Below are 57,671 nucleotides of genomic sequence, written 5' to 3' on the forward strand. Positions count from 1 at the left end.
GCTGGATTATTTTTGAGAGTTATTAGCAAAAATAAGAGAAAGAAAGAAAGAAAGAAGCAAGGTAAGTTCTGCTTCTTCTATTTTTTCAGGAATCGCAACATATTCTAATTACACTTTATTCATCTCCTCATATACTGAACACCTCGGAAAAGGAGAAAGGCTGTTAGAATCAGGGAAACAAGCCAGATGGTCTTCAAGAGGTAAAATTGAATCAGATAGGTAGAGATGATGGCTCCGACTACAAAGCTGGCCAATAGGGCAACAAAGAAAAGGCCTTCTTTCAAATCTTTCCCTTTCTTGTTTCGAGCATAGTTGCCAAAAGCTACCATGGTTTTCTTGATATTCCCCGTCATAAAGGAGTTGTTGTAGACAATGCCATCCACCTCGCCAAAAGCCGTCGCAACCAGGCCCATGCAGAAAGCAAGTGGTGGCACGATATAAAGATGGGGTACATTTGCTGGCAAAAATCCTGCGACAGTTGTCGTCAATATCAAGGGAAAAACGCTGGACAGCCTGCGCCAAGAATGCTCAAAATGATGCTGAAAAACAGTCATCAAAAAAATCCCCAGCATAAAAGCCAACATAGTTGCCAATTTCACTTCGATTCCTCTTGTCTCTTGATTGATGAGCTCAACCGAAAGGAAAACGACGTTTCCCGTCTGACCTGCCACCAAGGTACCACCCCTCTCAATAAAGGTATAGGCGTCGATAAATCCTGCACAAAAGGTCAAGAGGCAGGCAAAAAATTTTGAACGAGAGTGAAACTCTCTTTTTACAAATTGTTTCATAAACCACCTACAAAATAAGGGAGTGACCAGACTCCGAAAATCATAGATTTCAGTCCGTCCACTTCCCCTTGCTAGATTATATTTCAAAATCTTGTAGCTACTGCGATTCACCAGATTCACAGACTTTATTTCCTCAAATGACAGAGCTAGAAAGCTGCCTGTCCTAGCCTTCTCTGGCTTCCTTAAGGATTTTTTCAATCTTGGTCGTAATCAGGTCAATAGCCACCTTATTAGAAGCTCCCTCTGGAATGATGACATCCGCATAGCGCTTGGTCGGCTCGATGAACTGATGGTACATAGGCTTAACGACACCCAAATACTGTTCGATAACGCTATCCAAACTGCGGCCGCGCTCTTCCATGTCCCGCTTAATACGACGAATAATCCGAACGTCATCATCTGTGTCCACAAAAATCTTAATATCCATCAAATCTCGTAGGCGCTGGTCCTCCAAGACCAAAATCCCCTCAACGATGAACACATCCTGAGGCTCCTGACGATAGGTCTTTTTACTGCGTGTATGCTCCGTATAGTCATAAGTGGGAATATCCACTGGCCGACCAGCCAAGAGCTCCTTGATCTGCTCAATCATCAGGTCCGTATCAAAGGCAAAAGGATGGTCATAGTTGGTCTTCACCCGCTCCTCAAAAGTCAGATGCGTCTGATCCTTATAGTAGGAGTCATGCTCAATCATGGCAATATTTTCGTTTGGAAAATTAGCCAAAATTGCTCGAGAAACACTGGTCTTTCCGCCTCCAGAACCACCAGTTACACCAATAATAATAGGTCTATTTTGCATTATAAGCTCCATCTCTTGTTATCTTATCTATTTTACCGCAATTCATGTTATAATGAAAGAGCTAAAATAAAAAAAAGTACATGCTTAAAAATAGAAAAAAGGAGGTTTTTATGCTCAAACTTGGAATCATCGGAACAGGTTCTATTTCTCATGAGTTCATCAAGGCCGCTCACTCAACAGGAGACTATCAGCTGGTAGCTGTCTACTCTCGGACTTTAACTTCTGCTGAGTGCTTTGTGCAAAACTATGAAAATACAGCCATCTTTACTGAAATGCTGGACTTTCTGTCGTCCGATATTGACGTCGTTTATATCGCCAGTCCCAACAGCCTGCATTTCAAGCATGCCAAGGTAGCTATTCTGGCTCGTAAACACGTCATTGTCGAAAAACCAGCGGTTTCTCGTCCCAAAGAATGGCGGGAATTGGTCAAGCTGGCTGACGAGCATCAAGTCTATCTCTTTGAAGCTGCCCGCAACTATCATGAGCAGGCCTTTGATACAATCAGTGATTTTCTCAAGGACAAGACCGTCTTGGGTGCCAACTTCACCTACGCCAAGTATTCTTCAAAAATGCAAGCTCTGCTTGCAGGAGAGCAACCCAACGTTTTCTCAGCTAAGTTTTCCGGCGGCGCTTTGATGGACTTGGGTGTCTATCCAGTCTATGCGGCTATCAGACTTTTCGGCCATCCGCGCTTCGCTCGCTACAGCGCCCAGCAGCTAGCTAATACGATTGATTTAAATGGAGCCGGCTGTCTCATCTATCCAGATTTTCAAGTTCAGATTCAGGCCGGTAAGAATATAAACAGCAATCAGTCTGCAGAGATTTACACAGATCAGGGAACTCTGACTTTAGATGGGATTGAATTTATCAGCTCAGCTATTTTCCAAAGTCTGGACGGTCAAGAGGAGGCGCTGCATATCCAGCGTGCTTCCCATACCATGCTGGAGGAAGCTCAAGCTTTCGCGCGAGTACTCAAGGGCGGACAGGATGCGGTTTATGAGAAATGGTTGAATGCGGCTACGGCTGTTCACGAAAGCTTATTTGCCATGCGCAAAGACGCTGGCATTAGATTTGAGGTTGATGATGATTAAGGAACAATTTCCCCCGAGCTGGCAAAATCAGCTGGCTCAGCTAGGGTTTGAAAATTTGACAGCTATTCAGGAGAAGATGTTTGAGCCTATTTCTGCAGGCGATACAGTGCTGGGAATCAGTCCGACTGGTACTGGTAAAACTCTGGCCTATCTCTTTCCCAGTCTGCTCAAACTGACACCTAAAAAAGCCCAACAACTCTTGATTTTAGCTCCTAATACTGAGTTGGCTGGACAAATCTTTGAGGTCTGCAAAACTTGGGCGGAGCCTTTAGGGCTGACAGCCCAGCTCCTGCTCTCCGGATCCAGCCAGAAGCGACAAATCGAGCGCCTTAAGAAAGGTCCGGAAATTATCATCGGAACGCCTGGGCGGATTTTCGAGTTGGTCAAGCTCAAGAAAATCAAGATGATGAATGTCGAAACCATCATTTTGGATGAATTTGACCAGCTACTCAGCGATTCTCAGTATAACTTTGTAGATAAAATCACCCACTATGCGCCTCGTGACCACCAGCTGGTATATATGAGCGCCACTGCTAAGTTCGACCACGATAAGATTGCTGAAAATACTCTAGAAATCAGCATTGACGACCAAGTTTTGGACAACATCCAGCACTTTTACATACAAGTCGAAAAACGTGATAAAGTGGACTTGCTTCGTAAGTTATCCAATGTTGAAGATTTCCGTGGACTGGTCTTTTTCAACGCTCTGTCAGACCTAGGAAGCGCCGAGGAAAAGCTCCAGTATCGTGAAGCCAACGCAGTTTCTCTAGCCAGCGATGTCAACGTTAAGTTCCGGAAGGTGATTCTGGACAAGTTCAAAGAACATCAGATTACTCTCCTGCTAGCCACTGACTTGGTTGCTCGTGGCATTGATATTGATTCTCTAGAATGTGTTGTCAATTATGAACTTCCGCGCGATTTAGAAACCTATACCCACCGCTCTGGACGAACCGGCCGCATGGGCAAGGAGGGCTATGTCATCACCCTCATCAGCCATCCTGAAGAACTGAAAACTTTGAAAAAATACGCTTCCGTTCGTGAAATTGTATTAAAAAATCAAGAACTTTATGTAACGAGTTAAACTAAAAAAGCTTTGGAAACATTAGATTTCCAAAGCTTTTTGCTTTTACTCATTGCCAACAACATTTTCAAAAAGCTAAGTCTTAGTCTCTGCCGTAATAAATACGATGGGGCTCTAGCTGACCTTCCAATAGCTCATCGACCGTTACCAAAGTATAGCCGTTACTCTTCAGATACTCGAGGACACTTGGCAGAGCGTCAATACTGGTCTGGTGAATATCATGCATGAGAATAATCGAGCCTGGCTGAGTTTTAGCAATCTCTTGCATAATAGCTTTAGTATTGCGTGTCTTCCAGTCTAGGCTGTCCACATTCCACATGATAAAGGACTGATCAACCGAATTTTGGATTGTAGCATTAATAGCTCCATAGGGAGGCCGCGTAATCGTTGGCTTGATGCCTATGACATTGTTAATAGCGGTCTGGGTATCAAGGATTTCTTTTTGGGCCGACTCCAGAGGAAGTTTGGTTAAGACTGGATGGTCCCATGTATGAATCCCAATCTGATGACCTTCATTGTGCACGCGCTTGACAATCGCTTCATTACCAGCTACATTTTGCCCAACCATAAAGAAGGTCGCCTTAGCGCCGTATTTCTTGAGGATATCCAGAGCCTGCGGTGTTGTCTTAGGATCTGGACCGTCATCAAAGGTCAGAGCAACCATTTTCACATGCTTCTTAGCCTCAAAACTCTGATAAGCTGCCAAGTCATCTCCAGTCAGATAGTCCGCATTGATCTGGTCATAAAAGCTAGATAAAGGAACATCAATGCTGGTTAAGCCTTGCACTTCCTTACTCAGCTTAATAGAAAAATGGCTGTATTCATAACGGAAAGACCACTGACTCAACTCCGTTCCATTGAGGTTATTAAGAATTTCCGTCTGCACCGCCTCATCGGCCTGTCTAAAGGTCAGCTGGCTGGAAATTTCATTGATGAAGATTTCCTTAGCTGCATCAGGATCCTGAAAGACCTTATCCAGAGTGAAAGGGCTGCCGTCTGGATCGAGATAGCTGTCAGCAACTTCCCGCTCTTCTCCTTTACTGATTTTCATCTCTTTGACATGATAGTCCTTGCGATGCACCAGTATTTCTTTGACGTCCTTCAGGCTCGTTTCTTTTTCCTCAGCATAGTAGAAGGTCAATTCTTCAATCTTATCGCCCTTCTTCTGATTATCCTTAATCGTCTGGCTATCTGCGTCCATCTGCTCCTTGACACTTGCCATAACCTGACCATCCAGCAGAGGATAAAAGGCCTCTACATAGTGGCTGCCAATCATCTTGCTCTGCTTTTCAGTATTTTCAGCGTGGAAGGTCTCTTCTTGGGCAATCAGCACACTAACCTTCTCTTGCAGTTCCTTTTCCTGGAAAATAGCGTAAATTTTTACAGCCCCCAGAAATAGAGCAGCAACAAAAGCTAAACCTAGCAAGCCGAGAACGATGAGTGTTTTCTTACCGTGTTTCTTGTTATTTTGTCTTTTCATACACCTATCCTAAATGAATAAAAATCATCATTTATCTTGCAAAATTAACTACAGTTAGATGTTAAAGACTCTTCTCACGAATGACTTCCACCTTGTAGCCATCAGGATCTTTTACAAAATAATAATTAGGCGGGTTGCCAGGAAGACCCTTTGGATCTGTCACTTCATATCCTTTGGCCTTGTGCTCAGCATGCAGACCTTCCAAGTCTGGCGTGCTAAGTGCCACATGAGCAAAGCCATCCCCAATCACATAAGGACCATGGTCATAGTTATAGGTCAGTTCCAGCTCATAATCATCGCCTTCCAAACCTAGATAAACGATAGTAAACTGATAATCTGGAAAATCCTTGCGACGAAGCTCCTTAAAACCAAAAGCCTCTGCATAAAAAGCGATAGACGCTTCCAAATTCTCCACACGCAAACAAGTATGTAACATTTTTGATGCCATAATTTCACCTCATTCTTTCTTGTTTATTATTATACCCTATTTTGGGCAAAACTTATATTAAATTTTTAAAAAAGTAAATGAAAGCATATAAAAAGCAAGCCATTAAGACCTGCTAAGAATTGTTTTTCAAAAAAATTGCCAATGAAAATCACTCTTCTGCTATTTAACAGAACGCCTTTTCGTTTCTTTCAATAGCAGTTTAACTTCAAAGACCGTACCTCTTGGTTTGTTGTCCTTGACATAAATAGTGCCCTTGAAAGCATCGACAATCTGCTTGGCCAGAGAAAGTCCCAGACCAAAACCACCTTTCTGACGGGTCCGAGCCTTATCCACCCGATAAAAGCGATCAAAAATCTTCTTCTTATCTTCATCGCTGATGCCAGGGCCATTGTCCGCCACTCGGAAAATAAGGTAACGATCTGTCGAAGTAGCCATGACACTGATTACGCCATCATCATCTGTGTACTTGATAGCATTGTCAAATAGGATAGTCATCAGCTGCTTGAGGAAAATTTGATCTGTCACAATAGGGTTCTTAATCATATTTTCTGAATGAAAAGCTTTTTTATTCTCTCTTGCGATAATGCAGTAATTAGCAAAGGTCGTATCAAAAAATTCTGGTTCGACTTCACCATATTGAGGTTTGATACCATCATCACGACGTGCCAGATTGAGCAGATTGGTCGTCAATAGGCGCATATTACGTACTTCATCCAAGCTAGAAGCGATATTTTCACTGCTCTGCATAATTGTTGCTTCAGGCTTACGAAAGAGCGTCTCTAAGCGACTCTGCAATACTGCCAGAGGAGTCCGTAGTTCGTGACTGGCATTTTCCACAAAAGCCTTCTGCTTCTGGATACTTTCCAGCAGAGGCTTGACACTCATCCGAGCAAGGTAAATACTGGCAATCAGGGAAATTCCCCAAAAACTGACCATAACCATGGCAATCAACTGCTCATGCTTACCGCTGGTCTGCTCTAACTGGCTGATGCTAGTCATGACCACAGCGTACTTGATATCAGGATACTCATTTTTAGGATCAATATCAAAGAGATAAGCCCGATAACTTTCCGTTTGACCAAAACTGTTGCCAATCACAATTTCCTTGATTTGATTCAGATAGGACTTGTTAAAGTCCAAGGAATTAAAGTCCAGAAAGCCATCGCTCTTGCTGGTGGAAATATTTTTATAATTATCATCCAAAAGCAGGGCGAAAGTATTAGAACTAAAATTTGGCGTCGTCAAATTGTCAGGCTTAGGCTCTTCGTTTGGATCGCCATCTGGCTCTTTACTGCTTTTAGGACTTTTAGTGTTGACCTTATTGCTCGGATCAGACTGCTGACCTGTCGTCCGATAGGCCAAATCTGCTACCGAACTAGGATCATTACTCAGGTTTTTCAGATTTTCATCAACAGACGTATAAAGGCTGGAGCGCATGACCTGAATGATAATCAAGGTCATGGCTGAGAAGATTAATGTAAACAGCCCAAAATAGCGAATGAAATAAGAGAAATCATCCGCATAAAAGGTCTTCTTGATTTTATTCAGCATCTTTTAAAATGTAGCCGACACTACGAAGAGTATGTAGGTTTTTCGCAAATGCCGTTCCTTTCAGTTTTTTACGAATCTTTGAAACGTACACTTCGACAACGGAAACAGTGGTATCACTGTCAAAGCCCCACAGACGGTCAAAAATTTGAGTCTTAGGCAAGATTACATTTTGATTTTGCAGGAAATAAACCAAGAGGTCGAACTCTTTACCAAGCAACTCTACATCTTTACCCGCCTTCGTGGTTGAATTTGTAGATAGATTGACAGTCACATCACCATAAGAAAGAGTATTCTCGTTGAATTTACCAGCACGTTTCAAGAGCGCCTGGATCCGCATTTTCAGTTCTTCCAAATAGAAAGGTTTTGTCAGATAGTCATCAGCTCCGAGCTCAAAGCCATGTCCTTTATCATCCAAGCTTTCCTTAGCTGTCATGATGAGAACAGGGGTTGTGACTCCTTTTGCTCGGAGATCTTTCAGCACTTGGAAACCATCCTTTTCAGGCAGCATGAGATCCAGCAAGATGAGGTCATAGACACCGCTTTCTGCTTCATATAGACCTTCTTCACCATCAAAAACCTGCATTACATCTGCAAAATCATCTAAAAAATCAAAAACTGAGTTTGACAGTCCAAGGTCATCTTCTACCAATAGAATTTTAATCATCTTTCTTTCCTCCAATAAAACTTACCAAGATTATGTCTTTTGGTTTTTGTTTTATTTGCTATTCTTATTATATCATGACTTGGGTCAAAATCAGTAAGTTTTTTCTACGACTGCGACGTTTTATTTTCTTTTGTCGACTTATTATTCTTGTCCGATTGTTCATTTGTGTTCGTCGAAGACTTTTTCTTGTTTTTCTTCCCGTTGTCATTTTGCTGAGCAGAAGAATTCTTGCTCTTATCTTTGCTAGACTCCTGACCGTCTTGAGGCTGCATACCTCGTTCTTGACCGTTCTGTCCTGGACCACCATCCTGCGGCGGCATTCCATTACCTGGTCCACCATTTTGACCATTCTGACCAGCTTGTGGAGGCATGCCATTTCCTGCATTCTGCCCCTGCTCCGGTGCTCCTGGCATAGTAGCTGTCTGTTGAATAGCTGATTGCTGATTGTTTGTTCCGTGAATAGCTGTAGCAACACCATAGCCACTCAGAAGTCCTACTGCTAGAGCACCACCCGTCGCAACCGTCAGCCACCATTTAGTGCTTTTTTCTACAACAATCATTTTTTCCATATCCATTTAATAAGTTCCTTCTTTCTTTTGTAAATTTTTCTATCTGTTTCTATCAAACAAGAAGCTAATGCAGCTTGCAAGTCATCCCATACACATCCTTTCACTTGAATAGCATTATCATATAGATTTTTACTTAAACAGGACTGAATTTTTTCTTAAAATTTTCTAAACAAAAAATTGACAGCTCAAGTCTTTTTTTGTAAAATAGTTACCATTAACAAACGAGGAGGGTTACTATTTTGAAAAAAATAGAATCTATAACTTTGATTGCTTTAGGAGCAGCTCTAATCTCTGCTCTGTCTCCTTTCCAAATTCCCTTTGGACCTATTCCAATAACCTTGCAGACTTTAGCTATTGGTTTAGTTGCTAGTCTCTTCCATCCTAAGGAAGCTACTTTATCTGTCGTCATTTATCTTTTGTTAGGAGCAATTGGGCTTCCTGTGTTTGCAGGAGGTAGTGGTGGATTTCATGCATTTTACGGACCTACAGCAGGATTTCTTCTTTTCTTCCCTCTTAGAGCCTTGGTTACTTCTTCTTTAGCAGGCCAAAAAGGGCAGCCTATTCTTATTTTTATTGCAAATTTATTAGGTGAGATTGTTCTTTTTATTGGTGGAGTGATTGGTTTCATACTAGTCACTCAAAAAAGCATAGAAATTGCTTGGACAAGTGTCGTCTTACCATTTATAATTCCGGATTTGATCAAAATTACTCTAACAACCATTTTAAGCGTCATCCTATATAAAAATCTTAAAAATCTTTCTTATTTCAATAAGCAAAAATAAAAAAATCATAGATGTCACTAGAAATTTGAGCTCTATAATTTCTGTTGTGGGTAAATCCACCTCAGGGATTATAGAGCTTATTTTGTTGTAGAAAAAAGCACCATAAGATCTATAATGAAAAGCGACAAAACAATCATCAGAAAGACTCTTATGGAACAACAAAATTTTATCACAAACCTACTCGGAGTGAAAGACAAAAATATGATCATTTTAGATTATAAGGACTTGGGGACACATAAAGAACTTATTGGTAAGCTAGATTATCCTGCACCTAAATGCCCTCACTACCAAGGGCAAATGGCTAAATATAATTTTCAAAAAGAATCTAAAATCCCCTACTTAGAGTGTGCTGGATACAAAACTAACATTCGATTAAAGAAACGCCATTTCCGCTGTAAAGTTTGCAGAAAATGGATTATGAAAAGTGCTTTTTCAATATACGGCTATATTTATCTAATAAAAGAAAATCGGCTAATCTTGAAGACAGAAGATTGAGTTTAGCAAACAAAGATGCCCCTCGCCCCATTAGGATGACTCTTTGATGAGACTTAATACCTTTTAGCAAAGCCAGGCAAACATCATTTGTAGTTGAAATCTTAATTCCCATCTCTTCCCAAACAGGATGGTAAGGTTTTTCTGAGGGTGTGTCCGCAGCATTGGGACAAAAATAGGTTAAATACATCTTTTTCTGCTCCTGTTTTAATTCGCGATTCATTGATTCAATAAAAGAAAAAATCCCTGCGCGACTAGCCACATCTACGCTATAGTAAGGGAAAGCGAGCCGCCCATCTGCAAAACCGCCAGAATGCACAATTGTAGCACCTTTTTCATTTGCTAATAAGGGCAGAAAAATCTTGCTAATCAGAATGGCGCCAGATAAATTGATCAATAGTGTCTGCTCTATGTCCTCAAGGGAATGCGCTGACAAAGACTTTCTTACATCAAAACCAGTTGCATTGATAACAATATCTATACATTCCGACCACTCTTGTATCTCTGATACTAGATTTTTTAGAGACTCTTCACTTGTAATATCCACTGAGCTTATTGGAATAAAAGACGAAAATTCTTGCGCAAACATCTTTAACTTCTCTATATCTCTTCCTAAGAGATATAACCTAGCACCTGCTTGATGAAAAGCTCGTGTATAGACCCTTCCCAAACTGCCACTTGCACCAATAATTACAACCTTTTTATTTTTAAAATAATTATCAAACATATCATTCTCCATTCTTTAGTGAGTCTTTTGTGATAAATTCAATAAAACAAGTCCGACAATAACTAGACTTATCCCTAAAAGACTTACAGCTGTTACTTTTTCGTGCCAAAGCAGAATAGATAATATTGTTGTCCCTACTAGACCTATTCCAGACCAAATAGCGTAAGCTAGATTTAACTGAATGCCCTTTAAAGATAGAGATAAAAAGAAAAAGCACAAGCCATAAAACATCAAAGCAAGGCAACCGAAAAATAGTTTCGAAAAACCTTGAGATAATTTTAAAAGGCTTGTGGCGGCAATTTCAAATAGAATTGCGAGAGATAAATAAAAATAGTAAAACATTGTTTTCCTCCTAATATTCTAAATAACTAAAAAGTTAGCAGGAAAATCAATAGAATTATCCGAGAGATGAAACAAAGCAAGTCCAAAGTGTACAGGCATTTGTCAAAATCATTGATTTTATGCTCGAATCTTTGGAGATAGATAAAGTTTTTCGACCGCATAACTCATCTAATGAAATCTGGTAAAAATCGGCTAGACGAATAAGACTTGCACTATCTAGAATCGTCTTATCATTTTCCCAATTCGAGATGGTCTGCCGAGTCGTTCCTAGTGATTCTGCAATCTGAGCTTGACTATAGCCTTTTTGCTCCCGTATAAATTTCAATTGTTTTCCTAACATTATCTTTTCCTCCTCATCATACTTATTTTTTATTTGTTTGGCTAGATGAAATTCTTTAACATTAGTGATTATTGTATGTAAAAATTTTTTGACATGGCTATTATAACACGATTTACGTTAATCTTAAAATACTTGCCTATCTAAAACACTTGATACATCTATCAACCATTTGCCCCAAAAAATCCTCAGTAAAAAAGACTGGGACGAAATTGTCTCAGTCTTGATTTATCATGTTCAAAAGCTCTTGATGCAGGAGCTGCTTATCTTTTTATGACTTTTTCTCAGAAGGGCGGAAGCCAGCTGAAGCTAGCAAGGCCGCAAAGCCAAGATAAGTGAGAAGAGCACTCGAACTACTTCCAGTTTTAGGCAATTGACCTTGTGTGGTTTGGTAGCTGACAGATAGCTGCAAGTTGCTTGCTTGCTTACTTGCTAATCTTTGATGTTGCCAAGTCTGGTTTGAAAGAGGCTCAAATTTTTGAGCTGGCTGAACAGTGAGTCCTGCTGGAGGTGTCGAAACACTAACCTGATTGGATTCAATCCGGTATTGATTATTAATCAGCAAGCTGAAATGATTGGTATAGGTTCTGCCCGGATACAAGAGTCGACCGACTGCTGCTGGAGCCAAGGTCTCGGTCGCAGTATTCAAGTCAGCATTGTAGCGCTCAAGCAGACCTGATGCAGCAACAAAAGTCAAGACTCTGGTGCTCGGGTCATAAGAAACCTCGTAACCAGGACTTTTCGCTCTAGTCGCTTCTAGATCCAATTCAAAACCTTCTGGCAGGCGATCCTCCAATACGAAAGAATGAATTGGCTGGCGATAAGCAGGCAAAGCATCCGTTACCAGATTAAGGATAGCAAAACTTCCCTGGCTAACCTCTTGTTGATGAATATTCTTCTTGGACTCATCCTCCAACTCTTCTCTGACTTTTAACTGGATAAAGAGCTGGTTATAATGATAAGTTTGAGTCGGTGCTTGCGGGCGGCTTGGTAAAACTTGATAGTTAGGTTCAGCAGGTTTTTGAGGAAGCTCTTTATAATTCGGCTTGTCAGGCTCCTCAATCAAAGGCAGGTCACTTTCTCTGACAGGTGACTGGGGCTCAGGCTGAAGAACAGGTTCTTGAGGGCGCTGAGGTTCCTGCAGATAACTTGGTTCTTGAGGCAGGTCCTCTAAAGCAATTTCTTCTTCATAAACAGGAGGTTTCGGAGCCTCACCCGTGCTTACTTCAGGAGCTTTTTGAGGTTTTTCTGGTTCTTTCAAATAAGATGGTCGTTGTGGTTCCTGCGGCAGCGCTTCTTCAACCGGAGCTTGCGGAAGACTCAGCAAGAGCTGTTCCTTCTCATAGGTTGGTTCTTCAACTACAGCCGGCTCTGTCAATAAAGAAGGGGAGTTAGGTTCTTCTGGCAACTCCTGATAAACTGGCTTTTGAGGTTGTAGAGGTTCAGACTGATAAGTTGGCTCTTGCGGCAGAATTTCCAAATCGCTTTCCGGTAGAACTTCTGGCTCCTCAGGCTGAGTTGGAAGAGGAAGAGGCTGAGTTTCTGTCGGCTGGCTAGGAAGTTCTTGATAGGCTGGCTGAGCTGGCTCTTGCGGCAAAGATTGATAGACTGGCTGACTCGGAAGAGGATTCAAGGCCTTGACTTCCTCATAAGCCGGTTCCTGAGGTTGGGCAACCTCAGTCGGAGCGACAGGCTTCATTGGAACACCTTTGGCTTTAATATCAGAGTTAAAGACAAACCAAGCAGAACCCCGATTTCGTGAACCAATGTCAAAGGAAATGACATCTCCCTGGGCTTTACCTACAATAGCGCCATACCAGTTATAGGGACTAGTAGGCGTATCCCACTTATTATACTCAAAGCGAGAGCCTTCCTTCTCATGGTTAATAGAAATATCGGCATGAACACTGGTATCTGGGTGAATGTTAATAGCAGATCCTGTGATAGGAACATATTCACCATTAAAATTCTTGATGTACTCAATCGCAGCTTTATTAGTATTTAAAGATGAGAAGCTGACAAGAGAACCTGTCATATCAAGCCTTTCTCCACCCTCATCAAAAAATTCCGCTTGGACATTGACTCGAGATTGGCCATGAAAATCCAAGGTCCACACAGTTAAGGTTGGATCCTTAACTAAGAAAACCGGCAGCTTATCCTGACTCTTCGTTGATTCTTTCAGAGTATAAGTGTAGACAACTTTAGCGATTTTCTTGCCTTGAATACTGGAATTTTTGATATTGGTATAAGTAGCTACCAGAGGCACATCTTTTTGCAAAACGACTTTAGTCTGATGTTCTTTCCCTTTTAAAACACTGGTCAAAGCTCTCATTCCTGATTCATCCATTCTCCAAGAACGAACCTCCTCAGTCAGCTCATCATTGGTATAGGTTCTAATAGAGGGATCAAGTGTCAAGACAGCCTGGGGCTCAGATTTGAAAACAAATGGCTGGCTTTCAACTTTGCTGAGATAGCCTTCTTCATTTTTCTTAGCCTCCGCTTCCTGCAACTCTCTCTCAAAAGTTACAAGAGCTGCATCATACTTAGTTTTGGCAGTATCATAGGCAGCTTTTGCCTTCTTATATTCTTCTAAGAGCTTATCATAGTCGGCTTTCAATCGAGCATTTTTTTCCTTAATGCTTGCATTTTCCTGCTCGATTACTGTGTTCTGAGCAGAAATAGCTGCAAGATTTGCCTTATAATCTTCTTTTAGTCTTTGATTTTCTGCTTCAATTCTTGCAAGATCTGCTTTATAGGTCGCTAAGTCTGCCTGATAAGCAGCTAGTTTATTCTTGTTTTCCGTCTCAATTCGAATAGTTTCCTCTTGGTAGGTAAGCAAGGCTTTCTCGTATGTTTCTCGACTTTTCTGGTTGCTTTCGGTGATTCGAGCCACATCCTGCTCATATTGAGCTAATTGATTTTTATAAAGCTCTTGTTTTTCCTGATTTTGATGACGAATCTGGGCGTTTGCAGCTTCAATGGCAGCATTACGGGCTGTTACTCCTGCTTTTTCTGTCTCATAGGCTGTTTGCAGCTTCTTATTTTCACCTTGAATACGCTCAAGTTCAGCTTGATAGGCAGTCAAAGCCACTTGATAATCTCTTTCTTTGGCATCATTAGTAGCTTGGATTTCAGAGCGATTCTTTTGATAATCTGCTAATTTGCTCTCATAGTCTTTCTCAGCCGCTTGATTTTTTTGTCGAATCTCAGCCAATCGCTCTTGATAAGCAGCTAAATCAGCCTGATACTGCTCCTTTAAGGCTGCATTTTTCTTCTGAACAGCTAGATTTTGTGCTTCAATCTCTTTGTTCTGCTCTTGGATTTTAGCCAAGGCTGTCTCATAAGATTGTTTTGCTGCTTGATTGCCTCTTTGAATGCGTCCTACTTCCTGTTGGTAAGCCGTCAATTCTGACTGATACTGCTGCTCTAGCTCAGCATTGTCTTTCTGAACTCGAGCCAATTCTTTCTCATAGTCAGCCAAGGCAGCTTGATAAACAGCTTCATTTTCTGCCTTAACCTGAGTTAGTCTGGATACTTCAGCTTCATACTGCTTGACTGCTTCCTGATAGGCCTTTTCAGCTGCCTGATTTCGTTCTGCTATGACTGCATTTTCAGCTTGGGCAGCTTTGTTGTGAGCTGAGACCTGAGCAAGCTTTTCATCATAGCGACGCTTTGCTTGAGCATTCTTCTCCTGAGTAGCTTTCAGCTCTGTAGCATAGCTCTCCAAAGCAGTTTGGTAGTCTGCTTTCGCTTGAGCATTTTCTTGTAAAATTTGTGAACGCTCCTCTTGATAGGCTGCTAAAGCTGCTTGATAGGAGGCTTCTTTCTCTTGATTGATTTTTACTATACGGTTTAATTCTGCTTGATAAGCCGTCCGTTTCTGCTCATAGTCTGCCTGAAGCTGAGCATTTTCAGCTTGAGTACGACTGGACTCTTCTGCATAGGAAGCTAAAGCCTTGTCATATTGGTCTTTCAAGGCTTGATTGGCAGACTCTTTCTGGCTGAGTTCTTTCTCATAAGTCTTCAGCTGCTCCTGATAAGCTGCTGTGGTTTCACGTATTTCCTTGACTTGGGTCGCATAATCTGCTAGTGCTGACTCTCGTTTACTAGTAGCTTCTTCTGGATTTCTAGCTGTTCCTAAATCAACAGGCGGCTCCTGCTTTAGCTGGATACCCGCTTTCTCGGCCTCAGCCAAAGCTTGGTCCATTTCCACATGGGAAACCCCCAAGGGAAGCTTGTCTTGACTTACTGGCTCCAACTGAGCAGGGGCAGCAGTTGGCTGGGACGCTTCGGTTGGTGAAAGTGCAGCTTCAGAAAGGGAAGACTGATCTACTGCTTCAGCTGCCTTTTCCTCAGCCTGAACCGACCCAGCAGCTAGCAACAAAGCCGCACCCAAAACAGCTCCGCACAAGCCCTTAGAAAGGCGGCTCTTGCGGAAGCCATAGACTATTTTCTTTTCCATTATAATCTCCATTTCTCCTTTAAACAGTTACCTGTTTATTTTACATACTATTCCATTTTATCAAAGCAAAGACATATAAGCAATGTTTAAATGCTCAAAATGATAAAGAAAAAGCCTGAGATAGATAATATCTCAGACTTTCTTGTCAATTTAATTAAATCCATCAGATTGCAGCTCGAATCGCTTTTTCCACTGCCTCTTTCTCACGCTTCACCAATTCAACACGCGCAGCGATTTCTTTGATTCCCATGCTGATGTTTCGGCTAATCGCCATATCATTTAACTGCGGCTCAAAGAAGGCTTTGTACTCTGCCAATCTCTCTTCTGTCTTGAAGATCACTGCCGGGCTAATGACAAAGCTATCAAAGCTCATGTCACCACCTAGCGCTGCCTTGATCCAATCCCAATTCTCACACGCCCAAGTCCACACTGCTTCTTGAGTAAAATCCCGGCTGAGGAAACGGGCATACCAAGCTGACAAATCCTGCGGTTTTACAGTAAATTTATCCTTCCAAGTCGCTAACAGTTCATCCAGGGTTTCCTTGTTCTTCGTATAAGAAAGGGCTGTAGAAAGCGCATTTTTGAAGCTTCCGTCATTTGAAGCGACATATAGGTCCAGATAAAGCTTAGTCAGCTCTTTGCTTTCATGATGCTTGATTTGGTTGACCAATACCTGCAAACGAATAGCGGCAGGGAGTTTTTCCAAATTATCACGATAACTATCAAAAATCTGGCTTGCTTGAGCTTTAGCTGTCTCGTCGTCAGCCTTAATCATATTGCCCACAATTAGCTGACGAACCATCTCATCCTCATCGCTTTCACCTTCCTGTTTTTCAAAACCAAGACGGTCGAAATTACTTTGACTGAGAATTTTCAGCAAGGCTTTGTAATCTTCTTCTGTCTGACTGCCTTCATCCACAAAGCGATTCAATCCTTCCAGAACTTGGGAAACAGCTGAAACTACCATATAAGAAGTTTCGTTTGCCAGCTTACTGATGACTGGCAGCAGGTCCGCATAGGAAATCTTACCAGACTCTGCCAGAAGTCGGCGCTCTTGCACGATTTGCAGTTTGCTGATATTGTCCAAAGAGCTGAGATTATTCAGAAGAGCATCCAGCAACTCACCCTGATAATCTGTAATATAGTGGGCAGTGTTTTCTGTATTAAGGCGTAGGGCTCCTTCATTTTGCGCTGCCAGGGCTGCATAATTAGGAATTTCTAGTCTTTCTGTCGTCAGTGTATCAGGGAGTCCTTGCCAGTTGCTATTGAGCGGTACTGGCCAGAGACGACCCTTGTCTTCATGCTCTCCAATGAAGAACTGCTTCTGGGTCAAAATCAAGCAGTCATTTTCGACCTTAGCAGTGACAACTGGATACCCCGGCTGCTCCAGCCAAGCATCCATAAAGGCAGCTACATCGCGGCCAGAAGCTTGAGAAAGAGCATCCCAAAGATCAAGACCGATAGTATTACCATACTGATGCTTCTCAAAGTAGGCACCTAGCCCCTTACGGAAGGCATCGTCTCCCAGCCAACGGCGCAGCATATGCATGAGACGGCTACCCTTGGCATAGACAATCGCTCCATCAAAAAGAGTATTGATTTCATCAGGGTGCTTGACCTCTACATGGACCGACTGGACGCCATCTGTCGCGTCACGCTTGAGGGCATAAGGAGCTCCACTGGTCTGAAAATCTTCAAAAATCTTCCAGCTAGGCTCAATCGCATCAACTGAGACATACTCCATCATATTTGCAAAACTTTCATTGAGCCAGAGGTCGTCCCACCACTTCATGGTCACTAGATTTCCGAACCATTGGTGGGCTAGTTCGTGTGCAACAACCAAGGCAACTGTCTGACGGCTCAGAGCTGTTGAATTTTCATCCACCAGCAGATAAATTTCCCGATAGGTTACCAAGCCCCAGTTTTCCATAGCCCCAGCAGAAAAGTCTGGCAGGGCCACATGAAGCGACTGAGGAATAGGATACTTGACTCCATAGTATTCTTCGTAAAATTCAATACAGCGAACCGCAATGTCCAAAGCAAACTCTAGATTGCTCGCTGGGTGGGCCTTTGTCGCATAAACTCCTACCAAGGTTCCATTCTTGGTTTTAGCAGTAATTCCTTGCATATCACCTGCAGCAAAAGCCAAGAGATAGGAAGACATACGTGGAGTCGTTTCAAACTTCCAAACGCCAGTTGTTTTGCGGTTTTCAACATCAATTTCCGGCATATTAGACAGGGCCAACTCACCCTCAGCTTGGTCAAATTTCAAAGCTAAATCAAAAGTTGCCTTAGCCTCTGGCTCATCTACACTCGGAAAGGCTTCACGAGCAAAATGGCTCTCAAACTGCGTAGAGATAATCTCTTTTTTCACACCATCTACCGTGTAGTAAGATGGGTAAATCCCCGTCATATTGTCCGTAATCTTACCAGTATAAGTTATGGTCACCACTACATGCTCGGCCGCTTCCAGCTCGATATAAAGAGCTTCATTGTCCTTATCAAGTGTGAAAGGGCGAGCTTGGCCAGCCACCTCTACAGCTTCAACTGTCAAATCTTTTTGATGCAGGGAAATCTTACTTGTCTTAGCTTCCCCAGTAATGGTCACCTTGCCTGAAAAAGTCTTGTCGGCACGATTCAAATCCAAAAAAAGATCATAGTGCTCAGGAACAAAAGTTTCAATAAAATGTTTAACTGCTTGCATAAGCTTCTCCTCATCTAGCGAACAACGCAGCAAGATTACTCTGCCATTCTTGTCCGCTTATAATCTGTTATTATTGTATCATATTTAGAAGATTTCGTTGCAGAATAAATGCAAACAAAAAGACAGGTAGTACCTGTCAATGTGGTTTATGAAAATGGAAGAACGGTCAAGAGTTCTTCTTTTCTTTCTCAAGTTCCTCTAATTTTTTATTATAGATTCGATTTTCTTCGTGATAAGTTTTGTTTAGCCGTTCTTCATAACGCTGAATTTTTCTCTCGAAAATTTCTCTATTTTCTTCTATTTGTCTTAATTCATATGAGGGCACGGTATCAGGACTATTGCAACAAAAAGATAATATCCATTCGCTCATTTGCTCTGAAACATTTTTAGCTTCTCGTCTCATATCCTGATAATCCCATTCATACTCACTAACTTTCTTTCGAAACGCTATGTGATCGTCATCGAGACGATCGATCTTTTTCTGAAAATCCATAAAGCCTCCTATAAGATAGGGCTGGTCAAACTAGGCTTAGGAACAGCGCCTAGTACCTCCTTGATTGAATCTGCTGCTCCACCTGTGAAAGCTCCAGATAAGTCAGCAGGTACTTGAGTAGAGGCAAAAGTTTTCATAGTCTCTGCTTGACTATCTAGCCAACTCTGCAAAGCTTGACTTTCTTCAAGAAGGACAGCTATTTTAGCTGAAATTAAACCACGAATAGCAATACGTTCCTGAATCTTTAAATATTCTTTTTTTATCCGTTCGGCTTCAGCTCGATCTTCTGTATTTGGTTCAATCATGCTCTTCCTCCTATTTTTTTGTGAAAATCTGGGCGCCTTTTTGATCAATCGCTACGATATTATCAGCGGCCTTGTTTAAATTACCAGCGATTTCCGTCATTTTAGTCGTATATGCACTTGCTGAGGCAAGAGTAGAGGCTTCTGTCTCCCCATTCCAAGCTTTGGATAAGGTCAGTTCAGACAAAAGATCTTCTACTTCACCAGATGAAAGGTTGTGAGCAAGGGTATGAGCTGCATTACTTAATTCAGATATATGTTCCTCTACTTTTGATTTTGAACTTGCTAACTTATCTTTAATCTCTTGCTCATAGACCTCAGCTTGAAGCAGAGCAGTTTGAGCACTTGTGCGAACGAGTTCCTCTCTTAAACTAATTTTTTTGTCGCCAGAACTAATTCTTAAAGAAGCATGCAATTCATCAATGTATTTCCTATTTATGGCGATTAAATCATGCTTAGAAGGCTCAGGAGCGAAGTCTCCGTAGTCCCTTAAATACTCAAGAACATAATTTTCAGGATTCTTTTTGGCATAGTCTAATCCAAAATTTGCGGTTGCTACATTTATTTCATACATTTTTGCTTTATGTTTTGCAATCTTTCTGACTTGCTTTTCGGTCATACCAGTGCAGAAAAGACCATTTTTTTCATACCACTCAAAATCTAGCCTATTACCTTTAATCTTTGGTAATCCAGCATTATGATTTTTTCCCTCTACAGTAAATACTTTTCCATACGGAATGATTCCTCCATGACCATCCCAACTTGTTAAATCTTTCCCTTGATCACTGTATGAATGTAAGTGTTTATTAATATATGCTAATTCTTCATCACTAATACCTCTATAATCGGCTGTATTTTTTGTCAACGAATTCCACGCACCCCAGTCCATAAAATTTGTAATCTTCTGGACTTTCATTTCCGCAGCTACTTTAGCAACTGCTGGTCCAGCTTGACTGAATCCCGACATATTACTAATATCAACTTCCTGTCCTGTTCCAGCCATTTTTTTAGCACTAGCTAATGATTGATTATAAAATTCTCGAACGTCCTTTGTCTGTTCTGTTAATTGATTTCTTGCTATTACCGCATTGAATACTGATTCTGTAACATGGTTATTATTTTCGTTATTAGGTGATTGAGTACCAGCAACAACAATAGTAGTTTGAGTGTAATCTGGCTTACCTTCCTTATCAAGAGGCGCAACAGCAATGGCTTGGGTTGTTTCGTTGACTTCGTTAATCAGTTTATATTTCTTTCCGCTCTCATCAAGTGAGAACTCATTCCCATTTTTTTCTTCTTTTATTATATTAAGAACTTCAACTTGTAATTCCTGTATGCTCTCGTCTGTTAAGGCCATTCTAAAAAGTCTCCTTTCCTAATTTCTGTATTATAGACAACTTCTGCATCAGGACTACCGTTCTCGCTTTTTTTAACATCTACGAGCTGATGTTCTTGAACTAAAGCTTCTATATTCTCATCAATTTTTGGTTTAGTTGATAATTTGGCTTCCACAGGTAATTTTTTACTCTCGGAAATATCAATAAAATCGTCACCAACCTTTAATTCTATGATTTCTTCATCCCAGCCATTAAAATCAAGCCTAACATCCCAAAAACTACCATAATGACTGTAGGATTTCTCACCAATTTTTTTTCCCAAGTAGGCTTTATTGCCTTGTAAATCATAAATCACAGGAACAATATTTGCACGAAACATGCTCTGCCCATCCCCACCTTGAACAAAAATTGGCGAAAACTCAATTTTACTGACACCAGAGTAATGCTCTTTAATGTAAGTTGCCAGTTGTTCTTCCAACAAACGAAATCCTCGTTTGTAAAGTTTTACTCCTTTATCGTCTAAAACATCACTAACATTATATGGAGAGTTTTTGTGTTCAATCCATTTTGTCATACAATATACTCCTCCTGAAATTAAAACTACAAGAACTGCAATGATCGCAAATTTATTTTTCTTCATTGTTTACCTACCTCACACCTTTATGAAAACGCTTTTGTTTTTTAATTATAGTATATCATAATATTTCTAGTCATACCATTATTTCTGGTCTCATTCATTTCTTTATAAAAGCGCTTTTAATTATCTGTTTATGATATCTTGAATCTCTTACATAAAAAAGTTCTATTTCAAATCCTATAAATAACTTCGCTTTCATTCTTTACGTTTTTCTTAAGATTTAACTACATTCTTCGAACCTCTTGATCAGACAAAGTCATATTATTCTTCTCCTTTGCTTAGCTTAACATTGTAAATGATTTCAGCTTTTGGGCTTCCCTCATCTGATTTTTCAATACCTTTTAACTTTCCTTCTCTAATTAAGGTTTCAAAATTAAAATCAACATCCTTCATTTCTCTTACTTTTATCTCTTCCGGCAGCGACTGCCCATAAGTCACTTCTTTAAATTCTCCAGAATCGGTACTTAATTCTATATAAGATTTTCCTGAATAATCAAAGCTCACCCTCAAATAACCTATAGTTCCATATGCAGGCTGTTGAAAATTTTTATACATCTCTCCAAATTTCGCTTTATTACCGTAAGAATCATAAACAATTGGTACAACTTCAGCATTCAACATAGAAGATCCATCATCTCCAGTAATATAAATTTGAGAAAACTCTATTTTTTCAACACCTGAATAATTTTCCTTAATATAAGTGCCAATTTGTTCTTCTAAGAGTCGAAAGCCATGCTGATAGAGTTTGGCTGTTTTGGGGCTAAGGTTAGGTTTTGTCAGTTTGTTATACATATAGATTCCTCCCGAACCTAACATAACCAAAACAGCAATCATTATAAGGATTTTTTTCTTCATCAGTCTCTCCATTATGTTCTGTAAAAAATTTGTAATTAGAACGCATATATAAGGATTATAACAACAAGGTAAGATTCATCATGTTTATGATTTAACTTTCTACAAATTATTAGTCTTGCTAAGCGTTATTTAATATAAACAATGCCATTCTATCAACGCCATTTGAAATGTTCTCCTTTCCTAATTTCTGTATTATAGAGAATTTCCGCTTTTTGACTACCTTTTTCACTTTTTACCACATCTTTTAGATGACCAGCATTGACAAGCGCTTCAATATTTTCATCAATTTCTTTAACAGAATTAAGTTTTGCATTTTCAGGTAAACATTTACTATCAGATATATCAATAAATTCACTACCAACTCTTATTTCAATGATTTCTTCATCCCAGCCATTAAAATCGAGTCTAATACTACTAAAATCATCATAATGAGCAAATGTTTGATTTCCAATTTTTTTACCTAAATACGCCTTATCTCCATATTCATCATAAACTATAGGAACAATATTGGCATGAAACATATATCGTCCGTCACCTCCTCGAACTAGTATAGGTGAAAATTCTATTTTAGTGACTCCGGAATAGTGCTCTTTAATGTAAGTTGCCAGTTGTTCTTCCAACAAACGAAATCCGCGTTTGTAAAGTTTTACTCCTTTATCGTCTAAAACGTCACTAACATTATAGGGTGAGTTTTGGTGTTCAATCCACTTTGTCACACCAAAGATTCCACCTGGAATGAGAAGCATCAGAACTGCCAAGGCGAAAATGATCTTTTTCTTCATAAACATTCTCCATTATGTACTAATATAAAAAAATAATTTTTGACTCTACTTCCGTAGTATAACATAGTTAGTTGTAAGTTAAAACACAAAATAGAATGATAACCATACTTGAGATTATACAAAAAAGACACGAAACAAATCGCATCTTTTGACCATCACAACTCAATAATTTTACCTGTTTCAAAGTAAACAACCCATTCACAGATATTCTTGGCATAGTCGCCGATTCGTTCCAAGTAAGAGATAACTTGGAAATAGTCGCGGCCAGTTACAATCAGCTCAGGATTTTGTTTGATTTCCTCTGTAGCAAGATCGCGAATATCATCAAAGTATTGGTTGATTTTCTCATCCATAGCTGCTACGGCATAAGCTTGGTCTACGTTCCCATTGAGGTAGACGTTCAGGGTTTCTTCGACGAAATTCTTAACATCGCGCCCCATTTTGCTGATGGCATCTTCTACAGACTCGATGCGGACCTCTCCCTTCATCCGAACAGTAGCTTTGGCGATAGATACGGCATGGTCACCCATGCGTTCCAAGTCACTGCTGGCTTTCAGCACGGTGATAACAGTCCGCAAGTCCTGAGATACAGGTTGCTGCAGGGCGATGATTTCCAGAGATTTTTTCTCCAGTTTAACCTCGTAGTCATTGACTTCAGCGTCGTCTTCAATGACCTGACGAGCCAGTTCACGGTCATGTGTGACAAAGGCACGCACCGTCCGGTTAATCTGCGATAGGACTTCATTCCCCATCGCATAGAATTGATTATGAAGTTTTTCTAAATCTTCTTCAAATTGTACTCTAAGCATAAGATTCCTTTCTGTTATCCGAATTTACCAGTAATGTAATCTTCGGTCTCTTTGTGGGCTGGATTGAGGAACATCTTCTTGGTTTCATTAAATTCAATCAAGTCTCCGCCAAGGAAGAAGCCTGTTTTTTCAGAAATCCGAGACGCCTGCTGCATGGAGCGAGTGACCAAAAGCATGGTATATTTGTCTTTTAGACTGTAGAGGGTTTCCTCGATTTTCCCAGCTGAGATTGGGTCCAAGGCTGAAGTCGGCTCGTCCAAGAGAATAATCTTAGGACTAGTAGCTAGCACGCGGGCTACGCATACCCGTTGCTGCTGACCACCGGAAAGACCGATAGCGGAATCATGCAGACGGTCCTTGACCTCGTCCCAGATAGAAGCACCAATAAGGGAGCGCTCTACTGCTTCGTCCAAAACTGCCTTGTCCTTGACACCATTAATCCGAAGTCCATAGACCACATTTTCATAGATAGTCATAGGGAAGGGATTAGGCTGTTGGAAGACCATGCCGATTTCCTTGCGAAGCTCTACCGTATCTGTCCTCGGACCATAGATATTGTGACTGTTATAAATGACCGTTCCTGTAGTCGTTACTTCTGGATTCAGGTCGCCCATTCGGTTGATGGCCTTAAGCAAGGTTGACTTACCTGAGCCTGACGGTCCAATCAAAGCCGTAATCTCATTTGGCATGAAATCAAGTGAAACGCTATTAAGGGCTTTCTTTTTATTATAATAAACCGACAAGTCCTTGACTTGCAAAATAGGTTCTGTCATACGTTTTTCCTTCATTTTATTTTACATTCAACCAAAGACTAAGCTTGTTGAATCGTGATGAATACGGACAGCAGCTTAACCAAAGTGGCCTGAAACATAGTCATTAGTGGACTGAAGCTTGGCATTTTGGAAAATATTGGCCGTCTTATCGTACTCAATCAAGTCGCCCAGATAGAAGAATCCAGTATAGTCACTAGCACGGGCAGCCTGCTGCATATTGTGGGTCACAATGATAATGGTATAGTTATTCTTAAGTTCAAACATGGTTTCTTCCAGCTGCATGGTCGCAATCGGATCCAAGGCTGACGCTGGCTCATCCATGAGCAGAATGTTTGGCTTGACCGAGATAGCACGGGCAATGCAGAGCCGCTGCTGCTGACCGCCAGAGAGAGTCAAGGCTGACTTGTGCAAGTCATCTTTGACTTGGTCCCAAAGGGCCGCTTGCTTGAGCGAAGTCTCCACAATCTCATCCAAAACCTTTCTATCTCTGACACCAGCCCGTTCATGAGCAAAGGTAATATTTCGATAGATAGACTTGGCAAAAGGATTTGGCCGTTGGAAAACCATGCCGATATGCTTGCGCATTTCATAAACATTGATTTCAGGGCGGTTGACATCAATCCCCTCATAGAGAATCTCTCCAGTCACATTGGCAATATCAATGGTATCGTTCATGCGGTTGAGGCTGCGAAGATAGGTGGATTTACCTGAGCCAGAGGGACCAATCAAAGCAGTGATTTTATTCTTTTCAAACTGCATATCAATGCCCTTGATGGATTCCTTTTTACCATAGTAAACATGTAAATCCTTGGTTAAGAGGGCTACCTTTTCTTCAGGAAAAGTAATGATATGTTTTTCATTCCAATTATATTCTGTCATTTCTTCTCCTTTAAGCAGAGGTTAATTTCTTATGCAGATAGCTGCCCAGTTTGCGGGCTCCCAAATTGAAAATCAAAATGAAAATCAGGAGCACTGCTGCTGAACCTGCAGAAACAGCCGTTCCATCAGGAATTGTTCCCTCGCTGTTGACCTTCCAGATATGGACGGCCAAGGTCTCAGCCTGACGGAAGATAGAGATAGGGCTGGTAACGCTGAAAATATTCCAGTTGGACCAGTCCAGAGCCGGAGCTGACTGACCTGCTGTATAAATCAAAGCCGCTGCTTCACCAAAGATACGACCGGAAGCCAAGACAATCCCTGTCACAATACTAGGCAAAGCTTCTGGGATGACCACATGCAGAACCGTTTCCCAGCGAGAAATTCCCAAGGCCAAACCAGCTTCACGCTGGGTGTGGTGGACATGGCGTAAGCTGTCTTCGACATTCCGAGTCATCTGAGGCAGATTAAAGACTGTCAGAGCCAAGGCACCAGAAATGATTGAGAAGCCATACTCAAACTGGACAACAAAGATCAAATAACCAAAGAGCCCAACTACTACTGAAGGTAGTGAAGACAGAATTTCAATACAGGTGCGGACAAAGTTGGTCACTGGTCCTTTCTTAGCATACTCTGACAGATAAACTCCAGCCCCCATAGAAAGAGGCACAGAGATAATCAGAGTAATCACCAGCAGGAAGAAGGAATTGTATAGCTGAATCCCAATACCACCACCCGCTTGGTAAGAAGAGGATTTCCCTGTCAAGAATGACCAGGAAACATGAGGCAGACCTCTAACCAAGATATAGAGGATGAGAGAGGCAAGGATGGCAACAATGATACTCGCTATTGTGTAGAGAACACCAGTCGCCAATTTATCTAATTTCTTAGCGTGCATAGTTTTTCTTACCTCTTTCTTTTGTAATTAGTTTAATCACACTGTTAAAGGCTAAGCTCATCATCAAGAGCACCAGAGCTAGAGACCAGAGAACGTTATTGTCCACTGTTCCCATAACGGTATTTCCGATTCCCATGGTCAAGACAGAGGTCAGTGTAGCTGCTGGTGTTGTCAGGGACGTTGGAATCACCGCAGAGTTCCCAACGACCATCTGTATAGCCAAGGCCTCACCGAAGGCACGCGCCATTCCAAAGACCACAGCTGTAAAAATACCTGAGCGAGCAGCCTTGAGTGTTACCCGCCAAATAGTCTGCCAGCGCGTTGCGCCCATAGCCAGACTTGCTTCACGATAATGACGTGGCACAGCACGCAAACTGTCCGTCGTCATAAAGGTTACTGTCGGCAAAATCATGACAAAGAGCACAAAAATACCAGACAAAATCCCAAAACCAGTACCGCCAAAAACTGTACGGACAAAAGGCACTACAATTTGCAGACCGATAAATCCATAAACAACAGATGGAATACCAACTAAAAGCTCAATCGCAGGTTGCAGTATCTTGGCTCCTTTTGGAGAAACCTCTGTCATAAAGACAGCTGCACCAATTGCAAAGGGAGTTGCTATCAGAGCTGACAGAATGGTAACGATAAAAGAACCTAAAATCATTGGCAGGGCACCAAATTCCTTACCAGAAGGATTCCAGATACCGCCAAAAAGAAAATCAAAAACATTAACGCCGTTGACAAAGAAAGTAGATAGACCTTTCTGAGCAACGAAGATTAGAATCATAGCCACAATCACCACAATCAGTGACAGACAAGCAAAAGTCAGATAGCGGCCAAACTTCTCCAAGCGAGAATTCTTAGAAGGCGATAACAACTTTTTGGTTAATTCCTCATTTTTCATTTTGAATCTCCTTCTATTGCTGTGACATTCCCATCAGCGTCCTTGCTGACTTTCATATCGTTGATTGAGATATAGCCCATGCTGGTAACTACCCCTTTTTGAACATCATCTGACAGCATATAGTCTAAAAACTCAGCAGCCAGACCAGTCGGCTTGCCCAGTGTATACATATGCTCATAAGACCAGAGCGACCAGTTATTGGTCGCAACATTTTCTGCTGTTGGTTCGTAGTTATTAAGTTTCAAGGTTTTTACAGACTCGTCAACATAGGCAAAGGCCAGGTAAGAAATCGCACCAGGAGTTTGCGAAACAATATTTTTGACCATACCGTTGGAATCCTGCTCTTGACTCTGCACAGCTGATTTCCCATCCATAATGACACTGTCAAAGGTTGCTCGGGAACCAGAGCTAGCCGCACGATTGATAATCGAAATCTCCAAGTCCTTACCGCCCAGCTCTTTCCAGTTGGTGATTTCACCAGTGAAAATTTTCTGCAGCTGCTCGGATGTCAGATTATCCACATCAACTTCTTTATTGACAATCACCGCAATACCGGCCACGGCGACCTTATGGTCCACCAGATCAGATGCCTTGATCCCTTCCTTTTCTTCAGCGAAAACATCAGAGTTCCCAATTTCAACAGCTCCTGATTGCACTTGAGAAAGACCTGTACCAGATCCACCACCCTGCACATTGACCGTTTTACCGATGTTGTTGGAGCCAAAGTCATCAGCTGCCGCTTCAACTAAGGGCTGCAGGGCAGTTGAGCCCACCGCTGTCATGGATTCACCGCGGTCAATCCATGATGAGCAAGCTGATAAGCTGAGACCTAAGCCCAGAGCTGTCAGTGCTAAAGCAAATTTTTTCAATTTGTTCAAAAGATTTCTCCTTTAATAAAATCAAGAGGATGGGAAGTATCTTTAGTATTTCTTACTTAGCAGAAAGAAGCTTTTTTTCAATACTTTCACATCTTCAACTATATCATATAATACCAGCTTTTCCTAATATTTTATCTAAATCTCAGGCCTTTTGGAAAATAATTTTTCAGGGTTTTTCCAGTCACTTTTGCAAAGCCCAGACCATTGCCAGCCAGGACCAGCTGATACCAGCCATTCGCTTGTGATTCTGGTAATTCAACGGTCTCGCCAGCCGCATACTTTTTGAAATCCTGCTCAGTAATCTCTAGCCGCTTCAGAACCTCGCTGGGCTTCATAGCCAAGCCTAGGGCAAAGCTAGGCTCAAAGCGATTCTTCTTAAATGTTCCTAGATGCAAACCGTTACGGGCAATCTTTAGCTTGGACAGGTCTGGCAGTCCAGCCGGCAACAAATAAAGATTGTCCCCAAAGGTCTGCAGCTCTCCAGTCAAGACTGTTTTTAAATGCTTGATCTCAAAGTCCTGCCAGAGTTTTCTTTGCTCGCTCGTCAAACGATTCTTACCTGGTTTAATCTTCTTGCAGCTATTCTCATCCGTAAAGCGAAAATGGGCTGCAAACTGACCTTCACCTTTGAAGCAATGCGGATACATCCGAGCTGTCTCAGAAAAGCCAATTCCTTCAGTCATCCCGTTTATCTTAGGAATATCAATCAGTTCAAGTGGAAATTCTTCTAGTAACCAAGCAACGATGTCTTCATTTTCCTCAGGAGCCCAAGTACAGGTCGAATAAACCAGACGACCATCCTTAGCAAGCATGCTCATAGCAGCTGTTAAAATCTCTCGCTGGAGCTGGGCGCATTGAGCTGGATAATCCGGCGTCCAATACTGGGTAGCATCCGGCCGCTTACGAAACATGCCCTCCCCCGAACAAGGGGCATCCAGCACAATCAAATCAAAATAACCCTCGAAAACCTGAGCCAGTCGGTCAGCAGATTCATTGGTAACAAGCACATTTCTAGCACCAAAGCGCTCAATGTTCTCCACTAAGATTTTAGAGCGTTTACTATTGATTTCATTGGAGACCAGCAGGCCAGTATTATCTAAAAAAGATAAAAGATGAGTTGACTTGCCACCTGGTGCTGCAGCTAAATCTAGGACCTTCATACCCTTAGATGGCGCTGCTATCTGAGCCACCATCTGAGCTGCTGGCTCCTGCGAATAAACCAGACCAGTCACATGCTCAGCAGACTTGCCAGACACCTTGCCATAAAAGCCCCAGTCTGTCTGAGGAATGGCATCTGAGAAATTCTGCTGGCCTTCTTTTAGAGGATTGCTGCGAAAGGCCGAAATCGGCTCCTCGTCAAAGGTCGCAAAAAAGTCCGCCGCTTCTCCGCCTAAAATCTGCTCATATTTTTCTTTAAAACCTTTAGGAAAGTCCATCTACTGCTTCCCCTTTTCTAAATAAGGCGCCAGAGCCAATAGTTTGCACTTAGGCGCCATCATGACAGGCTGCCGAGTCTGGAAATTTAGCCGACTGCCATCCAAGGTCTGGACGATAAAGCCTAGCTTCTCCGCCATAATCGAAGCCGCCGCATAATCCCAAGGCCAGTTGTAGGAAAAATAAGCCAAGAGGCCGCCAGACAGCACCTTGCTAAAGCTAATCCCAGCACTGCCATAAACCCGAACCCCTAAACACTCTCGGGCCAAGTCTGCCAAGCCCCAATCATTGGCTTGCAGCATACCGGCATTAGAAGCCATGAGAAAATCTTGAAAAGGCCGGTCCTCAAAAGCAGGAAGTTTCCGGTCATTACAATAGACGTCAAAGTCTCCGCCACCATGATAGAGCTGGTCTCTAGTCACATCATAAATCAAGCCAAAACGACCAATGCCCTCTTCAAAATAGGCAATCATGACTGCAAAATCAGCCTTCTGAGTGATAAAGTTGGTGGTTCCGTCAATCGGATCGATCACCCAGACATTGCCATCAGTAATATTATGTCGGAGTCCATTTTCCTCTGCTAAAATAGCATCCTGCGGATAGCGGGCTAGAATCTTAGCCACCAAATCATCCTGAACCCTCCGGTCCATCTGGGTGACCAAGTCAGTGGCACTGGTCTTTTGACTCACATCCAAATCATCATAGAGATGTTCTCTCAAAAAAGCACCAGCTTGGTAGATGATTTCTTTAGCAAAATGAAATTTATTTTCCAAGAGAAATGCTTCCTTTACCTTTACTTTTTGCCTCTTGAACAGCACGATAAAGCGAATAACCGCTGACGTTTTCAAAGTCACGGCCGATTCGCTTCTCTTGACCCTTGCTCGGAACAACTTGCTTGAAAGCCGCATAGGACTTCAAGAGCTTTTCCGCTTGGACTTTCTGTTCATAAGCTGCTTCTACATCATTAAAAAAAGAAAGCACCGAAGCAAGCTCTTCAGTGCTCCACGATAAATCTAGTGGGTAACTATAATTTTTGTTCATCTTTACTGAATATCTGCCCGCATGGTTGCGGATCTTAACTCTTCCTTACGATAACTACGAGGCAGGAAAGCACGAATTTCATCCTCGTTAAAGCCGATTTGCATCCTTTTGCCGTCTAAAATAATTGGGCGTCGCAAAAGACTGGGATTATCCTCAATCAACTGAATCAAAGTTGAAATAGACAAATCCTCCACATCCAAATCTAATTTCTGAAAAATTTTTGAGCGAGTTGAAATAATGTCGTCTGTACCGTTCTCTGTCAGAGAAAGAATGTGTTGCAATTCGGGAGCTGACAGAGGGCTCGTCATGATATTATGTTCCTGAAAGGGCACTTCATGATTTAGCAGCCAAGCACGCGCCTTACGGCAAGAAGTACAACTCGGCGATAAAAATAATGTAATCATGCGTTTCTCTTCTAATTCTGTATAATAACTACCTCTATTATACTAAATTTTATTTGGCTTGACTATATTTTTTTGAAAATTACTGCCGAATGTCATGAAAATATAAATTTTTCAACTATTTCGATAACCAGTCCAACTTCTAGCGATCCGTTCATCACTCTGCAGCTGAGCAATCAAGCTGTCAATACCATCAAACTTAACCATCTCGCGAATCTTATCCAGCCAGAAAATCCGAATGGTATCACCATAGATATCCTGAGAAAAATCAAAGATATTAACCTCAAAACGAAGTTCATCACCGTCAAAAGTTACATTTTTCCCAACACTAGCCATACCGCGATAGCGCTGACCATTGTGCTCAACATCCGCGACATAAACGCCATCTCCTGGGAGCAGGACTCGATCCAAGGGAGCTAGATTGGCTGTTGGATAACCAATTGTCCGTCCTCTGGCATTGCCATGAACCACAATGCCACGAGTAGACAGAGGATAGCCCAGCAGCTCTTGAGTTTTCAGCATATCTCCGACAGCAATCGTCTCCCGAATCCGAGTGGAAGAAATCTTCCGATTATCCAGATTAACTGAAGGAACGATAACAATCTTGCCATTAAAATAATCTCTCAGCTCATGTGACTCTTTGCGGTCTGAGCCAAAATGATAGTCAAAGCCAGCTACCACAGCCTTGGCACGCAAACGAGACACGTACTTCTCAAAAAAGTCCCGAGCTGTATTGCCCGCAAAATGGCTAGTAAAATCAATCAGGTAAAGATAGTCAACACCCAGACTTTCCAGCTGCGCCATCCGGTCTTCAGGACTAGCTAGATGCAGCATGAGCTCAGGCTGATAGCGCACAAAGGCCAGTTTAGGCGACTCTGGGAAGGTCATCACTGCAATCTTGAGACCTTGCTCATCAGCAATCTCTCGCGCTTTCTCAAAGAGTGCCTGATGGCCCTTATGCAGCCCATCGAAATAGCCTAGAACAAGGACCGTATCTTCTGTCTGATCAATCCCTTTTTCATCTATAATTCTCTTGGTTATCATCATTCCTCTATTTTACTACGCATTTACTATTTTTACAATATCCGTTCCGCGCGAAACTGCAAAATATTCAAAAAGATTTTACTGCCTTAGTCAAGGCATTGGCCAAAATCTGAAAAAAGCAAAACAAAAGGACAGCAGTTGTGCAGTTGCTGTCCTTTTGTGAGGTTTAATGAAATTATTATAACATGCAAGCGCACATTTCATATTACAAAAGAGTAACAATCTTTTGACAATTCTACTGCGGATATTAAAGGAAGACTTTGCGGGGCTTGTAGGCGGTTTCCCGCTTTTCCAAAATAGCTACTAACTTCTCCTTATAAAAGCCAGCTAGCTCCGCTTCTTCTGACACCAAGCTGATAAAACGGCCATTTCTCACATCCTCAACTTGCTCGTCAGAAAGCTCAACCTTCACTAAATCTCCGATTCCTAATTCGAGTGGTTGGAGGAAGGAGAACTCCTCCACTGCTACTCGCTCTGCTATTTCATCCAGGGTCAAGGCATCATCTAAGCTCATACCTGCTGAGGAAGTCCGTGTCAGCTGGGACATGTGACTGGCAAAGCCAAGCTTGGTTCCCAAATCAACAGACAGGGTTCGGACATAGGTCCCCTTGCTGCACTTGACTCGAAAACGAAAGCGGGCTTGCTCATCTTCATAGGAAATCGGACTGGTACGCTCAAAACTATAGATGGTCACCTGCCGCTCTGGCCGATCCACTTCTTGACCCGCTCTTGCATACTCATAAAGCTTGCGGCCATTGACCTTGACTGCTGAGTACATAGGCGGAATCTGGCGAATCTCACCAGTCATGGACTCCATCGCCTCATCGATAAGGGCTTCTTCTAAAAGCTCTGTCACCGGCGTCCGCTCTAGGAAGTCTCCACTTGCATCCTCTGTCGTTGTTGAGCAGCCTAGCGTAATCTCTCCCTCGTAGATCTTGCCTTCCTCCTGCATGAACTCGACCAAGCGCGTCGCCTTGCCGACTGCAATCGGAAGCACCCCGACCACATCCGGATCCAAGGTCCCTCCATGACCAATCTTCTTGGTTCCTAAAATCTTACGCAGCTTAAAAACCGCATCGTGCGAGGTCATGCCCGCTTCTTTTTTTAAGTTGATAATTCCGTTCATTGGTTAACTTTCTAAATAGTAAAACTCTCTTTTGGAAATCCTTGTCTGCTCTTGCATCATATTCTTGACAGGTCTGAGCCTGAATCAGCAGTCACTTTTTGTTCTTGATTTTTTCCCAAAATTTCATCAGTTTATATGGATGCTAATGATTGACTAGAAAAACATAACGAAATAGTCACGCTTCTATCCGACTTTCAAAAATCTGATAAAGCTGTTCAAGGCGGTAGTCCTCAGTAGACGCCATTTCTTCCTCCGATAGGAGAACATTTTCCAATATTGGAAAAAAACCTTGAGCCAGTTCCCGACTGTTCAGCCAATTTGTCATCTGCTGGTTAAAGGCAGGATTGTCCGAAAAAATATAGTCAAAGTGGGCATAATCCTTTGTGTAATAGTAGTAAATCTCCTCCAGAGCAAGTAGTGCCTTGATGGGATCAGCTTCCTCCAGCCAAAGACTCCTATCTAGCAGATGGTCGGTTTCAAGGCCAGCCAGATCAAACATAACTAAATAAACCGCCACACCATCAGCTTGACTGGGTCTAAAATTAATAGTATCAAGGATAAACTGACGTGAGAAGCGACGCATAAAATCTAACTCCTGTGGCTTCCAACTGTCACTTTCAAAGTGACACCGATCCAGATTAAGAGAGTCATCGACTCTGATTTCAATGTAGTGAGCAATCATCTCTAAAATCCGAGGCAGAAAATGCCTGATTTGGTAGTCGTCATCACTCTTATTAACCACCGCATTGAGGTATTCATAGATTAACGCCTCACTCAGTTCCCTGACAGGTGTGGTTTGCAAAGCTCTGAGATTCTCCTCAGAGAGGCAGACAGGGCAGGTACAAAGGGTCAGAGGAAAGTGTAATTCGCACTTAAACAGGGTATAAGCCTCTTCTAAAAGGGCCTGCATAGCAGGGCTGAGGTCGGGCTCCTTCGGTATTCCTGGTCTAGTCTTAGCTTTTTTCTTTCCCATGCTCATCCTCCTCTACGTTCCTCGCAAAAGCTAGGCTAGTCTGACGAAAGACATAATTTTGGGCATGCGCAGCCAACCGTTCATCATTGGCACCATCTTGACTAGCTATCTTCTTGACCTTGTCCATCAGAGCTGTCGCAATTCCTTGTCGTCTTGCTTCTTTTGCAACTGACAAAGCTAAAATACGATAGTAAGATCCATCTGCTTCAAAAAAGAAAAACTTTGCATAACCTAAGAAACCTAAAATTTCTCCGTTTCTTTCAGATAAAAGACAGCCATAATGCGGCTGAGAGAGAATCATTTTTAAACGTCGAGCCAGCTTAGAAGCAGTCGTTGGATAGCCCAAGTCTTCGTATAGAGACAGTAAGGCTTCAGCATCTTTCATGGTTGCTTTTCGTATCTGCATAGGAGCCTCCTAGTCTCCTTTCAAAGCTTCAAACTTAGCTTTCATGGTAGGATTTTTGCGTGTCAGTTTTTTGACAGAGACGTCGTCTAGCTTGTTGTTTGCTAAGCGCAGCTGGTTTTCAGAGGTTGTCAGAAATTTCTTGATTTCTTCCATACGGCGGATGGCCTTGTCAATCTCCTCGATGGCCTTGCCAAAGTTGGTCGAAGCAGACTGATAGTTCTTGGCGAAAGCTACTTTAAAGGCATCCAAATCTTCTTCAAAATGCGTAATATCAATATTCTGCTCCCGCACCAAGGCAAGTTCCTGCTTATACCGGAGAGAGTTAAGCGCAGCATTACGCAGGAGGGTAATCATGGGCAAGAAGAACTGAGGCCGGATAACATACATCTTCTCATAGGCATAGGACACATCGACAATACCCGAATTGTAGAGCTCGCTGTCAGCCTCAAGAAGTGTCACCAGAATAGCATACTCACAGCCTTTCTCCCGCCGGTCCTTATCTAGCTCTTTGAAGAAATGCTCGTTTTTCTTCTTGGTCGCTGTCTCATCACCTTCATTTTTCATCTCAAACATGATGGAGAGGATTTCCACGCCATTTTCATCTACCTCGCGGTAAATGTAGTCGCCCTTGCTGCCTGTTCTTGCATCATTGTCCTTGCCAAACTCAGCTCGCGGGAACATAGCCATACGATTCTTGTTAAACTCGTACTCGCAGTGCTGTTCCAAACTCTCGCCAATCATCTTAGTGGACTGCTTGGCCTTGAAATCCTTGTAGAACTCTATGGTCTCATCTTTCTGACGCAGCTCTACCTCATAGCGCTCTTTGAGCGAGGTCTGAGCCAGCGCTGCTTCCTTTTCTTGCAAAACTAGCCGATTTTTCACCTCATCTCGCTCTTTTTCTAGAACAGACAGGGTCTTTTGCAGCTGGTTCTCATGTTCCAAGCGCAGAGTTGTCAGTTGATTTTCTAGCTGCTGGACTTCCTTAGCCTTTTCCTGTAACTGCAGACTGGCTGCCTGTTCCACTTCTTTCTTGGCCAATTCCTGCTGGGTCTCAAACTGAGCAATTTGACTTTGAAGATTGCTAATTTCCTGCTCTTTCTGGGATAGAAGAGCTTGTTGGGCATTCTGGGATTTTTGCTCTGCTAAAGCCAGCTCCTGCTCAATCCGAGCATGAATCTCCTTGTCAAACTCTGCAGTTCGAACCTGCGACAAAAGCTCACTGTACTGGCTCTCATTGACAGTAAAAACCTCCCCGCAGTTGGGGCATTTGATTTCATTCATAGGGTACCTCTTTCTCTGTAGTTAAACTCTTTATTCTTTTTCTTTTCCGACCCGACAGTTCATGCAGCCTTCATACATTATTTGGAGCTGACAAGGAAAAATCTTATTTCCCATTGATAATTCTCCCTGCCAAAGACACTTTTTATCACTGTAATATTCGTGAATAATTGTAATAATAAATTGCGGATATTCTTTTAGAAAATGTTCTAATGGATAGTAAACACCAGTAAATGCCCGATTTTCTTGACTGTCCAAAATGTAGATTTGACAATAATCAAGCTCAACATTTTCAAAGCAAATGCCAGCTTCATAATACTTTTCGCCCTCCTGACTATAATCAATCATATAATCAAACTGAACATGCAAATGATTGCTTTCCAGCCAAATCTTCCGAGTGCTCAAATCATGCAAACTAAAGGCCCGGCCAGGACGCCGCTTCTCTGCTCTTTCCATCTTTCTCCTACTTCTGCTCGTTAATCTTTACGATTATTATATCATCCTTTCTCGAAATTAAAAACAGCAAGCCAATGGCCTGCTGTTTCAGTTTATCACTCCGCCAGCTATATCCGCCAGCTGGCAGCCGTTTTTCTTTCTTGGATAAACTTACTGTAAATGCCTTGTTTAGCTAGTAAGTCTTGGTGTTTGCCTTGTTCGACAATGCGGCCTTGATCCAGCACCAAAATCTGGTCTGCATGCTCAACCGTCTTGAGCCGGTGGGCAATCATGATGATAGTCTTATCGCGAGTCAGAGCCTGAATAGCCTGCATGAGGGCTTCTTCGTTTTCTGGGTCAACATTGGCTGTCGCTTCATCAAGAATGATAATAGGTGCATCCTTGATAATAGCCCGAGCGATGGAAATGCGCTGGCGCTCACCTCCAGAAAGACAGGCACCTCCTTCACCAATCTTGGTATCATAGCCATCAGGCAGTGAGAGGATAAAGTCATGACAGGTAGCTTTCTTGGCAGCCTCTATCACTTCTTCCTGACTGGCCTCTGGCTTACCAAAACGAATGTTATTAGCAATAGTATCCTCAAAGAGATAGACGCTTTGAAAGACAAAGCTGAAATTACGAATCAGGCTGTCATAGCTGTATTCCCTAACATCATGCCCGTCTAAACTAATACTTCCCTGATCCACATCCCAGAAGCGGGCGATGAGGTTGCAGAGCGTTGTTTTGCCTGATCCAGAAGGTCCGACCAGAGCAGTTGTCGTTTTTTCCGGAATGGCGAGGGAAACTTGGTCAATGATTTTCTTATTTCCATAAGAGAAGCTAACGTCCCTCAAATCAATCCGACTACTCTTAGGCTCAATATCCTGACCGCTGATGTCCATCGGCTGGATAGCCAAAATTTGATTGACCATGTCAACCGACAGATCAACAATGCGCAGGAGAGAAGAGAACGAACCAACGCCGTCTAGATTTTCATAAATCATAAAACCACTGACAATCATCATAATGGTTACTAGCAGCTCCATACTGCCATTGAGATAAAAGTAGATAGAGAAAAGCCCCATAAAGAGACCGGTCAGCTTGGTCACTATGCCCTGGAGTGCAATGTAAGGTGAGGTCACAAGTGTCATTTTGGTATCTAGCTGACTCTTGCCTTCAATAGCCTTGGACAGCTTCTTGGCAGAACGGTTGACCAGATTGTAGTTCTTAACTTCAGCAATCCCTTGGCTATACTCCAAAACAACGGCTACTAGGTCCGTATCTGCCCGATACTTGTCATCAGAAACCTTGCCAACTTGCCAACGCATGAGGGTATTGGGCAGGAGAAAGAGGACCAGACCAACCAAGAGAACCAGACCAATCCGCCAATCATAGAGAAAGACTAAAACGGTGATGAGACCAGTCGTCAGAAAGCCCTGCACAGTCATCATAACCACTCTGGTAGCTACATCAGACAGCCCTTCCAGCGTATTAGTCGTGACACTGGTAATCTTGCCCAAGCTATTTTGATTAAAGTAGCCCATGGGTAGATAGCGCATGTGCTCGGCAATTTCAATCCGCTTCTGAGCACAGGTATGATAGCCCGCTTCCGTCTGCAGCATGGTGATTTTTAGTGTAATCCAGACGTTTAGCACAGTGGATACCAGCATGATTCCCAGAGCCAGCCAGAAAGTCTGCATAGAGAGGTTCTTCTCAATCAATCCCATAACAACTAGGCCAATTGCTGGAATACGCAGAGCGATGATAAAGGACTTGATGATGCCCAGATAAATGGATTGATAAAATTTCCTACGGTCCCCTGTCGTACAGAAATCAAAGAATTTCTTCAGTATATTAAGCATGAGTCAGCCCTCCTTCCATCTCACTATTATCCCTGGTAGCAATATGGGCCTGCCACATGGAAGCATAAAGCGGACTGGTTGCCAGCAATTCTTCATGCCGGCCCCTTGCTTCAATCCGACCATCATTGACCAGAACTATCTGGTCTGCACTCATAATCGTAGACAGCCTGTGGGCAATGACAATCAAAGTCCGTCCCTCAATCAGACGAGCTAGACTGGACTGAATCCGTGCTTCATTTTCCGGATCTGTATAAGCAGTCGCTTCATCCAAAATAAGAATCGGCGCATCCTTAAGCATGGCACGGGCGATGGCAATCCGCTGACGCTCCCCACCAGATAGATGACCGCCGCCAGAGCCTACTTGAGTTTCAAAACCATCTTCCAAGTTCATGATAAAGTCATAACAGCCACAACGACGGGCAATTTCGATGACCTCTTCGTCAGAAGCTGCTGGATTTCCCATTCGGATATTTTCCATAATAGTCTCATCAAAGAGATAGTTATCCTGGGTCACGTAAGCAATCTGCTGACTGTAATAGTCTAGCGGAAGCTGGCGAATGTCCAAGCCACCATAGGTAATCTGACCAGAACTGACATCCCAGAATGAAGCTAGAAGCTTGGCAATTGTAGACTTACCTGAGCCAGATGGGCCGACTAAAGCGTTGATGCTACCAGCCTTAATATCTAGCGAAATGTCGTGCAGTACTTCCTCTTCATCTGTATAGCTAAAGCTGACATCCGTCATGACTAGATCCCTTCCTTTTGGAAGTTCTCTCAGCTCCTGAGGTCTTTTCAAATCAGGCTTTTCCAAAATATCAATGACTTGGCCAAAAATAGTGCCGATTTTCCGTAAATCGTCCATGTAACTAGCCACTAAAATCAGAGGAGTCAGAAGACTGAGCGAAAGAATAATCATCAGAATGAAATTGCCGGCAGTCAAGCTACCTTGCAGATAGAAATAACAGCCAGCCGGCAGCAGAAAGAGCAAGCCTGATGGCAGAAAAGCAGTCACAATGCCCATCTCCAGATTGAACTTGCGCATCCACTCAATAAAGCAGTCCGCTCCTTCTCTAGCAGCCGTCACAAACTTATCGTAAGAGAACTTTTCCTTGCCAAAAACCTTAATAACCTCAATCCCATTGATGTATTCCACCGCTGTATCATTGAGCTTTTTGGTCTTGACCAGAGTATTTTGATAGTCTTCTTCGCTATTGGCAACCATCCGCATATAGGCCAGCGCCACGATGGGAATAGTCAGGAGAGACAGCAAAGTCAGTCGCCAATCGATAACCAGCATGGCAATGAGAACAATAATCGGACCAAAAATCCCAGCAGTAAACTCTGGAATCAGGTGGGCCAAGGTCGTTTCGGTCGCATCCACCCGCTCAACGATAATGTTTTTATAACTGCCTGATGACTGACTAAGCACTGTACCTAAAGGTAGCCTAGCCAGCTTATCTGTCAAGCGGTGCCGCATTTCCGCTAGAATCTTAAAAGTAGCCGTATGCGACAGCATGGTGGAAATACCGTGAAATCCCCAGTAGCCAATCCAGGCCAGACCTGCCCAAGCTGACTGCTGCAAGTAGAAATCCCAGTTTTTATTGCCATCCAAGAGCTGATTAATCATTCCACCAATAAAGAAATAAGGAAGAAATCCTGAAAGCACAGAGGCAAAGGCAAAGATTAGACTGAGCACAAAATACATCTTATGAAGGGAAACAAAGTCCCAGATCCAAGCAAGAACAGATTTTTTCTTCATAGAATGTCCTTCTTTCTATCAAAAACCTAGCAAACTTCCCCAGTCAAACAAGTCCATGATGGAATGGCAAAATTCCAGCGCCTGCTCTTGGGGCCAGTCTTGAGCCAAGGGCTCAAATATAGCTGTATAATAAGCTGTCATGCACGATCGCAGAAACTCGTGTTTGACCAAATGATTGATCTTCCCCTCTTTGTAAGCCAGCTCCAAATAGCGATAAGTCTCGTCTGCAGCCAAATGAGGCAGACGCATCCTGAAGTCCGCTTGCGAAGATCCCTGAGATTTAAAGAGCAAAAGCTGCATAATATCCTTATGCTCATAGAGAATCCTCATCAGGGACTGGAGATCTTCCAAGCGATGGGCCCACATATCAGACAGGTGTCCCTCTTCTAGGAAAGCATAGTCACGTCGCTTCTGCTCTTGTCCATACTGGTCTAAGGCTGTCAGAGTAGGCTCAAGCAGAGCAGTAAAGAGACTGTCCTTACTCTCATAGCGCTTATAAAGAGCCCCAGTTGTCAAGCCAGCAGCGCGACAAATTCTCCGCAGTGAAGCATCCTGATAGCCATAAGCCAAGAACTCACTCCTTGCGCTTTCCAAGATTTTTTCGTTTAACTCATCTGTTTCTTTTTTCATGATTTTAATTCGATAACACCGTTATCATCTTTCTTCTTTTATTATAAATTCTGACAATTTAACTGTCAAGGAAAAACAAAAGAGACCGAGAAATATTTTCATCGATCTAGTTCTATTCCTTTTTTTCTTGTAAACATGACAAAAGAGGCTGGGACAAAAGTCCTAGCCTCTCAATTGTCTTTGGATTGTCGAGCAAGACGCAGTGGTTGAGTGGGCTCTACTACGCTGATTTCATCAGCTTTTACAGCCCTACTCAACTGTGCGGAGGTGGGACGACGAAATCGAATTCTAACGAATTACCGATTTCTGTCCCACTCTCTCTAGAATTTTACTTTTTATCAGGTGCATAAATCATGCCAGTACAGTCGAAATCTTCCTGTCGGCGAAAGCCGAGCACTCGATAAAAAGCTAGATTTTTATCTGATTGCTCCGTTGCCAACTGGATTTGGTAAACATTCTTAAATCTTTCCAACGTCTGCTGAAGAAGGCTTCGGCCAATTCCCTGACGCTGGTACTGTGGATACACCAGCAAATCCTGAATAAAGACAATGGTAAGCCCATCTCCGACCACTCGGATCAAACCAACCAACTTATCTTCGTCATAGGCCGCAATCACAAATAAGGACTGATGGAAGGCCTGCTCTAACTGCTGAGGACGATTGGTGTAATTGCTCCAACCCACCGAAGCATAGAGATCTAGTACAGCTGCAAAATCTAGCTTAGGATTTATTTTATAATGAATCATAGTCCTCTCCTTGTTTTTTCTCTGTTTGATTGCATAAACCATTCTAACGCTTTATCGAACTTGAGTTAGCACTCCGTCTTGCATCTCATAAACCTTGTCAACCTCGTCCAGCAGGCGGGTATCATGGGTAATCATGACCACGCTCTTATGGAATTTCTGGGTCACCTCTTTGAGCAAATGAACCACGCGCTTGGCCCGCTCCGTATCCAGACTAGCTGTCGGCTCATCAGCCAAGATAATATCTGGGCTATTGTAAAGCGCTCTAGCGATAGCAGCTCTCTGCCGTTCTCCGCCGGACAATTCTTTGGGATACTGCTTGAGTGTTCCTTTTAGATCTAGTAGCTCAATCAGACTGTCTAGTTCTGTTCTTTCCTTTTTAGATAAGCGGTCAATCAACTGAAACTGGTCTTCGATTTTCAAAAAAGGAATGAGATTGGAAGCCTGCAAAATGAAGCCGAAATCATTGAAACGCAGGGCTGCTCGTTCCTTTTCCTTGAGCTGGGAAGTATCTTTCCCATGCAGGAGAATCTGTCCTTTTGAGGGAGTTTGCAAATGCCCCAGCAAGGTCAGAAAGGTTGTTTTACCCGAGCCTGACGGCCCAATAATAGCTACAAACTGCCCCGCTTCCAGTTGGAAATCAGTTGGTTTCAGGGCTTGAACCAGCGTATGCCCCTGACCATATTCTTTTGTAACCCCTTTTAGTTCTATGATTGACATTTACTCACCTCCGATTGCTGTGATAGGGTCAATTTTCAGAACCCGATGAATGGACAAGAGTCCGCCAGCCAGTGACATGAAAACAATCAGGACAATCAATCCAGCATAAGCTCTCCAGTCACTGTAAAAAGGCATAGAAGCCGGCAAGACTAGCTGGGTTCCCAAAAGAGCCAAGACAGCTAAACTGATTCCCAGAGTGGACAGGATGAAAATCTGCCAAAAAATAGAGGCAATAATCTTCCCACTGGCAATCCCTTGGGCGCGCATAATACCGTAAAGATGCGTCTTTTGGATGGTAATAATATACATGAAAATTCCCAATACCAAAAATGTAATCAGAACCATGGCCCCAATCATAAAGGAAAAAGTCAGTACCTGAGGCTGATAGCCAGGGATATTTTCTATAAAATCACTCATAGAGAGCTGACTAAGTCCAGCTTCTTCAATCTTCTGACCATCCTTGACCACAAGTGCACTGATATTCTTAACCTGACTAGAGCCGTACTTTAATTCCCTGAAATCATCTAGAGCCATAAAAATTACAGGTTGTGTAAAGAAGCTATTATCCTCTGTGAAACCAACAACCTGATAGAGGCGCTCACTTCCATTAAGCTGAAGCTGGTCGCCTAGTTTGACACCTTTTTGCTGCAGACGCTTATCCGCAATAACTTCATAAGCATTCTCAGCAGGACGTCCCTCAATAATGTCAGGCGCTAGAAAACTATCCCAAGACAGACCAAAAACCTGAGCATTGAGTTTATCAGTCCCATCTTCATAATTGGCCACTGCTGACGTCTGTCCCAAAGCCGCAATTGAGTCCCCTTGAAGCAGGCGGCTGTACTCCTCTTCTTTGAGAGTCGAAGAAACCAGATTCTTATTGGCGTACTCCGACAAGACGATCGACTCAGCCTGCCATTGGTCCAAAGCCAAGCGATTGAGCCTAGCCAAACCGACGGAAAGACTAGATAAAAAGAAAACCATATAGGTAATGAGAAAGACCACAGCAACCACTAAACGATAGCGTCCGCGACTGTAGACAATCTCTTTAAAAGCTAAAAACAAAGCTATCCTCCTTTGAGATATTCGAGACTATTATACCATACAAGAAGCAAGCTGGAAAAACTATCCTGTCAATCCCCCTGCATATGCTCTCTGACAAAGCCCGCCAGACCGACAGAGGTCACCCTAGCATGAAAATCACTCATTTGCTGAGCCTTATAGCGAGGATGAGCCAGCCAGTAAGTCAGGGTTCCCATAAAGGACGCGACCTGATGATTCAGCAGCAAATCTGCTTCTATATCCTCTAAATGTGGATCAGCCAAGGAAATACTCTGCGAGAAAATCTCCCTCAAAGCTTCCTGCAACCGCCGCGAACTAGTTGGACTGCCATTTGGACCCAAAAGAATGGCCAAGTCTTCCAAGTAAGGCTCAAAAAAATGAAAAAGATTTTGTTTCTCATGAATATAGTCTTCCACTTTAAAATCCTTTTCTAACTTGAACAAGCAGGCAGAATCTAGAGCCTCTTGATAATAGACCTGCAAATCACCTAGCAAGCGGTCTTCTATCTTCTCCAGCAGATCATATTTATCCAGATAATGCCGATAAAAGGTACTGCGATTCACCTCTGCTAAGTCAATCAATTGGCGAATACTGATAGTCTCAAAAGTCTGCTCTTTCATCAGCTGCAGCAAGCTAGTCTCTATCTGCTTTTCTGTCTTTCTTCTTTTTTTCTCATACATGCCATTCACCTCAAAATGCAACAGTCTATCTAAAATTGATGCTTGTATGTCATCCAGCTCCCACTATATAATAAATATAAGCAGAAGACAAGAACAAGAGGATTAAAAAATGAAGATTATGATCAATCAAAAAGAAGTCAGTCAAGAAAGAATTGAGCAATGGCGGAAGCAGAGAATCCATAAAGCAGCTAAGATACTTAATCTACAGCTGCCGAATACTGACAACACGGAGATTTTAGACCAAGCCCTACTGGAAGCAAAAATGAAGCTGACATACGAGGAGCTAATCCATAAAATTGGAACCAAACTCAAATGGAGCCAATATTTGATGAAATGGGCAGCCAAATGGTCCAAGAAACCAAGAAAAAGAGCTGTTGTAACGATTTTTGCAAGTGGATTGACTGCTGCTTCTTTCAGTAAAAAGCTAGAAAAGTTGATGCTAGAAAAAACAGATGCTCATAAAAGCGTCAATCTTGGTGCCTGTCCAGACCATTATGCCTTGCAGCCCCACGGCAGCAAACTTGAAGTCATTGAGACTGCAGGAAACAGCCCACTGCCAACACAGTTTTTTCTTAAGCTTGATTGTGAAGCTGAGATAGAGGAGCCTCGTGATGCGTCTTATCCCTTCCAAACTGTCGGTGCCGCCAGTCTAGTGAACGGTTGCAATATCGGTGGAATTCGCCATCAGTTTCGCGACACAGAAAAAGGACTAGAAGCCCGATTCTGCGTCGAATTTCCCAGCCTTTGTCCAGACAGCCTTATCAAAGAACACCAGCTCCACCTGGCCGCGGAATGGTCAAGGTGGATAATTTGGTGCAGAGAGCATAAAGAATGAATTTCCTTTCCTAAAAAATACCTATCAAGCCATACAAAAACAGCCTACTGCCATCTTAAAGAGACCGCAGCAAGGCTGTTTTTCATCTACATTTAATCAAAGACAATCATAGACTTAATGGTCTTGCGTTCATCCATGTCTTTATAAGCTTTATCAATATCTTCTAGTTTGTAGCTCGAAGTAAAGACCTTGCCTGGATTAATATTACCATCAAGAACTGCCTTGAGCAAGATTTGCTTGTCGTAATTCGTGACAGAGGCCGCACCGCCTGCCACTGTAATATTTTGAGCAAAGGTAGAACCGAGAGCTCGGTTATTATAGTGAGGCACACCGACAAATCCTAAGCGGCCACCGTTGTGCAGGACTCCCAGAGCTTGATCAACAGCTGCTTCTGTTCCGACACATTCCAGAGCTGCATCTGCACCACCACCAAGAATCTCACGGACCTTGGCAATTCCTTCTTCGCCACGTTCTGCAACAACAGCTGTCGCACCTGATTCCAAGGCCATCTTTTGTCGATCTTCGTGACGACTCATAAGAACGATTTGGGAAGCACCACGCATTTTAGCAGCAATCACAGCGCATTGTCCAACAGCTCCATCACCAATCACGACCACCTTATCACCAGGCTTGACATCTGCCACACGTGCAGCATGATAGCCAGTTGGCATGACATCAGCCAGTGTCAAGAGTGATTTGAGCATCCCTTCTGTATAATCAGAAGGCTGACCCGGAATTTTGATAAGAGCCCAGTTAGCAAATTCGAAGCGCATATATTCTGCTTGCACCCCGTCTGACCAGTTATTCCCAATATGAGAATCACAAGTGCCATCAAATCCTGCCTGGCAGGCATCACATTGCCCGCATCCATGAGTAAATGGCGCAATAACAAAATCGCCAGGTTTAACAGTCGTTACTGCATCGCCAATTTCCTCGACAATTCCAATCGCTTCATGCCCACTATTTTGATGGCCTGCTTCAATATCTGGACTGCGGTAGCGCCATAGGTCAGAACCACAGACACAGGTCCGAACAATCCGAATAATGGCATCATCTGCCTCAATGATTTGCGGACGATCAATGTCAGCGAGCCCTACTTGACCTGCTTTTGTATAAACTGCCAATTTCATCGTTTCTTCTCCTTTGATATCTTTATAGTAACTATTATACAACTTAGAGCACCCTTCAAGTCAAATTTTTGACATCATTTAAGATAAAATTCTTATAAAAAAGGAAACTCCTTTCTCAGAGTTTCCTAGTTAGATTTTCTCACTGCTCATCCTGTTGTCCTGAGCAGAATGAAAAGCGCTTTACTGCTTGGTAAAGGTCAGAGTGTCTGGAGCATCATCCAATTCGTCCACAATCAGCTGATTGCCATTTTGACGGTAACTTTTGACATCATCACCGACAATCAGTCTTTGATTAGCACTATCTACTTGTACCTGCTTGATTTCCTTACTGCCATCGACCTCAGTCTCAGTCCAAGTACCAGTCGTACCATTGATTTCCAGGACATGCTGGTCACCATCATGGTCGGTTGCTTGGTAGCGCCCGTCTAGATTAGTAGCCTGCCCTGCATTTGATGATGACGAAGGCTGATTAGAGGATGATGCGGCTGATGACTGCGAAGTCTGATTTTGCGCAGATTGTGATGTTTGGCCTTGTGTATTCTGTGATGAACTAGTATTCCCTCCTTGGTTAGTATTGCCTGAGCAAGCAGCTAATAGAACTGCTGCTGTCAGAGATAGAATTCCGATAAAGGCTTTTTTTGTAATAGTCATATCCTTTTCTCCTTTTTCTACATTTGTAGTTTATACTTATATTCTACACTTGTCTGTTTCATTTGTCAAGAAAAAGCAGTTTTTATTATAAGGAAAATACACCTTGCAGAAATGAATCGCTTTGACTGGATTTTTATATTCAGACGCTGCTTGTTCTGTTAATCTTTCCGAGCTCTCTTGACAAAATAGTTCACTATCTTATAATGATTCTATAAAAGATGAATGGAGAAAATTATGCCAATCAGAAAAGCTCAAGTCAGTGATATTCTTGCACTACAAGAACTCCTCCAGCAAGTCCTGCTGGTTCATCATCAAGCTCGGCCAGATATTTTTAAAGACCAGGGAAGCAAATTTAACAATGAAGAGCTAGAGAAGATTCTGGGACAAGAGTCCACTCCTATTTTCGTCTTTGAAAGTGAATCCAGAGAAATCCTCGGTCACCTCTTCTGCTCCATCAAGCAGCCTGTCAGTCCTGTGCTCAATCCCATCAAGACACTTTTTATTGAGGATTTATGTGTAGATGAGAAAGCCAGAGGGCAAAAGGTTGGCGAGAAGCTTTACCGCTTTGCGGAAGACTATGCTCGGGAAATCGGCTGCTATAATCTGACTCTCAATGTTTGGAACGACAATGTCGGAGCCCTGCATTTCTATGAGCGATTAGGGCTTCAGGCTCAGGAAACTGTAATGGAGAAGATACTTTAATTTGAGAGAACAATTTCAGGAAGCGCTAGCAATAGTTTTCGGATATACCCTACCAGCAGAATTAACTATTTTATTTGCCTAGAAATTTTCGATACAATAGATAGTAATAGGTAATGAAAGTGAGAAATCTTATGACAAAATCAAAATTCCAACTGGTTGGATCACTTCTGCGCCCAGAAAATCTGCGCCAGTATAAAACCGAAATTGAGCACCGCGATGATATTCAATACCCCTTCTACGAAAGCTTCCCAGGCTACCATGAGACGGAGACAGCTGACATCAAGGAGATTATCGCTGAGCAAAAGGCTAAGGGTATTGACATCCTGACAGATGGAGAATACTCCAAGTCCATGTGGCATCTGGACTTTGTCCGGGGACTTAAGGGAATTGAGCGCTACATTGCTGACCGCGGCTATACCTTCAAGGACCACGACGGCGGGCAATATGAGACTCGGAAAGATATTGGTATCCGCATCACAGCACCACTCTCTGGTAAAAATCATCACTTTATCGAGATTTATAAGCTAGTCAAGGATGAGGCTGCTGGCCAAGATACCAAGCTGACTGTCTGGGGACCTGCCCATGCTTATACTGAGTTAGCTGTCTTTGACCGCTTGGCGGGACCAGGACAAGTTTATGAGACCAATGAAGATTTGAAAAAAGGCTTGATTCAGGCCTACAAGGAATTTTTGGACGACTATAAGGCTGCTGGCGGACATATTATCCAGTTTGACGACTGTCTCTGGGAGCTTTTTGACGAGTCCAATCCTGCCAGCTTCTTTGCGGAGGGCAATGCTAGTCTGGCTGACCTGGCAGACGAGTTTGTCGCCATCAACAATGAAGTCGTAGACTACGCTCATGAGCTAGGACTGACTGTTTGGACCCACAACTGCCGTGGTAACTACGAAAGCCGCTCTGCTGCCGAGGGTACCTACGAAGCTATCGCGGAAAAATTCCTGCGCGACCAACACTATGATCGCTACTTCCTAGAGTGGGACAGCGATGTAGCTGGTGATGTATCAGCCCTAGCAGCTTTGAAAGACAAGGATACGGAAGTTGTTTTAGGACTGCTCTCTAGTAAAACGACAGGCTTGGATGATGAAAAGCGTGTCCTAGACCTCCTCGAGAAAGCAGCAACAGTTCTACCGAAAGAGCGTCTCCTGCTCTCCCACCAATGCGGCTTCGCCTCTTGTGACTCTGGAAACGAACTCACCATTGAGCAACAGTGGGCCAAAATCAAACAAGGCCAAGAAATCGCCCAGAAATTCTGGGGAGAATAAGCAAAGAAAAGCGGTATGACCGCTTTTTTCAATGCTTTTAAAATCAATTTTGGGCTGAATTAGATTTCTTTGATGAACTCCAGTTTCATCTGCATCTGTTCAACATATTAAATCTTTTAGTATCAGGAAAGTTCAATTCGCTTGAGCCAATTTTCAACCAAGGCCGTAAAGAGAGCCTCTTGATCTATCTGTGCATTGTGACCAGCAAGATCCATTACAGCATGAGTTGCCCTTGTATAATAGTGAGACAGTTGCGCTAACTGCTCGAAGCCCACGACTTGGTCCTGCTTTCCTGCTATAAAAAGGCTGGGCTCGTCATAGCCCTTTTCCTGTATCTCTTGATCCACTTCAAACGAAAAAGAATAGTTTTCTTGCAGCTTTTGGACAAAGGGAGCATTCATCATCTGAAGCCCTGCTAGGATTTCTTTTTCAAACCGTTGATAAGTTTCTTTAGTCTGTAAAATCGCTAAATCAACGAAATCTTCGCTTTTGCCTGCTATATCAAACCCAACCTCTCTAATTAGCAGGCTGTCTTTTGGCAGAATTCTTTCTTGCGGATTGGGTACAACTACTGGACAAATAAGCAGCAAACCATCAATCTCCGACCTTTTCTTAGCCAAAACCCCTCTAGCAAGATAGCCACCATAAGACTCTCCAGCTAAGAGAAAGGAGTGTCCGCTGATTACAGTCTCTATAAAGTTCAAGATCATCTCTAAAATCGCATCCGCACTTGCAAAAGCAGGATTGGCATCAGACCTACCCATGCCAGGTAAATCTAAATAAATCCTTTTATAGTCAGCATGTTTCTCAAAAATGGGTTCCAAACATCCTTCCATCAATTCAGATGAACAGCCCAAACCATGAATTGCCAAGACTGGCTTTCCTTGACCAATCACTTTATAATATAATTTATTTCCCTGATAAGTAAAAAACATTTTTTCTCCAATCATACCTTAAAGACACGTTTTGCTCAAGGTGGATTCTTTATCGAAACTAGTCAAAATAATATTGTTTATGAGCCTAACAAATTATTTTTATCATCTACACCCCTCAAAGCTACTAGGCGAGCAAGCTTATTCTTCCCCCTTGATTTCAGAACTTCATGCCTCATCACCAAATAACAAAGTGGATTTCTGCAGATAAGGATTGGGATACTTGACTAGCAGGTTCCTTACAGCTCTTACCAAGTCTTTCTGCTCAGCCTGACCGGATTGGTAACGAAGCAAAAGATGCATAAAATCTTCTTTTTCAGTTGTACTGACTTTTTTCTTAAAATAGCCCCAAACATGCTGAAAGGCATTGCTGACCTGACCGCGATTTTCAGGCAGGGCTACCGCCTGGTCAATCAAGTCTTGAACACGTGCTGCTTCTACCGAGTCGCTTTTTAGATATTGGCGGATTTCCAGATAGATCTTACTAGAATGACTGAGAACCAGATATTTATTTCTAGCCCAAAGAGTCTGACATTGGGAGATTTGGTTTACATTTTCCATGATTACTTTTCCTACTGATTTTCAATTTCGAATACTTCTCATTTCATCTGCTTCACTGCTCGCATCCTAGTAAGATAGAAAGCAAATCAACAATGATTTGAATAGGTTTTAGAAGAGTATGAATCAAAATCCCCAATCACATGACTGGGGAATAGTTCATTAACGTACCTCTGCGCCGAGTTTTTCGGTCAGGGATTTTTCGATTTTTTCCATGTATTTAGCCACTTCTTCGTCAGTCAGGCTGGCTTCTGGATTTTGGAAAGTCAGGCTGTAGGCCATAGATTTGAGGCCGACACCCAGCTTGTCCCCAGAGAAGATATCAAAGAGCTTAATATCGGTCAAGCGCTTAACACCAGCTGCTTGGATTGCATCAAGAACCTCTTGGTGAGTGATTTCATCCTTGAGCAAGAGGGCCACATCACGGCTGACAGCTGGGAATTTAGTGATTTCTGTAAATGGCTGTGCTGGCTGGATCTGCTCTTCGATAGCAGACAGGTTGAGTTCAGCCACATAAGTTTCGGGAATATCGTAAGCCTTGGCTGTCGCAGGATGGACTTGGCCGACAAAGCCGACAGGCTGTCCATTGATAGAGATCAAAGCAGTCCGACCAGGATGCAAACTCTTAATCTGGTTGCTAGCCGCGTATTCAGCTGTCAAGCCCAACTTAGCAAAGAGTGCTTCCACTACACCCTTAGCATAGAAGAAATCAACTGCTACTGGCTTGGTCTGGAAGTCTTTTTCATTAACCAGACCTGTCAAAGCAAAGGAAAAGCTATTGATTTCATTTGGCAGTTCTTCCTTAGGATTGCCAGTCTGCTCAAAGACTTTACCAATCTCATAGAGAGCTAGATTCTTATTTTTACGAGCTACATTGTAAGCTAGGGAGTCCAAAATGCCAGAGACCATGTTCTGACGAAGAACGGAGCGCTCCACTGTCATCGGCCACATGAGCTCAGTCAAGTTACTAGGATTGAGAGTGAACTCAACCGCCTTTTCTGGCGTCGTCAAAGCATAGGTTATGATTTCTGTCAGCCCAGCTCCTTCTGCTAAGGTCCGTACTTGACGGCGCAGATGCTGCGTTGCAGTCAATTCACCGGCAGTCCCGTCATCTTTTGGCAGGCTAGCTGGCAATTTGTCATAGCCGTAAATGCGGGCAATTTCTTCATAGAGATCCGCTTCAATTGAAATATCCCAGCGACGGCGAGGGACACTGACAGTGAACTGTTCAGCATTTCCTGACAAGCCAAAGCCAAGTCTGCGGAAGACATCCACAATATCTGTATAAAGTAAATCTGTTCCCAAAACTCGGTTGACATCCGCGAGACTAGACACCACTTCTACATCACTAGTGTCTAAGCTGCCAGCGGATACGATACCAGCCTGAACTGTTGCACCTGCCAAGTCCGCAATCATACTTGCTGCCGCGTCCAAAGCTTCATTGACAGTTGCTACATTGATGCCTTTTTCAAAGCGGGAAGATGATTCTGATCGCAGGTTAAGGCGACCGCTGGTCTTGCGGATTGATTTTCCATCAAAAACAGCCGCCTCCAGAACAACACGAGTGGACTTACCGGAAATTTCAGTCGCTGCTCCGCCCATGACACCAGCCAGAGCAACTGGCTTATCCGCCACAGTAATGACTAGGTCGCTGACTTCCAGCTCCCGCTCTTCACCGTCCAGCGTTACCAGTTTTTCACCAGCACGCGCTTCCCGCACAACAATCTGGTCACCCTCAAACGTATCCAAATCAAAGGCATGCATGGGCTGACCAAAGTAGAGCAGGATATAGTTGGTCACGTCCACTACATTGTTAATCGGACGGATTCCTTCGTTCATGAGGAGATTTTGCAGCCACTGAGGACTTGGGGCAATGGTGACATTTTCCAAGATACGAGCTGCGTAGTAAGAGGCTTTCTCTGTCTCAAGGGCTACTGAAAGGCTGTCAGCTGCTTGCTTTTCATTTTCCACCAGCGGAAAATCTTTAAAATGTACTGACTTGTCATAGATGGCAGCCACTTCATGAGCCACCCCACGCATAGACAGAGCATCAGCTCGGTTTGGTGTGATGGAAAGTTCGATAATCTCATCGTCCAAGTACAGATAAGAGAAGACTTCCTCACCTGGCACTGCTTCTTCAGGCAGGATTTGAATGCCGTCCGCAAATTCCTTTGGCACGACAGAATCAGAAATGCCCAGCTCACCCAGAGAGCAGATCATACCCAGTGACTCCAAGCCCCGGATTTTCCCTTTTTTAATCTTATAATTGTCGGCAATGCGAGCACCTGGCAGAGCTACCATGACCTTGATGCCTGCGCGAACATTTGGAGCACCACAGACAATCTGACGGTTCTCCTCTTCTCCGACATTGACTTGACAAACATGCAAGTGAGTATCAGGAACATCCTCACACGATACCACCTCACCAACAACAATTTTTGACAGGCCAGCAGCTGGTGATATCACACCTTCCACTTCAATTCCTGTCGTTGACATTTTCTCAGCCAGCTCAGCGCTTGTCACATCAATGTCTACTAACTCTTTTAACCACTTATAACTTACTAGCATATTTAAGATACCAAGGGCGTCAAAAACAACTGAAAAATAGGAGATTACCCAAGCATTCGATGAATGCTCGCAAATCTATCTTTTTTCCGAGTTTTTAGCCCAAGTTCAATTCCTTTCTCTATTCTATCGCTGAGGAATCTGAATGACCAAATCATCTAAATTTAAACTTTTAGGTCGTATCATTTCCTCTCTCTCTCTAAATTTTCTCGTTTATTTTAATTTCTTGCGCAGCAGCCAGCCTGCATCTACTCTATCACCAGTGATATAATCATGCCGACCAAACTTTTCAAAACCGTATTTAGAGTAAAATTCCTGAGCTCTAAAGTTCTTCTCCCAGACGCCCAGCCAGACCCAGTCAAAACCTCGTTTTTTGGCTTCTTCCAAAGCAAACTCAAACAATTTCTTACCCAAACCCTGACCATGATAGGCTTTCAAGACATAGATTCGCTGAACTTCAAAAGCATCAAACAATTCCTGCTCTGTCTGAGCCTGTCCCCAGTTAAACTTGAGAAAACCAGCAATTTCACCGTCTTTGACAACAAAATAAGTCTCTGACTCAGGATTTGCCAGTTCCTTTTCGATAGTTGCAAGTGACAGCTCACTGTCAAAATAATGAGCCAAGTCCTCATCACCGAAAAAGGGGCCAAAGGTCTCTTGATAAGTTTGAACTTCCACATCTCTCAGGAGGTTCGCCTCTTCTTTTTTGACTCTGACTAGCATACTGCACTCCTTTCTCTATTCTATCGCTGAGGAACTTGACCAACTAAATTTCAGGGATTTGTCTGAAATCCTGATTTCAGCAACAAATCATCTAAATTTAAAGCTTTTAGGTCGTATCATTTCCTCTCTTTAAATTTTCTTTTTTATTTCAATTTCTTGCGCAGCAGCCAGTCGGTATCTACTGTCTCGCCAGTGATATAGTCGTGCTGGCTGAATTTTTCAAAGCCGTATTTGAAGTAAAAATCTTGAGCTCTAAAATTCTTTTCCCAGACGCCCAGCCAGACCCAGTCAAAGCCTCGTTTCTCGGCTTCTTCCAAGGCAAATTCAAACATTTCCTTGCCCAAGCCTTGACCATGATAGGCTTTCAACACATAGATTCGCTGAACCTCAAAGGCCTGTGGCTGTTCTTGCTCCGTTTGAGCCTGTCCCCAGTTAAACTTGAGAAAACCAGCAATTTCGCCGTCTTTGACAACAAAATAGGTCTCTGACTCAGGATCTGCCAGCTCCTTTTCGATAGTTGCAAGCGACAGCTCATTGTCAAAATAATGAGCCATATCAGCTTCCTTGATAAATGGGCCAAAGGTTTCTTGATAGGTCGCGACCTCCAACTCCCGCAGGATGCTCGCTTCCTCTTTCTTGACTCTGACTAGCATACTGCACTCCTTTCTCAAAAAAGCTGCATCTATCAATACAGGTTTCTACTTAAACTGCTGAGAAAAACGAATATCTCCTTGGTAGAATCCACGAATGTCGTTGATACCATAGCGGAGCATAGCTACCCGCTCTTGGCCAAGACCAAAGGCAAATCCAGAGTATTTCTCTGCATCAATGCCGCTCATTTCCAACACGCGCGGATGCACCATACCAGCTCCCATAATCTCAATCCAGCCAGTCTTCTTGCAGACATTACAGCCTGCACCACCACACTTAAAGCAGGAAACATCCACTTCAACAGACGGCTCTGTGAATGGGAAGTAAGATGGACGCAGACGGATACTGCGATCTTCGCCGAACATCTTCTGGACAATCAGCTGCAGCGTTCCTTGCAAGTTTGCCATGGAAATATTTTCTCCAACCACCAAGCCTTCAATCTGATGGAACTGGTGGGAGTGAGTCGCATCATCGGTATCCCGGCGGAAAACGCGCCCTGGTGAGATCATCTTGAGTGGGCCTTTAGAAAAGTCATGAGCATCCATAGCTCGCGCCTGCACCGGACTGGTGTGTGTTCTGAGCAGAATCTCCTCTGTAATGTAGAAAGTGTCCTGCATATCCCGTGCTGGGTGGTCCTTAGGCAGATTCATCCGCTCAAAGTTGTAATAGTCCTTCTCCACTTCAAAGCCGTCCACGACCTGATAGCCCATCCCGATGAAGATATCTTCGATTTCCTCACTAGTCTGGCTAAGAATATGACGGTTCCCAACCGGAATTTGACGGCCTGGCAGGGTCACATCCAAGGATTCCTCAGCCAGTTTCAGAGCTACTAATTGCTCTTCCATCTCTTGAGCAGTCTTTTCAAAGGCTGCTGTCAGAATATCACGCGCTTCATTGACATGCTTCCCGATAATCGGCCGCATTTCAGCTGAGATATCCTTCATCCCTTTCAGGACTTCAGTCAGTGAACCCTTTTTACCTAAGACTGCTACACGCAAATCCTGCAGTTCCTTTTGATTCTCAGCCTTGAGCTGCTTGAGAGAAGCTAGAGTCTCTTCACGCAGGCTTTTTAGTTGTTCTTCAATCGTTTTCGTCATTTTCCCTCCAAAATAAAAAGCACGCCAACCTCCATAAGCGGAGCGTTGACACGCGGTACCATCCGTTTTTTATCTGGCAAGCCAGACCTTACTTATCAATCCTAGAGCAAGTGAATTCGCCTAGTTTTCATCTAGAGAGCTTTCAGTCGATGGCTCCCCTCCCTGTTAAACTTCCCCTAGGTTACTGGTCTTGCGGATTGCTATTTAGTTATATTTCATTCTAACAGATTTCTAAACATTTCGCAAGATCAGTTAAAGAATTTACAAGAAGAGACTATCGAGAAAAAGAAGCCTGTCAAGCAACAGACTTCCTTCTTTCTATTTAATAACCTGACCTGCTTCTTTCAGAACATCTTCTGGTACAGTAATGCCAAGTTCTTTGGCATTTTTGGTATTGATAACAGATTTACCTGTATCGAAAATATCTACTGCAGTGTCAGCAGGTTTAGCACCTTTAAGGACTTTAGCTGCCATTTTACCAGTCGCAACACCTAGGTCATACTGGTCTACAACGACAGAGGCAAGACCTCCTTCTTCTACCATGGCTGTCGCACTTGGATAAATCGGTTTCTTAGCTTCTTTATTGCTGGACACAACTGTCGCAAAAGCTGACGCAATGGTATTGTCAATTGGAATCCAGATAGCATCAACCTTGCCAGTCATGACATTCATGGTTGAAGCAATTTCATTGGTTGAAGGAACAGAGTATTCCTCTACCTTGTAGCCTGCCTCTTCAGCTAATTTTTTGAACTCTTCTACCTGAGCTTTGGAGTTGTCTTCGCTGCTAGAGTAGAGCGCACCGATAGTTTTGACATCTGGAGTTAATTTTTTAATCAGCTCTAGCTGTTGCTTAGCTGGATTGCGGTCAGAGACACCCGTGATATTGCCACCTGGCTGGTCCAGATTTTTCACTAGATTTGCTCCAACTGGATCTGTGATAGCTCCCATGACAATAGGCTTGTCCTTAGTAGCTGCAGCCAGTCCTTGAGCAGACGGAGTCGCAATCCCAATCAGCACATCGTTGTCATTGGAAACCAGCTGCTTGCTCATAGTAGAGACCTTACTCTGATCGCCCTCAGCATTCATAAAGTCAATCTTAATCTTGTCTCCCTTATAGCCTTCCTCAGCCAAACCATCCTGAATCCCCTTGTAAATCAAATCCAGCGAAGGGTGGCTGACATACTGCAGCACGCCGACCTTGACTGTCTGACTGTCACCACTAGTCTTAGTGGTGTTGCCTTTGCTGTTCAAGCTAGAATAGACAATCCCACCGATTGCCAAAACAGCCAAAAGGCCTAAGATAGTTACTAATCGTTTATTTTTCATGTTCTTTCTCCATTTCTATGTTTTATAATTTCCTATTTAATCCCTAGGGACGCCATCGTTTAAACATAGGCAATTCTCCTCATTTTTTATAATAAACAGCAAAAAATCCTCACACAGGTATTCTGTGTGAGGGCGAAAATCGCGGTGCCACCTCAATTATGGAAAATAGCTAATATTCCCCATGTCTCTGTCTTGTCATCAAACAAGCTGCACTGTAAGGTGTGCCTACCGAATTCTTATTGTTTCAAATTCATTTTATCAATTAGCCCAATTTCGTAAAGATTTGTTGCTTATTTCCACCAACCACAAGCTCGCTAAAAACAAATGCATCTACTACTTTTCCAATTTCCTATATTTTAAGTTTTTCCTGAAAGGATGTCAAGACCTTTTTGAAAATTTTTATAAAATGTTCGGATTTGATTTACAGAGGCAGTTATAGGCGAAAATTAAATTGCTTTTTGGCGAGACTTTAGAAGCTTTTAGTTTGGTTTTTTGTTATAATTTTCTGTAGCAACTTTCAAGGAGAAAAACATGTCTTTCGACGGATTTTTTTTACACCACATGACTGAGGAGCTGCGCCGCGAATTGCTGGGCGGCCGCATTCAGAAGATTAACCAGCCCTTTGAACAGGAGTTGGTTTTACAGATTCGCAGCAACCGCCAAAGCCAAAAGCTGCTCCTATCAGCCCACTCAGTCTTTGGGCGCGTCCAGCTGACAGATGCCACTTTTGAAAATCCAGCTGTTCCCAATACCTTTATCATGGTGATGCGCAAATACCTGCAGGGCGCCGTCATTGAAGCTATCCAGCAGGTAGAGAATGACCGGATTTTGGAAATCAGCGTTTCCAATAAGAACGAAATCGGCGACAGCGTGGCTGTGACTCTGGTCATCGAAATCATGGGCAAGCACAGCAATATCATTCTCTTGGACAAGGCTAGCGGTAAGATTATTGAAGCCATTAAACACGTCGGATTTTCACAAAATAGCTATCGAACCATCCTGCCGGGCTCAACCTATGTCACACCGCCTCAGACAGGCAGTCTCAATCCTTTCACTGTGGGGGATGAAAAGCTCTTTGAAATACTGCATACCGAAGACTTAGTGCCCAAACGCCTGCAGCAAATTTTTCAGGGATTGGGGCGGGATACGGCTACTGAACTCAGTGGCCGTCTGACAGCTGACAAGCTCAAAACTTTCCGAGCCTTCTTTGCCAGTCCGACTCAGCCAAGCCTGACCGAAAAATCCTTCTCTGCTCTGCTATTTTCCGACAGCAAGACTCAAATGTCCACGTTATCCGAGCTTTTAGACACTTTCTATAAGGACAAAGCTGAGCGAGACCGGGTCAACCAGCAGGCCAGCGAGCTGATTCGCAGGGTAGAAAATGAGTTGGAAAAGAACCGAAAAAAACTAGGTAAGCAAGAGGAAGAGCTCCTAGCAACGGAGAATGCAGAAGAATTCCGCCAAAAAGGGGAACTCTTGACCACCTTTCTCCATCAGGTGCCCAACGACCAGGACCAGGTAGAGCTAGACAATTACTACACAGGTGAGAAGATTATCATCTCGCTTGACAAGGCCCTAACCCCCAATCAAAATGCCCAGCGCTATTTTAAACGCTACCAGAAGCTCAAGGAAGCTGTCAAACACCTGACCAGCTTAATTGAGGAGACACGGACTACGATTCTCTACCTAGAGAGCGTGGAAACAGCCCTTGCTCAGGCCAGTCTGACTGAGATTGCGGAAATTCGGGAGGAACTAATCCAAACTGGC

Annotated in this window: 57 protein-coding genes and 1 pseudogene (1 of these 58 running past the window's edge); 8 read left to right on the top strand and 50 right to left on the bottom strand. The window is 42.9% G+C overall.

Annotated elements, in window-relative coordinates; genetic code table 11:
• Nucleotides 1-119: 119 nt before the first annotated feature.
• Both RYK49_RS07990 and udk read right to left on the bottom strand, forming a co-directional pair.
• Nucleotides 120-788: a YoaK family protein gene (locus tag RYK49_RS07990; RefSeq protein WP_314865395.1), complete on the bottom strand. Its 669-nt coding sequence runs from the start codon at nt 786-788 to the stop codon at nt 120-122.
• A 163-nt stretch (nt 789-951) separates the two neighbouring features.
• Nucleotides 952-1,587, bottom strand: a complete 636-nt coding sequence (gene udk / locus RYK49_RS07995) for a uridine kinase (protein ID WP_032909529.1) — start codon at nt 1,585-1,587, stop codon at nt 952-954.
• Nucleotides 1,588-1,667: 80 nt separating this feature from the next.
• Here udk and RYK49_RS08000 point away from each other — a divergent pair, with 80 nt between their 5' ends.
• Nucleotides 1,668-2,678, top strand: a complete 1,011-nt coding sequence (locus RYK49_RS08000) for a Gfo/Idh/MocA family oxidoreductase (protein ID WP_314831340.1) — start codon at nt 1,668-1,670, stop codon at nt 2,676-2,678.
• Nucleotides 2,668-3,759 carry a DEAD/DEAH box helicase gene (locus RYK49_RS08005; RefSeq protein ID WP_314831341.1) on the top strand — a complete coding sequence of 364 codons (1,092 nt, stop codon included), beginning with the start codon at nt 2,668-2,670 and terminating at the stop codon, nt 3,757-3,759. Before RYK49_RS08000 ends, RYK49_RS08005 begins: the two co-directional genes overlap by 11 nt.
• An 82-nt stretch (nt 3,760-3,841) precedes the next feature.
• Here the strand turns inward: RYK49_RS08005 and RYK49_RS08010 are convergent, their stop codons facing one another.
• The 5 genes from RYK49_RS08010 to RYK49_RS08030 all read right to left on the bottom strand — a co-directional run bounded on the left by RYK49_RS08010 (nt 3,842) and on the right by RYK49_RS08030 (nt 8,477).
• Nucleotides 3,842-5,239 carry a polysaccharide deacetylase family protein gene (locus tag RYK49_RS08010; protein ID WP_314865397.1) on the bottom strand — a complete coding sequence of 466 codons (1,398 nt, stop codon included), beginning with the start codon at nt 5,237-5,239 and terminating at the stop codon, nt 3,842-3,844.
• Nucleotides 5,240-5,300: 61 nt separating this feature from the next.
• Nucleotides 5,301-5,687: a VOC family protein gene (locus RYK49_RS08015; RefSeq protein ID WP_002895748.1), complete on the bottom strand. Its 387-nt coding sequence runs from the start codon at nt 5,685-5,687 to the stop codon at nt 5,301-5,303.
• A 159-nt stretch (nt 5,688-5,846) separates the two neighbouring features.
• Complete coding sequence (locus RYK49_RS08020) at nt 5,847-7,238, bottom strand: HAMP domain-containing sensor histidine kinase (protein ID WP_314831343.1); 1,392 nt, start codon at nt 7,236-7,238, stop codon at nt 5,847-5,849.
• Complete coding sequence (locus tag RYK49_RS08025; RefSeq protein ID WP_002897753.1) at nt 7,228-7,902, bottom strand: response regulator transcription factor; 675 nt, start codon at nt 7,900-7,902, stop codon at nt 7,228-7,230. Before RYK49_RS08025 ends, RYK49_RS08020 begins: the two co-directional genes overlap by 11 nt.
• 104 nt (nt 7,903-8,006) lie before the next feature.
• A complete protein-coding gene (locus tag RYK49_RS08030; protein ID WP_314831344.1) occupies nt 8,007-8,477 on the bottom strand; it encodes a hypothetical protein in 471 nt (156 codons plus the stop codon).
• A 233-nt stretch (nt 8,478-8,710) separates the two neighbouring features.
• Between RYK49_RS08030 and RYK49_RS08035 the strand changes: the two genes are divergently transcribed.
• Complete coding sequence (locus tag RYK49_RS08035; RefSeq protein WP_314831345.1) at nt 8,711-9,253, top strand: biotin transporter BioY; 543 nt, start codon at nt 8,711-8,713, stop codon at nt 9,251-9,253.
• Nucleotides 9,254-9,403: 150 nt separating this feature from the next.
• Nucleotides 9,404-9,664, top strand: a pseudogene (locus tag RYK49_RS08040) (transposase family protein); the annotation flags it as partial.
• A 4-nt stretch (nt 9,665-9,668) separates the two neighbouring features.
• On the opposite strand, the gene RYK49_RS08045 reads toward RYK49_RS08040, so the two are convergent.
• The 34 genes from RYK49_RS08045 to RYK49_RS08210 all read right to left on the bottom strand — a co-directional run bounded on the left by RYK49_RS08045 (nt 9,669) and on the right by RYK49_RS08210 (nt 43,454).
• On the bottom strand, nt 9,669-10,484 hold the full coding sequence (locus tag RYK49_RS08045) for an SDR family NAD(P)-dependent oxidoreductase (RefSeq protein ID WP_314831346.1): 816 nt from the start codon (nt 10,482-10,484) through the stop codon (nt 9,669-9,671).
• Between the two features lie 3 nt (nt 10,485-10,487).
• The gene (locus RYK49_RS08050; RefSeq protein WP_002904310.1) at nt 10,488-10,814 is read right to left on the bottom strand and encodes a multidrug efflux SMR transporter; all 327 of its coding nucleotides are present in this window, start codon (nt 10,812-10,814) and stop codon (nt 10,488-10,490) included.
• 55 nt (nt 10,815-10,869) lie between these two features.
• Nucleotides 10,870-11,154 (bottom strand): helix-turn-helix domain-containing protein, encoded by a 285-nt coding sequence (locus RYK49_RS08055; RefSeq protein ID WP_002925100.1) that lies wholly within the window; start codon nt 11,152-11,154, stop codon nt 10,870-10,872.
• A 268-nt stretch (nt 11,155-11,422) separates the two neighbouring features.
• Complete coding sequence (locus RYK49_RS08060; RefSeq protein ID WP_314831347.1) at nt 11,423-15,625, bottom strand: GbpC/Spa domain-containing protein; 4,203 nt, start codon at nt 15,623-15,625, stop codon at nt 11,423-11,425.
• 151 nt (nt 15,626-15,776) lie between these two features.
• Complete coding sequence (locus RYK49_RS08065; protein ID WP_314831348.1) at nt 15,777-18,317, bottom strand: M1 family metallopeptidase; 2,541 nt, start codon at nt 18,315-18,317, stop codon at nt 15,777-15,779.
• Nucleotides 18,318-18,483: 166 nt separating this feature from the next.
• The gene (locus RYK49_RS08070; RefSeq protein ID WP_314831349.1) at nt 18,484-18,810 is read right to left on the bottom strand and encodes a hypothetical protein; all 327 of its coding nucleotides are present in this window, start codon (nt 18,808-18,810) and stop codon (nt 18,484-18,486) included.
• An 8-nt stretch (nt 18,811-18,818) separates the two neighbouring features.
• Complete coding sequence (locus RYK49_RS08075; protein ID WP_002904305.1) at nt 18,819-19,115, bottom strand: hypothetical protein; 297 nt, start codon at nt 19,113-19,115, stop codon at nt 18,819-18,821.
• Between the two features lie 10 nt (nt 19,116-19,125).
• Nucleotides 19,126-20,469 (bottom strand): hypothetical protein, encoded by a 1,344-nt coding sequence (locus RYK49_RS08080; RefSeq protein WP_314831350.1) that lies wholly within the window; start codon nt 20,467-20,469, stop codon nt 19,126-19,128.
• A complete protein-coding gene (locus tag RYK49_RS08085) occupies nt 20,460-21,089 on the bottom strand; it encodes a hypothetical protein (protein WP_125410325.1) in 630 nt (209 codons plus the stop codon). The genes RYK49_RS08080 and RYK49_RS08085 overlap by 10 nt, the downstream gene beginning before the upstream one ends.
• A 258-nt stretch (nt 21,090-21,347) precedes the next feature.
• On the bottom strand, nt 21,348-21,941 hold the full coding sequence (locus tag RYK49_RS08090) for a hypothetical protein (RefSeq protein WP_314831369.1): 594 nt from the start codon (nt 21,939-21,941) through the stop codon (nt 21,348-21,350).
• Between the two features lie 152 nt (nt 21,942-22,093).
• Complete coding sequence (locus RYK49_RS08095; protein WP_314831370.1) at nt 22,094-22,723, bottom strand: hypothetical protein; 630 nt, start codon at nt 22,721-22,723, stop codon at nt 22,094-22,096.
• A gap of 155 nt (nt 22,724-22,878) precedes the next feature.
• A complete protein-coding gene (gene phoU, locus RYK49_RS08100) occupies nt 22,879-23,532 on the bottom strand; it encodes a phosphate signaling complex protein PhoU (protein WP_002900571.1) in 654 nt (217 codons plus the stop codon).
• A 14-nt stretch (nt 23,533-23,546) separates the two neighbouring features.
• Entirely contained in the window at nt 23,547-24,305 is a 759-nt protein-coding gene (gene pstB, locus RYK49_RS08105) for a phosphate ABC transporter ATP-binding protein PstB (protein WP_009660526.1), read from the bottom strand.
• 75 nt (nt 24,306-24,380) lie between these two features.
• The gene (gene pstB, locus RYK49_RS08110; RefSeq protein WP_314831371.1) at nt 24,381-25,184 is read right to left on the bottom strand and encodes a phosphate ABC transporter ATP-binding protein PstB; all 804 of its coding nucleotides are present in this window, start codon (nt 25,182-25,184) and stop codon (nt 24,381-24,383) included.
• Nucleotides 25,185-25,194: 10 nt separating this feature from the next.
• The gene (pstA, locus tag RYK49_RS08115) at nt 25,195-26,079 is read right to left on the bottom strand and encodes a phosphate ABC transporter permease PstA (protein WP_002895770.1); all 885 of its coding nucleotides are present in this window, start codon (nt 26,077-26,079) and stop codon (nt 25,195-25,197) included.
• Complete coding sequence (gene pstC / locus RYK49_RS08120; protein ID WP_125435734.1) at nt 26,069-26,986, bottom strand: phosphate ABC transporter permease subunit PstC; 918 nt, start codon at nt 26,984-26,986, stop codon at nt 26,069-26,071. Before pstC ends, pstA begins: the two co-directional genes overlap by 11 nt.
• The gene (locus RYK49_RS08125; RefSeq protein ID WP_002919210.1) at nt 26,983-27,864 is read right to left on the bottom strand and encodes a phosphate ABC transporter substrate-binding protein PstS family protein; all 882 of its coding nucleotides are present in this window, start codon (nt 27,862-27,864) and stop codon (nt 26,983-26,985) included. Before RYK49_RS08125 ends, pstC begins: the two co-directional genes overlap by 4 nt.
• 131 nt (nt 27,865-27,995) lie before the next feature.
• Complete coding sequence (locus RYK49_RS08130) at nt 27,996-29,300, bottom strand: RsmF rRNA methyltransferase first C-terminal domain-containing protein (RefSeq protein WP_314831372.1); 1,305 nt, start codon at nt 29,298-29,300, stop codon at nt 27,996-27,998.
• On the bottom strand, nt 29,301-30,071 hold the full coding sequence (locus RYK49_RS08135) for an inositol monophosphatase family protein (RefSeq protein WP_314831373.1): 771 nt from the start codon (nt 30,069-30,071) through the stop codon (nt 29,301-29,303).
• Nucleotides 30,061-30,339, bottom strand: a complete 279-nt coding sequence (locus RYK49_RS08140) for a UPF0223 family protein (RefSeq protein ID WP_002915437.1) — start codon at nt 30,337-30,339, stop codon at nt 30,061-30,063. Before RYK49_RS08140 ends, RYK49_RS08135 begins: the two co-directional genes overlap by 11 nt.
• Before the next feature lie 2 nt (nt 30,340-30,341).
• Entirely contained in the window at nt 30,342-30,743 is a 402-nt protein-coding gene (locus tag RYK49_RS08145) for a Spx/MgsR family RNA polymerase-binding regulatory protein (RefSeq protein WP_125435728.1), read from the bottom strand.
• A gap of 111 nt (nt 30,744-30,854) precedes the next feature.
• The gene (locus RYK49_RS08150; RefSeq protein WP_314831374.1) at nt 30,855-31,784 is read right to left on the bottom strand and encodes a bifunctional riboflavin kinase/FAD synthetase; all 930 of its coding nucleotides are present in this window, start codon (nt 31,782-31,784) and stop codon (nt 30,855-30,857) included.
• Between the two features lie 247 nt (nt 31,785-32,031).
• Nucleotides 32,032-32,910, bottom strand: a complete 879-nt coding sequence (gene truB / locus RYK49_RS08155) for a tRNA pseudouridine(55) synthase TruB (protein ID WP_314831375.1) — start codon at nt 32,908-32,910, stop codon at nt 32,032-32,034.
• A 175-nt stretch (nt 32,911-33,085) separates the two neighbouring features.
• Nucleotides 33,086-33,883 (bottom strand): hypothetical protein, encoded by a 798-nt coding sequence (locus RYK49_RS08160; protein ID WP_314831376.1) that lies wholly within the window; start codon nt 33,881-33,883, stop codon nt 33,086-33,088.
• Nucleotides 33,864-34,289, bottom strand: a complete 426-nt coding sequence (locus tag RYK49_RS08165; protein WP_314831377.1) for a GNAT family N-acetyltransferase — start codon at nt 34,287-34,289, stop codon at nt 33,864-33,866. Before RYK49_RS08165 ends, RYK49_RS08160 begins: the two co-directional genes overlap by 20 nt.
• Before the next feature lie 9 nt (nt 34,290-34,298).
• On the bottom strand, nt 34,299-35,570 hold the full coding sequence (locus tag RYK49_RS08170) for a DUF2130 domain-containing protein (protein WP_314831378.1): 1,272 nt from the start codon (nt 35,568-35,570) through the stop codon (nt 34,299-34,301).
• 30 nt (nt 35,571-35,600) lie between these two features.
• Nucleotides 35,601-36,023, bottom strand: coding sequence for a hypothetical protein (locus tag RYK49_RS08175; RefSeq protein ID WP_314831379.1), 423 nt, complete (start codon nt 36,021-36,023; stop codon nt 35,601-35,603).
• 107 nt (nt 36,024-36,130) lie between these two features.
• Nucleotides 36,131-37,864 (bottom strand): ABC transporter ATP-binding protein, encoded by a 1,734-nt coding sequence (locus RYK49_RS08180; RefSeq protein WP_314831380.1) that lies wholly within the window; start codon nt 37,862-37,864, stop codon nt 36,131-36,133.
• Nucleotides 37,857-39,623, bottom strand: coding sequence for an ABC transporter ATP-binding protein (locus RYK49_RS08185; protein ID WP_314831381.1), 1,767 nt, complete (start codon nt 39,621-39,623; stop codon nt 37,857-37,859). The genes RYK49_RS08180 and RYK49_RS08185 overlap by 8 nt, the downstream gene beginning before the upstream one ends.
• An 18-nt stretch (nt 39,624-39,641) precedes the next feature.
• Nucleotides 39,642-40,253, bottom strand: coding sequence for a TetR/AcrR family transcriptional regulator (locus tag RYK49_RS08190; protein WP_314831382.1), 612 nt, complete (start codon nt 40,251-40,253; stop codon nt 39,642-39,644).
• Between the two features lie 328 nt (nt 40,254-40,581).
• On the bottom strand, nt 40,582-40,998 hold the full coding sequence (locus RYK49_RS08195) for a GNAT family N-acetyltransferase (RefSeq protein ID WP_314831562.1): 417 nt from the start codon (nt 40,996-40,998) through the stop codon (nt 40,582-40,584).
• Nucleotides 40,999-41,049: 51 nt separating this feature from the next.
• A complete protein-coding gene (locus RYK49_RS08200; protein WP_125435544.1) occupies nt 41,050-41,715 on the bottom strand; it encodes an ABC transporter ATP-binding protein in 666 nt (221 codons plus the stop codon).
• Nucleotides 41,716-42,777, bottom strand: coding sequence for an ABC transporter permease (locus RYK49_RS08205; RefSeq protein ID WP_314831561.1), 1,062 nt, complete (start codon nt 42,775-42,777; stop codon nt 41,716-41,718).
• Between the two features lie 68 nt (nt 42,778-42,845).
• Entirely contained in the window at nt 42,846-43,454 is a 609-nt protein-coding gene (locus RYK49_RS08210; RefSeq protein WP_314831560.1) for a TetR/AcrR family transcriptional regulator, read from the bottom strand.
• A gap of 109 nt (nt 43,455-43,563) precedes the next feature.
• Here RYK49_RS08210 and RYK49_RS08215 point away from each other — a divergent pair, with 109 nt between their 5' ends.
• Nucleotides 43,564-44,289 carry a hypothetical protein gene (locus RYK49_RS08215; RefSeq protein ID WP_314831559.1) on the top strand — a complete coding sequence of 242 codons (726 nt, stop codon included), beginning with the start codon at nt 43,564-43,566 and terminating at the stop codon, nt 44,287-44,289.
• 92 nt (nt 44,290-44,381) lie between these two features.
• On the opposite strand, the gene RYK49_RS08220 is transcribed toward RYK49_RS08215, so the two are convergent.
• Together RYK49_RS08220 and RYK49_RS08225 are read right to left on the bottom strand one after the other, a co-directional pair.
• Nucleotides 44,382-45,419: a zinc-binding dehydrogenase gene (locus RYK49_RS08220; protein WP_314831558.1), complete on the bottom strand. Its 1,038-nt coding sequence runs from the start codon at nt 45,417-45,419 to the stop codon at nt 44,382-44,384.
• Between the two features lie 180 nt (nt 45,420-45,599).
• The gene (locus RYK49_RS08225) at nt 45,600-46,070 is read right to left on the bottom strand and encodes an SP_0198 family lipoprotein (RefSeq protein ID WP_314831557.1); all 471 of its coding nucleotides are present in this window, start codon (nt 46,068-46,070) and stop codon (nt 45,600-45,602) included.
• Nucleotides 46,071-46,304: 234 nt separating this feature from the next.
• On the opposite strand from RYK49_RS08225, the gene RYK49_RS08230 reads away from it, so the two are divergent.
• Both RYK49_RS08230 and RYK49_RS08235 read left to right on the top strand, forming a co-directional pair.
• Nucleotides 46,305-46,772, top strand: coding sequence for a GNAT family N-acetyltransferase (locus tag RYK49_RS08230; protein WP_314831556.1), 468 nt, complete (start codon nt 46,305-46,307; stop codon nt 46,770-46,772).
• A gap of 131 nt (nt 46,773-46,903) precedes the next feature.
• Nucleotides 46,904-48,052, top strand: coding sequence for a cobalamin-independent methionine synthase II family protein (locus RYK49_RS08235; RefSeq protein ID WP_314831555.1), 1,149 nt, complete (start codon nt 46,904-46,906; stop codon nt 48,050-48,052).
• Nucleotides 48,053-48,174: 122 nt separating this feature from the next.
• On the opposite strand, the gene RYK49_RS08240 is transcribed toward RYK49_RS08235, so the two are convergent.
• From RYK49_RS08240 to trpX, 7 genes are all read right to left on the bottom strand, one after another.
• Complete coding sequence (locus RYK49_RS08240; protein ID WP_314831554.1) at nt 48,175-49,002, bottom strand: alpha/beta hydrolase; 828 nt, start codon at nt 49,000-49,002, stop codon at nt 48,175-48,177.
• Nucleotides 49,003-49,152: 150 nt separating this feature from the next.
• Entirely contained in the window at nt 49,153-49,545 is a 393-nt protein-coding gene (locus tag RYK49_RS08245; RefSeq protein WP_314831553.1) for a YbgA family protein, read from the bottom strand.
• A gap of 159 nt (nt 49,546-49,704) precedes the next feature.
• Nucleotides 49,705-52,110, bottom strand: coding sequence for a phenylalanine--tRNA ligase subunit beta (gene pheT, locus RYK49_RS08250; protein WP_314831607.1), 2,406 nt, complete (start codon nt 52,108-52,110; stop codon nt 49,705-49,707).
• Between the two features lie 210 nt (nt 52,111-52,320).
• On the bottom strand, nt 52,321-52,830 hold the full coding sequence (locus RYK49_RS08255; protein ID WP_314831606.1) for an N-acetyltransferase: 510 nt from the start codon (nt 52,828-52,830) through the stop codon (nt 52,321-52,323).
• 143 nt (nt 52,831-52,973) lie between these two features.
• Nucleotides 52,974-53,483: a GNAT family N-acetyltransferase gene (locus RYK49_RS08260; RefSeq protein ID WP_314865401.1), complete on the bottom strand. Its 510-nt coding sequence runs from the start codon at nt 53,481-53,483 to the stop codon at nt 52,974-52,976.
• 45 nt (nt 53,484-53,528) lie between these two features.
• On the bottom strand, nt 53,529-54,578 hold the full coding sequence (gene pheS / locus RYK49_RS08265; RefSeq protein ID WP_002900605.1) for a phenylalanine--tRNA ligase subunit alpha: 1,050 nt from the start codon (nt 54,576-54,578) through the stop codon (nt 53,529-53,531).
• 318 nt (nt 54,579-54,896) lie between these two features.
• Nucleotides 54,897-55,904, bottom strand: a complete 1,008-nt coding sequence (gene trpX / locus RYK49_RS08270) for a tryptophan ABC transporter substrate-binding protein (protein ID WP_314865403.1) — start codon at nt 55,902-55,904, stop codon at nt 54,897-54,899.
• Nucleotides 55,905-56,435: 531 nt separating this feature from the next.
• On the opposite strand from trpX, the gene fbpA reads away from it, so the two are divergent.
• Nucleotides 56,436-57,671, top strand: the 5' portion of a protein-coding gene (gene fbpA, locus RYK49_RS08275) for an Rqc2 family fibronectin-binding protein FbpA (RefSeq protein WP_314865405.1). Its footprint extends 414 nt past the window's final position; 1,236 of the gene's 1,650 nt are visible here — the first part of the coding sequence; the start codon lies at nt 56,436-56,438; its stop codon lies off the right edge, out of view.

This window comes from uncultured Streptococcus sp. (assembly GCF_963525625.1).
In the GTDB taxonomy this organism is placed as follows: domain Bacteria; phylum Bacillota; class Bacilli; order Lactobacillales; family Streptococcaceae; genus Streptococcus.

Bases quoted from the DNA above. Each gene is read 5' to 3' on its own strand.
- RYK49_RS07990 (WP_314865395.1), bottom strand. From the start codon at position 788: ATGAAACAATTTGTAAAAAGAGAGTTTCACTCTCGTTCAAAATTTTTT.
- udk (WP_032909529.1), bottom strand. From the start codon at position 1,587: ATGCAAAATAGACCTATTATTATTGGTGTAACTGGTGGTTCTGGAGGC.
- RYK49_RS08000 (WP_314831340.1), top strand. From the start codon at position 1,668: ATGCTTAAAAATAGAAAAAAGGAGGTTTTTATGCTCAAACTTGGAATC.
- RYK49_RS08005 (WP_314831341.1), top strand. From the start codon at position 2,668: ATGATGATTAAGGAACAATTTCCCCCGAGCTGGCAAAATCAGCTGGCT.
- RYK49_RS08010 (WP_314865397.1), bottom strand. From the start codon at position 5,239: ATGAAAAGACAAAATAACAAGAAACACGGTAAGAAAACACTCATCGTT.
- RYK49_RS08015 (WP_002895748.1), bottom strand. From the start codon at position 5,687: ATGGCATCAAAAATGTTACATACTTGTTTGCGTGTGGAGAATTTGGAA.
- RYK49_RS08020 (WP_314831343.1), bottom strand. From the start codon at position 7,238: ATGCTGAATAAAATCAAGAAGACCTTTTATGCGGATGATTTCTCTTAT.
- RYK49_RS08025 (WP_002897753.1), bottom strand. From the start codon at position 7,902: ATGATTAAAATTCTATTGGTAGAAGATGACCTTGGACTGTCAAACTCA.
- RYK49_RS08030 (WP_314831344.1), bottom strand. From the start codon at position 8,477: ATGGATATGGAAAAAATGATTGTTGTAGAAAAAAGCACTAAATGGTGG.
- RYK49_RS08045 (WP_314831346.1), bottom strand. From the start codon at position 10,484: ATGGAGAATGATATGTTTGATAATTATTTTAAAAATAAAAAGGTTGTA.
- RYK49_RS08050 (WP_002904310.1), bottom strand. From the start codon at position 10,814: ATGTTTTACTATTTTTATTTATCTCTCGCAATTCTATTTGAAATTGCC.
- RYK49_RS08055 (WP_002925100.1), bottom strand. From the start codon at position 11,154: ATGTTAGGAAAACAATTGAAATTTATACGGGAGCAAAAAGGCTATAGT.
- RYK49_RS08060 (WP_314831347.1), bottom strand. From the start codon at position 15,625: ATGGAGATTATAATGGAAAAGAAAATAGTCTATGGCTTCCGCAAGAGC.
- RYK49_RS08065 (WP_314831348.1), bottom strand. From the start codon at position 18,317: ATGCAAGCAGTTAAACATTTTATTGAAACTTTTGTTCCTGAGCACTAT.
- RYK49_RS08070 (WP_314831349.1), bottom strand. From the start codon at position 18,810: ATGGATTTTCAGAAAAAGATCGATCGTCTCGATGACGATCACATAGCG.
- RYK49_RS08075 (WP_002904305.1), bottom strand. From the start codon at position 19,115: ATGATTGAACCAAATACAGAAGATCGAGCTGAAGCCGAACGGATAAAA.
- RYK49_RS08080 (WP_314831350.1), bottom strand. From the start codon at position 20,469: ATGGCCTTAACAGACGAGAGCATACAGGAATTACAAGTTGAAGTTCTT.
- RYK49_RS08085 (WP_125410325.1), bottom strand. From the start codon at position 21,089: ATGAAGAAAAATAAATTTGCGATCATTGCAGTTCTTGTAGTTTTAATT.
- RYK49_RS08090 (WP_314831369.1), bottom strand. From the start codon at position 21,941: ATGAAGAAAAAAATCCTTATAATGATTGCTGTTTTGGTTATGTTAGGT.
- RYK49_RS08095 (WP_314831370.1), bottom strand. From the start codon at position 22,723: ATGAAGAAAAAGATCATTTTCGCCTTGGCAGTTCTGATGCTTCTCATT.
- phoU (WP_002900571.1), bottom strand. From the start codon at position 23,532: ATGCTTAGAGTACAATTTGAAGAAGATTTAGAAAAACTTCATAATCAA.
- pstB (WP_009660526.1), bottom strand. From the start codon at position 24,305: ATGACAGAACCTATTTTGCAAGTCAAGGACTTGTCGGTTTATTATAAT.
- pstB (WP_314831371.1), bottom strand. From the start codon at position 25,184: ATGACAGAATATAATTGGAATGAAAAACATATCATTACTTTTCCTGAA.
- pstA (WP_002895770.1), bottom strand. From the start codon at position 26,079: ATGCACGCTAAGAAATTAGATAAATTGGCGACTGGTGTTCTCTACACA.
- pstC (WP_125435734.1), bottom strand. From the start codon at position 26,986: ATGAAAAATGAGGAATTAACCAAAAAGTTGTTATCGCCTTCTAAGAAT.
- RYK49_RS08130 (WP_314831372.1), bottom strand. From the start codon at position 29,300: ATGGACTTTCCTAAAGGTTTTAAAGAAAAATATGAGCAGATTTTAGGC.
- RYK49_RS08140 (WP_002915437.1), bottom strand. From the start codon at position 30,339: ATGAACAAAAATTATAGTTACCCACTAGATTTATCGTGGAGCACTGAA.
- RYK49_RS08145 (WP_125435728.1), bottom strand. From the start codon at position 30,743: ATGATTACATTATTTTTATCGCCGAGTTGTACTTCTTGCCGTAAGGCG.
- RYK49_RS08150 (WP_314831374.1), bottom strand. From the start codon at position 31,784: ATGATAACCAAGAGAATTATAGATGAAAAAGGGATTGATCAGACAGAA.
- truB (WP_314831375.1), bottom strand. From the start codon at position 32,910: ATGAACGGAATTATCAACTTAAAAAAAGAAGCGGGCATGACCTCGCAC.
- RYK49_RS08160 (WP_314831376.1), bottom strand. From the start codon at position 33,883: ATGGGAAAGAAAAAAGCTAAGACTAGACCAGGAATACCGAAGGAGCCC.
- RYK49_RS08165 (WP_314831377.1), bottom strand. From the start codon at position 34,289: ATGCAGATACGAAAAGCAACCATGAAAGATGCTGAAGCCTTACTGTCT.
- RYK49_RS08170 (WP_314831378.1), bottom strand. From the start codon at position 35,570: ATGAATGAAATCAAATGCCCCAACTGCGGGGAGGTTTTTACTGTCAAT.
- RYK49_RS08175 (WP_314831379.1), bottom strand. From the start codon at position 36,023: ATGGAAAGAGCAGAGAAGCGGCGTCCTGGCCGGGCCTTTAGTTTGCAT.
- RYK49_RS08180 (WP_314831380.1), bottom strand. From the start codon at position 37,864: ATGCTTAATATACTGAAGAAATTCTTTGATTTCTGTACGACAGGGGAC.
- RYK49_RS08185 (WP_314831381.1), bottom strand. From the start codon at position 39,623: ATGAAGAAAAAATCTGTTCTTGCTTGGATCTGGGACTTTGTTTCCCTT.
- RYK49_RS08190 (WP_314831382.1), bottom strand. From the start codon at position 40,253: ATGAAAAAAGAAACAGATGAGTTAAACGAAAAAATCTTGGAAAGCGCA.
- RYK49_RS08195 (WP_314831562.1), bottom strand. From the start codon at position 40,998: ATGATTCATTATAAAATAAATCCTAAGCTAGATTTTGCAGCTGTACTA.
- RYK49_RS08200 (WP_125435544.1), bottom strand. From the start codon at position 41,715: ATGTCAATCATAGAACTAAAAGGGGTTACAAAAGAATATGGTCAGGGG.
- RYK49_RS08210 (WP_314831560.1), bottom strand. From the start codon at position 43,454: ATGTATGAGAAAAAAAGAAGAAAGACAGAAAAGCAGATAGAGACTAGC.
- RYK49_RS08215 (WP_314831559.1), top strand. From the start codon at position 43,564: ATGAAGATTATGATCAATCAAAAAGAAGTCAGTCAAGAAAGAATTGAG.
- RYK49_RS08220 (WP_314831558.1), bottom strand. From the start codon at position 45,419: ATGAAATTGGCAGTTTATACAAAAGCAGGTCAAGTAGGGCTCGCTGAC.
- RYK49_RS08225 (WP_314831557.1), bottom strand. From the start codon at position 46,070: ATGACTATTACAAAAAAAGCCTTTATCGGAATTCTATCTCTGACAGCA.
- RYK49_RS08230 (WP_314831556.1), top strand. From the start codon at position 46,305: ATGCCAATCAGAAAAGCTCAAGTCAGTGATATTCTTGCACTACAAGAA.
- RYK49_RS08235 (WP_314831555.1), top strand. From the start codon at position 46,904: ATGACAAAATCAAAATTCCAACTGGTTGGATCACTTCTGCGCCCAGAA.
- RYK49_RS08240 (WP_314831554.1), bottom strand. From the start codon at position 49,002: ATGATTGGAGAAAAAATGTTTTTTACTTATCAGGGAAATAAATTATAT.
- RYK49_RS08245 (WP_314831553.1), bottom strand. From the start codon at position 49,545: ATGGAAAATGTAAACCAAATCTCCCAATGTCAGACTCTTTGGGCTAGA.
- pheT (WP_314831607.1), bottom strand. From the start codon at position 52,110: ATGCTAGTAAGTTATAAGTGGTTAAAAGAGTTAGTAGACATTGATGTG.
- RYK49_RS08255 (WP_314831606.1), bottom strand. From the start codon at position 52,830: ATGCTAGTCAGAGTCAAAAAAGAAGAGGCGAACCTCCTGAGAGATGTG.
- RYK49_RS08260 (WP_314865401.1), bottom strand. From the start codon at position 53,483: ATGCTAGTCAGAGTCAAGAAAGAGGAAGCGAGCATCCTGCGGGAGTTG.
- pheS (WP_002900605.1), bottom strand. From the start codon at position 54,578: ATGACGAAAACGATTGAAGAACAACTAAAAAGCCTGCGTGAAGAGACT.
- trpX (WP_314865403.1), bottom strand. From the start codon at position 55,904: ATGAAAAATAAACGATTAGTAACTATCTTAGGCCTTTTGGCTGTTTTG.